Source organism: Flavobacterium sp. NKUCC04_CG, assembly GCF_019345525.1.
GTDB lineage: Bacteria > Bacteroidota > Bacteroidia > Flavobacteriales > Flavobacteriaceae > Flavobacterium.
The window spans coordinates 1-57,671 of record NZ_JAHKRA010000019.1; the positions used below are offsets into that span (position 1 = coordinate 1).

A 57,671-nucleotide genomic window follows, 5' to 3' on the forward strand; every position below is an offset into this window, starting at 1 on the left:
GCGTATCCGCTTTTATAATCATTTCACCCCTACGGGGTTTTCCATAACCAACATTTTATTGTCTAGCATTATTTCACCCCTACGGGGTTCTCTGCCTATAAGCGAATAGGCACATCGGCGTATCCGCTTTTATAATCATTTCACCCCTACGGGGTTTTATTCTACGGAATTATACGATAAAAGCCTAGCGCAGCGCCACGGCACAAAATCCCTATCGTTTTGTCGCAGACGAAACCAAAGGGATTTTGCTAATACGTAAAACTGCATTTTTGTTACAATATTGATGTATCGTTTTCATAGAACCCCGTAGGGGTGACATGATTGTAGATGATGCGTAACACGGGAATGTTGTTTATAATAATATATCATTTTCGTATAACCCCGTAGGGGTGACATGATTGTAGATGATGCGTCACACGGGAATGTTGTTTATAATAATAATATATCATTTTCGTGGAACCTCGTAGGGGTGACATGATTATAGATGATGTGTAACACGGGAATGTTGTTTATAATAATGATATATCATTTTCGTGAAACCCCGTAGGGGTGACATGATTATAGAAAATGATGTGTCATTTTTGTAAAACCCCGTAGGGGTGACATGTTTAAAGCGACGCAACAAAAAAGCTAATTTTTTGGTTTATCTCACCAATAATCTTAGAAAAATCTCAAAATAGTTACAAAAAAAGCTACCTGATTAGGATAGCTTTTTGTATTGTCGGTCTAGTAAATTTATATTCCAATTTCGAATTGTACTCGTAAATACCAATTGTTTTTTTGGTTTCCCGATTGGTAACGAAGCTCATCGAAGGTTAATTCGGTCTGAATTTTAAAGGCGTGTTCCCATAAATATTTAGTAACACCGATGCTGTATTGATTGGTATTGGGTATATTTCTATCAAATAGTTCGTCTTGTACTTTCTGGGTGGAATAACGACCGATAATTTCATAATCACTCGGAAATACATAACTCAGTTGATAGTCCATACCTTGGCCTGCAAATACAAAATTACTTGCCACTGCGCCTTTGTCGTCGATTCCATAAGTGATAGGGTCGTCTGTCATTCTATTCATATATGACATCATCGCCGCCCAACCGTTGTATTTAAAAATCCCATCAAGTAATAAGGCGTTAAAGCGTCTTGGTTCATACAATAAATCTCCTAGCTGTCCTTGTGATAAATTCGCATTATTGTTTTGGTGATAGGTTCCTGATAACATTAGTTTAGGATCTTGTTCACGGGACAAATCTCCTTCAAAATATGCACCGTCTTTGGAGAAGGTACCGAAGGGAAGTAATTCTAATTTACCAGTAAGTGCTACGTTGGTTGCAGTACCAGTCCAATTCCTTCCTTGACCACTGGAAACTGCCGTTTTTATATTGTATGAAAAAGCGTCTTTGTGTTCTTGCAAATAGTAAGCTTGAATACCAAAATCACGATCTAAATTGAACTTGGCGTTGTTGATAGATCTGTCGGTGAGTTGTAGTGCTCCAGAAGAGTTTACACGTTGTCTATTTCCAGGAAGTTTCGTTTGTCCGAAAGTAAAACTCCAGTGTTGATTGGGACGATAAATAAGCGCGGCATCTCTAATGATGTTGATGTTTTTTCCTTCCTCTATTTCTCCTACGTCACCGGGTGCGAATGAAAGTTGTAATACATAGAGAAAATGCGGATTTCCAACATAACCATCGAAGCGAAGTCGCAGTCTTCTAATTTGGGCATCGTAAGCACCATCTTCACCGTCTTTTTCCATATAGGTAATTCTATTTTGCATTCGAAAACGGATATTTAATTGGAATATACTATCAGCTGAAGTCATTCCGAGTCCTTTTCCGTAGCTGTAGTATGGTAATGAAGACAATTTCAAATCATTGTTGACTTCACTTTTTTTAAATACCTGAGCCTGAGCTATTAAGCCGAAAAAGATAAAAATTAGGATGTATGCCTTTTTCATTTTATATTTTTTAAATTTACATGCACAAAACTAAACTTATTTTCGCTTGTAAGATAAAGAAATTGTTACTAGCAAATTAAGTGATTGTTAACTGAGTGTTAAGAAAGTAAATTTTATGGAAGTATCGTATATCGCATATCGTTTTGAAGTGGAACCTAGAGAGTTAGGAACTGAAATTTTAATTGCTGAACTAGCGGAAAAAGCTTTTGAAAGTTTTGAGGAATCCGAAACGGGAGTGTCTGCTTATGTTCAAAAAGCGCTTTGGAGTGAAGCTATTTTAGATGGGGTTCAAATTTTAGATTCTGATGATTTTAAAATTAGCTACACCGTTGAAGATATTGAGCAAATCAATTGGAATGAGGAGTGGGAGAAGAACTTTAACCCTATAGATGTTGATGGTATTTGTTATGTGAGAGCGCCTTTTCATGAAAAAACTGCGGCTCAGTATGATATCGTTATAGAACCTAAAATGAGTTTTGGAACCGGACATCACGAAACAACTTTTATGATGATTCGTCATATATTGCAAAACGACATGACTGACAAAGTGGTGTTGGATATGGGGTGTGGAACGGCTATCTTGGGTATATTAGCTGCTATGCGTGGAGCAAAACATGTTGATGCAATTGATATAGACAATTGGTGTTATTTGAATTCTATTGAAAATGCGGAGCGCAATAATTGCACGAATATTGATGTGTTTGAAGGTGATGCAAGTATTTTGACGAAGGAGCAGAAGTACCATATTATATTGGCTAACATCAATAGAAATATTTTATTAAATGATATGGTTACTTATGTGAATTGTTTGAAAGTAGGTGGGTCTATCTATTTTAGTGGTTTTTATACAGAAGATATTCCTTATATAAAAGAAGAGGCAGAAAAGCGTGGATTGGTTTTTGTTAATCAATTAGAAAAAAACAATTGGGTGTCTTTAAAGTTTAATAAAGCATAAAAGGATAAAAATGAGTACCAAGGAAAAAATATTAGAAGATATTGAGGTTTCAGAATTGATAGATGGTTTAAGTGAGATTGTTCTATACAATGATGATGTCAATACATTCGATCATGTAATTGATACCTTAATACGCGTTTGTGATCACACCCCAGAGCAAGCTGAGCAATGTGCGGTGTTGGTTCATTATAAAGGGCGTTGTACGGTTAAAACAGGTGCTTTTAAGGAATTAAAACCACAATGTTTGCAGTTGTTAGATGCGGGCTTAAGCGCTGAGATTATGTAATATTATAATTGTCCGAGAAGGAGGCAGTAAGAAATAGCTTAAAAAGAAAAAGAGCATTCCAATTGAGGAATGCTCTTTTCTGTTTATATGTAAATGGATATTAAGCCATGGTATGGAAAACGTTTTGAACGTCGTCATCTTCTTCGATGCGTTCTAGTAATTTTTCTACATCGGCAATTTGATCTTCCGTAAGTTCTTTGGTGATTTGTGGGATACGATCAAAACCAGACGAAAGTATTTCAATACCTCGAGCTTCGAGTTCTTTTTGAATGGCGCCGAAGCTTTCAAAAGGAGCATAGATCATGATACCATCTTCGTCGTCAAATATTTCGTCTATTCCAAAATCGATCAATTCCAATTCAAATTCTTCTAAATCGATACTATCATTTTTAGGGATTCTAAAATTACAAGTATGATCAAACATAAACTCTACTGAGCCTTGAGTTCCAAAGGTACCGTTACATTTGTTAAAGTAACTTCTGATGTTGGCAACGGTTCTATTGTTATTATCGGTAGCTGTTTCGATTAGAATAGCGATTCCATGTGGTGCATATCCTTCAAACAAGACTTCTTTATAATTGGCAGTATCCTTGTCGGATGCCTTTTTAATTGCTCTTTCAACGTTTTCTTTGGGCATGTTTGCCGCTTTGGCATTTTGAATAACGGCACGTAAACGAGAGTTGGAATCGGGATTAGGTCCGCCTTCTTTAACGGCCATAACGATATCTTTTCCAATTCTAGTAAACGTTTTTGCCATTGCAGACCAACGTTTTAGCTTTCTGTTTTTTCTAAATTCAAACGCTCTTCCCATTTCTTATTGCTTTTTAATCATTTTTGGAGTACAAAAATACGGGTAATTAATTTTTATTTTACAAAAAAGGAGGATTTAAATCCTCCTTTTTTACGGTTATTTTTTATAGAATGGTGTTTTAACTACTTGTGCAGCGATATCATTTTTTCTAATTCTGATAAATATTTCGCTACCTTCTTTGGCATAATCTACAGGAACATATCCCATACCGATCCCTTTGTTTAAAGATGGTGACATCGTACCGGAAGTGACTTTTCCAATAACTTCTCCTTCTTTGTTGACAATCTCATAATCATGACGAGGAATTCCTCTGTCTATCAATTCAAAACCGACTAACTTGTTTTTTAATCCAGCTTCTTTTTCTGCTTTTAAGTTTTCTGAATTGATAAAAGTTTTTGTGAATTTAGTTACCCAGCCTAATCCCGCTTCTAAAGGCGAAGTTTCGTCAGTGATTTCGTTTCCATAAAGGCAGTATCCCATTTCCAATCTTAATGTATCTCTAGCTGCCAAGCCAATTGGTTTGATGCCCCAAGCCGCTCCAGCTTCAAACACTTTATTCCAGATTGTTTCTACATCTTCATTTTTTACATAGATTTCAAAACCTCCAGAACCCGTATATCCCGTAGCAGAAATGATCACATTTTCTACTCCTGCGAAAGTAGTGGTCTCAAAGTGGTAGAACTTGATAGTAGCTAAGTCAATAGCAGCTAAACTTTGCATAGCTTCAATGGCTTTAGGACCTTGTATAGCTAAAAGAGAATAGGAATCAGAAAGATTCTCTAAAATCGCCCCTACATCATTATGAGAAGAAATCCAATTCCAATCTTTTTCAATATTGGAAGCGTTAACAACCATTAGATATTCTTCATCGTTAACCTTGTAAGTAATGATGTCATCAATAACACCACCGGTTTCATTTGGAAAATAACAATATTGCGCTTTTCCATCGGTCAAGACTGAAGCATCGTTAGAAGTAACTTTTTGTACTAAAGCAAGTGCTTGAGGTCCTGATATTTTGAATAAACCCATATGTGAAACATCAAATACTCCCACACCATTACGGATGGTTTCATGTTCGATGTTAACGCCTTCGTATTGAACTGGCATAGAAAATCCTGCGAAAGGAACCATTTTAGCTCCTAATGCTTCGTGTATGTGATTTAGAGTAACGTGTTTCATGGTAGTTGTGTGACAAATTGATTAAGGCCGCTAAAATAACCAATTTTTAGTTCACAAAAAAATGGATTTAGCTAAAGAATTAGTTCTCCGGTATCCGTAAAGTAGATTTTATTTTGTTTGAATTTATTCTCAATACATAGTACTGCCCTATCAATTACATGCTTACCGTTGATTCAGCAATGGAATTTGTTGCATAACATGATGATAAATATTGTTTTAACACAAAATGCCCCTCATTTCGATGGAATATTTCGCGTTTAAAAGCATTTTTAGAAAATTTATAATTTCGTATTTCTCAGTCGCAACGAATTCAATATAACGGATACCGAACTAAAACTCATGGCTAAAGCGGCAATCATCGGAGATAAAACGATTCCAAAAACGGGATATAAAATACCTGCAGCAATCGGTATTCCTATGGAATTGTAAAAAAAGGCAAAAAACAGGTTTTGTTTGATGTTTTTCATTACTGAATGACTGAGTTCAATTGCTTTTGGAATACCGTCTAGATCTCCTTTAAGCAAGGTGATTTCAGAACTTTCTATAGCGACATCGGTTCCGGTTCCCATAGATATACCAATATTGGCTTGAGCGAGAGCAGGAGCATCATTAATACCATCTCCAGCCATGGCTACTATTTTTCCACTGGACTGTAGTTTTTTAATTTCGCCTAATTTATCTTCAGGTAAGGCTTCAGCAAGGAAACGGTGAATACCGAGTTCACGCGATACAGCTAAAGCGGTATTTTTATTATCACCGGTAATCATAATTACTTCGATTCCTCGGTTTTGTAAATCCTGAACGGCCTTTTTACTGCTCGGTTTTATTTTGTCGTATAAAACGACATAGCCTAAGATTTCAGAACCCTCGGCAATATAAGAGACCGTTTTTCCCAAGCTTTGCTGCTGATTTACAGCCAAGGCCATTTGTGGGTCGAGAACCGCGTTGATTTCTTTCATCAACGCTCGATTCCCCAAAGAGATTTTTTTACCGTTTACTAGACCTTGAATTCCTTTACCGGTCTGTGAGATAAACATTTTTACTGGTATTAAAGAAACCGCTCTGTCTTTGGCAAATTGTATAAAAGACCGGGCTAAGGGATGTTCGCTATTTTGATTTAAAGATGCGGTAAGCTGTAATAGCTCATCGGTGGAATAAATAGAGTTATCGAACGAAACTATTTTTTCTATAGATGGTTTTCCTTCGGTTAACGTACCGGTTTTGTCTGTGATTAAAACATTGATTTTATTGCTGATTTCTAAGGCTTCGGCATTTTTAATCAGTATACCATTTTGCGCACCTTTACCTATGCCAACCATAATCGACATGGGTGTGGCTAAGCCTAGTGCACAGGGACAGGCGATGATCAGTACAGCTAAGGCGTTGACAAAGGCATAGACCATTTTAGGGTCTGGTCCCCAGATATACCAAATTCCGAAGGTTATAATTGCGATAGCAATTACGGTAGGTACAAAATACTTAGCGACCTTATCTGCTAGTTTTTGGATCGGAGCTCGGGAGCGACTGGCTGTATTGACCATCTCAATAATTTTAGCTAACAAAGTATCGCTGCCAACTTTTTCAGCTTTCATAATAAAACTTTGGGTGCCATTTATCGTACCTGCAATGACTTTGTCCGTTTCCTTTTTCTGAACGGGAATCGGTTCTCCGGTAATCATTGCTTCATCTATACTACTTTCGCCTTCGTCAATAATGCCATCGACAGGTATTTTTTCACCAGGTTTTACGCGCAGTCTAAATCCAATTTCAATTTTTTCAATATCGATTTTTTCATCGCCTTGATCCGTAACTAAGGTTGCATCGGTAGGAGCGAGTTTTAGTAATTCTTTAATGGCGCCACTGGTTCTGCTATGTGCTTTGGCTTCCATCACTTGGCCGACAAGCACCAAAGTTAAAATAACTGCTACCGACTCAAAATACAAATGAATGGTACCGTGCTCGCCGCGAAAATCATCGGGAAAAATGGATGGAAAAAACAAGGCTATCAAACTAAATAAGAAACCCGCTGCAGTCCCCAAACCAATTAAACTAAACATATTTAAATTCCATGTTTTAAACGACGTCCATGCGCGTTCAAAGAACATCCAGGTAACGTAGATGACAGGTAAACAGAATAGCAATTGTATGTAATTTGAAATTTGATGTGGAATTAGCTTGGATACAGGATTTCCCGGTAACATATCTCCCATGGAAAGTATAAAAATAGGTAGGGTAAAGGCTGTTGCTATTTTTAGCTTTTTAAGCAAGTCTTTATAGGTCGTGTCCTCGGGTTCTATTGAAAGGGTTTTAGGTATTAAATCCATACCGCATTTTGGGCAAGACCCCGGTTCATCATAGGTTTTGTCACCTTCGCACAACATCGGGCAATAATAGACCGTTTTTACAATTTTCTTAGCGGGTATTTGTTCTAGATTCATACCGCAAATTGGACACCCGACATTGGTATCATAAATTTTGTCTCCTTCACACAACATGGGACAGAAATATTTACCGGCGTGGTCGCTCATGCTTTTTGGAACTTCGACTTCATGGGCTTCATGATCAACGTGTACAGCTGCTAAAGTTTCTTGAGTTCCGTCTTGATGAGTAATGATTTCTTGGATGATATAATCACCTTTTTTATATAAAGCCTTTTGGATTTCTTCGGTACTTATGTTTTGTTTCATCTCGACATCGGCTCGACTGTTTTCAAGCGTTACCGCAGCTCGAATTCCTTCTATATCATTTAGGGTGTCTTCTACTTTGGTGCGACAACCGTTACAGGTCATTCCGGTTATTTTATATATTTTTTTCATTATATTTCTCTTAAACGGTTAATTGATAAAATTACGTAAATGGTTTTAACATGTAAATAGGTAAAGTTACTAAAGATAATAATCATTTTCCTTTTATAGTTGGATGCGCTGTATGAATCTTTGCGAATACAAATCAGGCGGATAACGATTTATAATTAAGAAACCGCTACTTAAGTTATGAGTTTTTGCCAATTATAGTGATATTTCCGTTTTACCTATACAGATTATTATAGTGAATAATCAAAGTAAGGCTGGAAGTGGAGTTTCATTGCCGGTTGATGGCATGGATAATAAAATTCTGTATGAGATTATGATGTATACCGTTCCATTCTTGATCGAGATAAATCCAAGTTGTAGAAATCATAGATGGTATGCTGTCGCTATGCTGTGAAAATAGAAAATGTCATTTTATTTAAAGGTTTCGCTTTCCACAAGCTTTCCCCTAACGTCAAAGGAAGTCCAGTTGCCTGTTTTTTTATTGTCTTTAAAATCACCGTATTCTCTTAAAGTCCCATTTTTATCGTATTTTTTGTAATTGCCGTGTAATTGCCCTTTTTTGTAAGTTGATTGAGTGTATGAAGGGTCGGTAGCAGTATAATCGCACCAAATTCCATCTCGATCTTCACCTTCATAATTGCCCTCAGACTGCCTCTTTCCGCTTTCAAAGTAAGAGATTTGCGGTCCTTTTTTATATCCCATTTGATAAGTGGCCACCGTTTCAATACTACCATTGGGATAATACCAAATCCACAGACCGTTTGCCAAGCCATTTACATAATGGCTTTCGCGTTGCAATATGTGGTCTTCATAAAGACACCAAAGTCCGTTTTGTTTGCCGTCGATGACTTCGCCGACTTCGGTTTGTATATTGATGTCAGTTGAGCTGTCATTTGATGCTGTAGATAGGTGTTGGCCATAACTGCTTTGAAAAAAGACAGCTCCAAGGAATAGGCTAATCGTTTTAAAAGACGGTGTCAAAAGCTTTTGATTTTTGCGGGTTTTAAGCTGTGGGTTTGATTTAAGGTATTATTGATGTCGACATACTTTAATCCGGTATTCGTTCTAAAAATAATTTCTTATTGTTTTTTGTCGTGACTGATCATCCAATGAATGCCAAATTGGTCGGTAAACATACCAAACCAAGCGCCCCAAAATGTTTTTTCAAGTGGAGTTGTTACGGTTCCGTTTTTTGACAGTTCACTAAAAAGACGTTGTGCTTCCTCTTCTGAAGGAACATTTATGGCAAGAGAAACATTGTTTCCAACTTTTAATTCGGGGTCAAAGTGTAGGGATTGGTCACTTCCTATAAGTGTGGTTTTTGGATTGATGGGTAACAATATGTGCAACACGCGCTTGCCCTCCTCTTCCGTTAAGGGGATATCCGAAGGAAAATCACTAAAACGAGTAATTTGAGATAGTTCGCCACCAAAAATACGGTGGTAAAAAGTAAAGGCTTGTTCACAGTTTCCGTCAAAATGTAAATAGGGGTTAATCGTAGTCATTAGTAGTCGTTTTTCAAATTGTGGTTTTAGACGAATTTTTGTTAACTTAAAGATAAGAAAAAAATATTTAAAAATGTTCTTATTCTGTGATTTAAAGCAAAAAAGTCAAGGAACTAGGCTGTTTTGAGCTTGTTTTTTTTTCCGTAAAAAAGTTTGCTTAAAAAGCAGAAGGAAACTAATAATTCTTTAATGAAAAAGTGCGAAATCTTGGTGTATTTTGATTATTTTTGCAAAAAAATACAACACTAACTTCCATATTATGTACAAAAGCTTAATTCGTCCGATACTGTTTAAATTTGACCCAGAAAAAGTCCATCATTTTACTTTTTTTTCGGTGCGATGGATCAATAAGATTCCTGGAGTATCTAGTATGATTAGAAGTTTTTGTCAGTTAAACGATCCGCGATTGGAACGAGAGGTTTTTGGATTAAAGTTTAAAAATCCAGTAGGATTGGCAGCTGGTTTAGATAAAGACGCAGCCATGTATTCGGAATTGGAAAATTTTGGTTTTGGCTTTATCGAAATCGGTACACTAACACCTAAACCGCAGGAGGGAAATCCGAAGAAGCGACTGTTCCGATTAAAATCAGATCAGGGTATTATAAACCGTATGGGGTTTAACAATGGAGGAGTTGATGCAGCGGTTACTCGATTAAAAAAGAATAAGGGTACTTTAATTGGTGGGAATATTGGCAAAAACAAATTAACAGCAAATGAAGATGCCATAAGCGATTATGAAATATGTTTTGAAGCCTTGTTTGACCATGTTGATTATTTTGTTGTGAATGTCAGTTCTCCTAACACACCGAATTTAAGAGCATTACAAGACAAAGAGCCATTAAAGGCGCTGTTACATGCTTTGCAAACAAAAAATACCAAAAAAAAATCACCCAAACCGATACTTCTCAAAATCGCTCCAGACTTAACTGATGAGCAATTATTGGACATTATTGAAATTGTTGACGAAACAAAAATTGCAGGTGTAATCGCGACCAATACAACCATTTCTAGAGACCATTTATTATCTCCAGAGCAAACAGAGATGGGCGGACTGAGCGGTAAACCGTTGACAAAAAGAAGCACTGAAGTCATTCGTTTTCTTTCAGAAAAGAGCAATCGTTCCTTTCCGATAATTGGGGTAGGGGGTATTCACACTGCAGCAGATGCTATTGAAAAATTAGATGCTGGAGCAACTTTAGTACAGCTTTACACGGGCTTTATTTATGAGGGACCTGGGTTAATTAAGTCGATTAACAAAGCAATTTTAGCAAAAAAATAGAATAAAAATGTCTTCAGAAGTTTTACTTACTTTTTTTGTGACTAGTTTGGTATTAATCCTAACTCCTGGACCGGATATACTGTATGTACTTTCTCAAAGTATCACTAGAGGAAGTAAGTATGGTATTGCGACAACTTTGGGGCAAATAGGTGGATTGATGTTTCACTTAGCGCTTTTTGCATTTGGAGTTTCCGGTTTAATTATCGGATCAGATATCGTATTTACGATGGTCAAAATGATGGGAGCTGCTTATCTATTCTGGTTGTCTTATAAAGTTTATCATACAGCGGATATCTTGGTTAGTGAAGATAAAAAAGCGGCAGAAAAATCCTTTATGGGTTTTGTGCGTCAGGGGCTATTGATGAATGTGATGAACCCTAAAGTGATGATGTTTTTTCTGGCCTTATTTCCCACTTTTATATCGGAAAATGCAGGTAGTGTAAGAACGCAAGTTTTTACTTTAGGATTGGTTTTTATCACACAAACATTGGTGGTTTTTACTACGGTAAGTATCATTGCTTCACAGCTAACGGACGTTTTACAAAGCAATCAAACCTTTAATTCCTTTTTAAAGTGGATGCAAATTGTTGTTTTTACAGGATTGGGAATTTATATTTTACTTTAAATAGTTACTGCTAAAGAAGCTTTTTCATAGAATGCCTAATCCCTAATTTTCTTTTGCACAATAAATATCTTTCCTATATCTTTGAAACCCTATGAAGCCAGTAAAAATTATAGAATGCCCTCGTGATGCGATGCAAGGCATTAAGATGTTTATCCCAACTGAAAAGAAAGTACAATATATCCAATCCCTTTTAAGAGTAGGGTTTGATACTATTGACTTTGGAAGTTTTGTATCCGCTAAGGCTATTCCTCAAATGCAGGATACTGCCGAATTATTGGCACAATTGGATTTGTCTAAAACTCAAAGTAAGTTGTTGGCTATAATTGCTAATACACGTGGAGCAGAATTGGCTTCTGAACATAAGGAAATTAAGTATTTGGGGTTTCCTTTTTCTATTTCTGAAAACTTTCAGATGCGTAACACGCATAAAACCATAGCAGAATCGCTGGTGACTCTTCAAGAAATTTTAAATATTGCAGCCAAATGTGATAAAGAAGTAGTGGCTTATTTGTCTATGGGATTTGGAAATCCGTATGGAGATCCGTGGAATGTGGATATTGTAGGAGCTTGGACGGAAAAACTATCCAATATGGGAGTTAAGATACTATCGCTTTCGGATACGGTAGGAAGTTCTACGCCGGAGGTTATTGATTATTTGTTTTCAAATTTGATACCGAAATATCCCAATATTGAATTTGGTGCCCATTTGCATACGACCCCGGATCGTTGGTTTGAAAAAATAGATGCTGCCTATAAAGCAGGATGTTTGAGATTTGACGGTGCGATAAAGGGATATGGTGGTTGTCCGATGGCTAAAGATGACTTGACTGGTAATATGCCGACAGAAAAAATGTTAAGTTATTTTACGGCGAACAAGGTAGCTACTAACTTGAGCGCTATGTCATTTGAAAGTTCTTATAACGAAGCATTAAAAATTTTTAATTTTTATCATTAATCTTTTTTATTTGATTTAAAAACGCTAAATTTGCGTGCAATTCAACTACAAATTGCAATGAAAGCACATACAGCTAAAATCATAGGAGAGGGATTGACATACGACGATGTATTGTTAATACCAAGTTACTCAGAGATCTTACCAAGAGAGGTAAGTATTAAATCAAAATTTTCCAAAAACATTACGTTAAATGTTCCTATAGTTTCTGCTGCTATGGATACGGTTACTGAAAGTGCGATGGCTATTGCTATGGCTCGTGAGGGAGGTATCGGTGTGTTGCATAAAAACATGACTATAGAACAGCAAGCTGCTGAAGTTCGCAAGGTTAAACGCGCAGAGTCCGGTATGATTATCGATCCAGTGACTTTGCCATTATCTGCTAATGTTGGTGATGCTAAAAGAGCCATGGCCGAATACGGTATTGGTGGTATACCAGTAGTTGATGAGAATATGGTATTAAAGGGAATCGTTACCAATCGCGATCTTCGTTTTGAAAAAATAAACGAACGATCTATTTTGGAAGTGATGACTAAAGAAAATATTGTTACAGCGGCAGAGGGTACAACTTTACCTGAAGCTGAGGGTATTCTTCAAGAAAATAAAATCGAAAAACTTCCTGTAGTCAATAGTAATTATCAATTAGTGGGATTAATCACTTTTAGAGATATTACCAAATTGACACAAAAACCGAATGCCAATAAAGATAAATTTGGTAGACTTCGCGTAGCTGCTGCATTAGGAGTAACTGCCGATGCTGTGGAACGTGCTGCTGCACTAGTTGCAGCGGGAGTAGATGCCTTGATTATTGATACGGCTCATGGACATTCCAAAGGTGTAATTAGTGTCTTAAAAGACGTTAAGAGCAACTTTCCTCAAATTGACGTAGTGGTTGGAAATATCGCTACTCCAGAAGCGGCTTTGTTTTTAGTTGAAAATGGTGCTGATGCGGTTAAGGTTGGAATTGGACCTGGATCAATCTGTACTACAAGAGTAGTGGCAGGAGTTGGTTTTCCTCAATTTTCAGCTATTTTAGAAGTAGCTGCGGCATTGGAAGGAACGGGAATCCCAGTTATTGGTGATGGAGGAATTCGTTATACAGGAGATATACCTAAAGCCTTGGCAGCAGGTGCTGACTGTGTGATGTTGGGGTCGATGTTAGCAGGTACTAAGGAATCTCCGGGTGAAACCATCATTTTTGAAGGTAGAAAATTCAAATCATACCGCGGTATGGGATCGGTTGAAGCGATGAAGGAAGGTTCTAAAGACCGTTATTTCCAAGATGTTGAAGACGATGTAAAGAAATTGGTGCCAGAAGGTATCGTAGGACGTGTTCCGTATAAAGGAGAGTTGGATGAAAGCATGCAACAATTCATCGGAGGACTACGTGCTGGTATGGGTTACTGTGGAGCTAAAGACGTGAAAACACTTCAAAAAACTTCTCGTTTTATCCGTTTAACTGCATCGGGTATAGGCGAAAGTCACCCACATAATGTTACGATTACTAAAGAAGCTCCGAATTATTCAAGATAGTTTTAGTTTGGACTAAGATTAAATATTTAAGAGGCTGTCTGTAAGGGCAGCCTCTTTGTTTTCTAATTTTTTTTAATTGATAATAAATGTTTTTTTCGGTTAAAAATTGGAAATAATAACAATCCATATTTAAATAAAAATATTTTACAAAATAGGCCGCCTCCAGATGTGAGAGGGCTTATTTTTTTTGCAGTAACTGTTGATTTTGATATACCTACGGCAGCATTTAATCCACGCCGAATCCTTTTGTTTTAATTTCGTAGGAATAATCTGATAAAATCAACTAGTATGGTTTTGACTTTTAAATTATGTGGTGATTTTGATGTAGAAATAGTTTTTCGCATAGTACTAAAAAATTAGAGTTTAAGTTGTCAATATGGATAAGTGATTTATAGGCATATTGTATAATTTAATCAACTATATTTTTGTTTTTAACTTAAAATTCAGTTAAAAAATGAGATTAATGCGGTTATTTGCTGGAATTAAATAAAATTTGTTAACGTTTTAGTAACCTAGCAATAATGTAGTAGAAACACCCATTGCACGGATATGAAATACATTTGCTACAGACAAACAGATTGATAAACAAGCTAATTTAATAACGCAATTACTTATGGAAACCATGGCATCACAAAACCAAGTATTTTATGGGTCTTTATTATATGCAATCTCATTAATATGGGCATTAAGCATATTGTATAAGAAGGAGACTAAAAAGAGTAAGGAAACATATTGGATGGTAATCATACTTGCGCTACCGTTTTTAGGAACAATCATTTACCTCTTAAAACACTACACCTCGGGCAAGAAAGGAAAATTTGCAACCTCTTAAGGAATAGTTCTGTGTTTTGATTTTAATGCTTAGCGTTTTAAGTATCTAATGTAAATTTTATATCGAGGATTTTTATAAAAAAAGTGAGACTATAATCTCACTTTTTTGGTTTATTGTTCTCATAAAAATCTTTATAATTCCGTAACCGTTTTAATGTTCATTGAGTAGTCGGCTTTAAAAATCATTTTTGTTCCACAAACACAAGCGATGTATTCCGCAGTATTTCCTGAATCTTTACCACTAATTATTTTGATGTTTGCTATAGCACAAGAGGTCAATTTAGAAATGTCTTTTTTGATTCTTGGAATACTAGAAGGATGGGTTATTTTGCCATCTGCGAAACTTCTAATTTCATCATTATCGGTAAGTAAACAAACATTGTCTTTCTCGACAGTTTTATTTTTTTCTGTTTTAGCAACCTCTGCTTTTTTTGAAGTCTTTTCCTTAGTATTTTGGGCAATTGCACAAGAGTAAGTTACACTCAATACAGCCAATACAAATAAAATCTTTTTCATAGCTAAAAGGTATTTTGGGTTGATAATTAAAAACAATACACGTTTTTTGAAATATATTAACGATTAAAAGTGATTTTTATAGCTTTACAAATCAAAAAATAAAGTTTTTTATTTTGAAATGTGGGTTTTGTTCTGTTTTTTAAAAGTTTGACAGTACGATAATACGTATGGATTTTGATGAAAATTAAAATCGCATGAATAACAAAGGCAACTGGTTCACTGTAGAATTATCTAGACAAAGGCAGTGAGGTATAATATGTGAATGTATCAGTTTACCTCTAATCCAAAGTTTGCACACCACCACCATTGACAAACAATACTTGCCCGCTTGTCCAACTCGATATAGGCGCTGCAAAATACAACACAGCCCCAGCAATATCTTCGGGTTCACCTAATCTCTGTAACGGGGTATGTTGAAGCATGCGTTTCTCTATCTCTGGAGTTAAAACCGTGCTTAGAGCATGAGTTCTAACAGCACCTGGTCCGATGGCATTGACACGGATTTCGGGACCGTAATCAAAGGCAATGTTTCTGGTCATATGATTTACAGCTGCTTTTGACGAAGCATAAGCACTGATAGCCGGACTGGTATTGATGGAAGCCATAGAAGATATATTGATGATACTTCCATAACCTTCCTTCTTCATATATGGTGCTATCAATTGACACAACCTCCACATACTAAATACATTCATTTCAAATACTTTGGCAAATTGAGCTACATCTATTTTTTCTGGGTTTTCCCTGCCAGCGCCACCACCACCTACATTGTTAACCAAAATATGTATTCCTCCGTAAACTGAAATCGTTTGATCTACCAAGTTAACTAGGGCTTCATCTTTTGTGACATCGCAGTGAATTGCCAAGGCCTTTCCACCACTTTTTTGAATCTCGTCAGCCGTTTGCTTTGCAGCCTCTAAATTGTAGTCCGATACAACCACTTGAGCGCCATAAGCAGCTAATATTTGACAACTGGCTTTCCCTATTCCAGCTGCACCACCGGTTACTATAGCTGTTTTTCCGGTTAGATTAAAGAGTTTTGACGTATCCATATCGCATTTATAAATGATGTTGTTATTGAAGAAATGACAGTACTATAGATTCATTTAATGTTGTTGCTTTCTTTTACAATTTACATAAAAAATATGATTTATGAGTTATAATTCAAAAAGTATTGATTTATATATTGTTGTGGTCCGTTTTTATAAAGAAGTACTTCATTCATCAACATAATATCCTTTATGGGACTCATCACCATCAATAAATGTTTTTAAGCCTCCTTTTTTTAAATTTTCTTCCCGGAATACATCCTCATAGTCTTTGATAAGGAGTTGACTGGGCACTATGTGTATATCAAAAATTAATTCCCTGGGCTCATTATCCTCAAAATTGCCAAAAATGGAGATATGATGTTTTGCATATCCGATATTCATGGAGGCAGTGTAACTTAGTCGTATAAACCCCTCTTTGCCAATGGGAATCATTTTTGTTGTACCATCATTGATGACAATACAAGCACAAGAAGTGAAAATATCACTGATGACCAACGGAGCCTTACCCGTATTTTTAATTTTATACACCAGTTCTATCATTTGTTCGTATAGGATAGGGGAATAATGCCGATTATTATCTTGGATTTCTATATTCGTTTTATGTTTAGTCAAATCACTATTACACGACATCAAAGTAAGTACTAAGCAGCATGTGATGTAGTATCGTTTTATCATAGGTTGTGGAGTTAAGGAGTTCAAAACGGTCTTTTATAATTTAGTAGTTCTACACTTATTTACAGTGGCGGTTTTATGTTATTGGTTGCTGGAAATTTGGATTTCATCGCATGCCCATTGGCTTTTAGTCGCTGTTTGGTTGAATATTTTTATATCTATGGAGGAGGCATTACTATCAAGGTCTTTCGTAGTAAAGGTGTATTCGACGGTGTTGTCATTGTTTTTTGAGACAGTAATTAGCCATTGCTGTAGGGAATCTGAATCGGTAATCCGAACTTCTTTGGGCGGGTAAATATGATGGGTAGGGTCGTTGAGGAAGCGCATTTTAACTTGGAAGCTTCCGGTGGGTAATTGACTTATTTGAAATTCTAAATCCTTAGTACCTATAGTCCAACCAAGTAAAAAATCACGGCTAAAGCCCAATTTTCCATCTGTTAATCCCTTTAAATCTATATTTTTAGATTCGAGTTGATTCGTTTTGATCGGCTTTATTGAATAAGGCTTCTTAATCCATTCCTGCCATTGGTTTAAATAGGAGTCTATCGTATTGCGTTCACTATAGTTTAAAATCTTATGCTGTTTAAAATCTTTTTCTAAACGGTGGATCTCCTTTTCTATATCGCTCTTTACGTTTATTTGCCCATTGATAAGCGAAAAAGCTCCTTCTGTTGCGATACCGCATGAATAGGCAGTTTGCAATTGTGTAAAACCCAAGGCGCTATATAGCTTTTCCAGTTTTACCCTTTCGCTATTGTGGGTTGTGGGTATGATTTGGTGTAGTGACTTATAAAATTCGGTGAATTGGACCGTATTAAAATAGCTGTTTTTAAGGTCATCGAAACTACTGTATAAGTCATAGTGGCGTTGGCTTTGCTGAAAATTATATTCCAATTCACTATAATAATTTGTCAATAGCTGATGTGATTTAGGATAAAAATGTTTTAAATAAGTAGCAACCAATTTATTTACGTCTTGGTCAACATGCCTCATAAGAGCTGAAATAACATAGGTTTTTACATCGTCAAAAGGGGCATAATCATATCCGCTTGCATGCAGGAAAAGGCCAGTGACTCCGAGTGATTTAAATTGTTGTGCTTGTTTTTGAAAGCCGATGAGTACGGGAATTGGCGTTAAATAGTCGTCAAAATTCGCTGCGTAATCCCATAAGTAAACTGCAGCAGTTAGTTTTTTCCAGTTGAGGATTTGCTGTTTAAAGCTTTCGAATTGTTGGGAGTTTTCATCCAGTAGTTGTCCTTTGGGCAAATGGATGGTACTTAAAAATATTCCAACATTTTTTTCTAATCTTACGATGCCTGGATTTTGAGTTGTTCGATAGGCCAACATAAAAAAATGTGCCGTGGGAAAATCTTTTGCCAATCGATTGTTGAATCGTAAAACTGATGGAGAAGCATTGGTTGCCGTATTTTGAGCAGTTAGGCATAGTTTACAGTTACATACCAGATCATTGTCGTTTGGCGCTAACATAAAATTTAGTGATGGAGTTAGTCCATGTTGATCAATAATATAAGCCTTAACTTGAGAATAGAGCAAAGGGGAACTAAAACAAAATTGCTGTTTTGTTTTAGTTCCGTTGATTTCTGCCTGTGTATCTGGATTCTGATTGTCTATAATTTGTGCTAATTGATGCCCCCAGATTCCCCAATCGGTGTCGATTGAGTTATTTCCCATTATACGGGCATGGTCAATGTCGGTATTGGGCGCGAAAAAGGGTTCTCTATAATCAAAATCAAATTCTTTTTTAGAAGTCACAAAATCGATAGTAGCTGGCGGTAAATCTTCTACGGCGAGTCCGAGATTGTCTTGACCTATTTTTTCGATCAGTTCGTAAATAAGCCATAATGCAATAGCTTCTGAACGGCAAATTAATAGAAGTTTGTTTTTATCTCGAACAATTTCATAACTAAAAGTACTTGAAGGACGAACTTCTATTTGCAATCCAAATTCACCTTTTGTTAGTTCGCTTTGGCTGTTTTTTTGTATGATTTTAGGGCCAGAAATACTTCTGTTTTTTAGATGGGTATAGAGGTAGTCTGCCCATTTATTTGGAATAGGTGTTGCTTTATTATTTAGCACTACAAAAACTTCGGAATTCAAAGTGTTTGATTCCATGGTCTGACAGCTTGATAGTAAAGCGAACAGTGAACAGAAATAAATTTTAAAAAGCGACATGTATATTGAAGTATAGGGTATAAAAATTTTTATAAATTGCAGGTGTCGTTATGTCTGTATCGTTTGAATTGTCGTCATTTTCATGAACCACTGTTTCATTTTGATTTTTAAAATTGTGCCAACTTCCGATGATGTTTGCCGATACGTTTTTTGTTAGTAATCGACCAAATCCAGCGCCTACTTGAGTGTTATTTATCGAAAAAGTACGGAGGTTTTGTATGTCAATTACATCGACATCAGTACTTGAACCGATTCCGGTTTGAAATAAGATATAATCCTTAGGAGTATCGATAAAATATTTGCCGGTAAAGTTGAGATTGTAAAACCAATTTTTATCTAAAGAAAATTGATTGAGTTTTAGGCTTAAGCGAAAATCATTGATTTCCTTGGAAACGCTTACAACTACATTATACAGTTTTTCATCAGTAGTTAGTCGTCTATATCCCAAACCGATTTCTGTTTCCCAGTCTTTGCTCCAATATCGGTTTAACGCCGCTTGAGCGATTAGTTTGGGAAAATAGTCGTTGGCCATTCCAAACTCTATTTGATGTGACCAGTTGGTTTTCCATTTTTTATTCCATGCTGCAACGGCTTGTATTCCCTGTCCTCCAGATCTTCCGGTATAATTTAAACGGCCAGTCCAATATTGGTTTTTCCCAATTCGACTGTATTCAAAACTAGAAGTGTTAAGCTTAGTGCTGTTGTCGTCAAAATTTGAAATAGCGTGGGTCAGGTTAATTTCGTTTTTTAGACTTTTTTGATGCAAATAATTTAAGCGCTGTTTAAAACTGCTATATTCCAATAATGTGGGTTCGTAATAGCGTTGGTAATAGTAGGCAGAATCGTTTTTTTGTTGCTCGTAGGCCAAGCCTTTTAAATATTTGATTTCTTTATTCTTAGGGTCGAGCCGTAAAGCTTTATTCGTTAATTCCAATAGGCGCGCTGATTTTTTCTCTTTTAATAATTGAGGAGAATACGTGACGACTGTTGCGATAAAGGCTGCATTGGATTTCTGATGATAGGGGTTGGTCTCGATTTCTTGAATCATTAAATCGAGCGCCTCCTCATAATTGTTGTTGCCCAATTGAATGGATTCTGCTAGTTTTATTTTAAAAGTAACGTCTTCGGCATAGGTTTGAGTAGCAATCGCTGCATAATGTTTCATCAAGTCCCATTTTTTCATGGTTGCAGCAGTGCTTATTGCATATTCCAATGCTTGTTTGTTAAGAGGATCTTGCGTCAACCAGTGCTGGGCATAATTGAGGGCTACTGGAATGGCATGGTTTTCTAAGGCGTCTTTAATTATTTTTACCATCAATTCTTCATAGCCGATAAGTGCGTAGAAACGGTCTTTGTATTCGGTTTTCTGTAAACCTTCTTCGTAAATTAATGGAGCTTGATCTGGGCGGTTGAGTAGATAATATAGATTGGCTTTTTTAAAATAAAGATTCGCTTGCTGAGGTTGTATGCTGAGCAGGGTGTTTAAAGCCTCTTCGGCTTTATTGTAATTTGCTGATTGAAAATAGGCATTGTAAAGACCTGTATTTGCTGAATTTCTTTGCTCTTGATCGCCGTGATTCTGAACTATTTTCCAAAGTTCAATGGCTAGAGGGTAATTGGAATCTGCCATGGCATCTTTGGCATCGGCAATGGATATTTGAGCATAGGCCGCTTCTAGATCCAAATCATTGGGGTAATCCGTATTTAATTTTCTTGTAATGCTTTTAATTTTAGAGGTGTTTCCCATTGCTTTAAACAAGTTTAGTTCTTTTAAAGCCAGTTTCTTTGAAGTTCCGATGGCTGCTCTATGGCGGTTTAAAACCATAAGAGCTTCATCGTATTGATGCTGGGAGACAAGTTGATTGAAGACAATCTCAAAAGCCTCAGTATCTGCGGGATTTTTGTCTAAAAGCTTACCGAATAAAACAAAGAGACTACCGTCTTTAGCAGCTTGTGCGGACGAACTGAGAAAATACTTGTTTTGTTTGTCCAAGTTCATCGAAGGAGTGGCTTTTTTTTGCTGATTGATATATTTTAAACCGGCTTCGTATTGCTGACTTTGGTCGTATAAACTCAGTTTCTTTAAAACCAAATCGGGGTCATTTGGGAATTGATTCAGCCCTCTATCAGTAATGATTAGTGCATTGGAATAATCGCCTATTTTAATATAGGTATTGATCAAATTCAAATAATTTTTGATGTTGTTTGAATTGGTTTTCAATAGTTTTTTATTCAACTCTATGGCCTCATCGTAGTAGCCTTGTTTGTTTTTTTGGTCGATAGTAACCTCCATTTGGTAGTTGATATCACGGAGAATGGATTGATCTTCAGGATAGATGTCTGACAACCTTTTTAATAGTCTATTGGCTTCTGTTGGATTACCTTGTTGTCGGTATAAATCAATTTTTTTTAGCCATAGGTCCTTCGAATAAGGGCTGGACTCCAGCAGTTCATTTACATAGCCAATAGCACTAGAATATCGTTGGGTTACCGTTTCGATATGCAGTAATAATTTTTTAACATCTAGATTATTTGGATTAAACTCCAAAGATTTATTTAATTCGAAAAGTGCTTTCTTATATTGTTTCTTCTCAATATAGTACTTCCCAAGTAATATGCGTAGTTCGGCATCATTGGGGTATTTTTCGATTGCTTTTACCAGCCAATTTTTGGCAGTGTCCCAGTCTCCATTTTTATACAATTCATTAATTTTAGTATGGATCTCTACTTTATTCGTTAAATCTATTGCGGTCTGACCGTAGGAAGAAAGGCTTAAAAAGAAAAACATAAGCAGTGTCACTATGCGATTGGTGTGATTTGGAGCTAATTGATTGGTTATTATTCGTGTCATTGATAGTGGGTAATTAAGAATAAACAGTGATATCTTAATCAATTTGAGTTAGTTTAAAAAAGAATTAGGATAAAGGCGGATTGGCTTTTTCGTCGGAAGTCGCAGACTTATCCGTTTGAGAAAACCCTTTACGAGTCATTTGTCCCCATTTAAATTCCTTACGAGTTAAGAGCTGTATGTAACCAGCAAGTGTAAAAAAGATAATAAAGGGATGATATAAAAAGGCTTCTAGTGAGGATGAGATAATGAGTTGAACATATTCAAACATGGTTCGGTATTGTTTTTTAACCGAAAAATCCAGGGAAATGGTTAAAATTGATATGCATAATCCAATGAGATAAACATAAGCAAACATCAGCCAAAATGTTTTCACATTGATTTGTGAAGTAAAGAATAAATAGAGCAGTAAAAAAAAGCCAAGGATTTCTATAAGCGGTGCTAATAACTCAAATATTAAGATATAAGGTAGTGTAACCAAGCCCATTCTTCCGTATTTTTTATTAAACAAAAAACGATGATGAACAAAGAAAATTTGCAATAGTCCGCGACCCCAACGCGAACGTTGACGGTATAAAATCTTGAGATTTGGCGGGCCTTCTGTCCAACAGCAACTGTGTGGAGTATTGACTATTTTGTATGGCAAATTGTGATCTTTCATATGAGCAATCATGCGTAAGGTCATGTCCATATCCTCTGCATGAGACTCACCGTCGTAACCACCTGCTGCAATCACTATTTTTTTGTCAAACAATCCAAAACCGCCAGATACATTTGGAATAGCATTAAAAAAAGCCCAACCCATTTTTGTAATTAAATATGATCGTAGGTATTCGGTTTCTTGAAATATGGGAAAAAAACTACGTGGCGGACGAACTCGAGTTATTTGAACACGATCAATTTCGCAACCATTGACCATCCGCATAGTCCCACCCACTGCAATTACAGGTATTTTGGAATCAAGTACAGGCAATACGACTTTACTTAAGGTATCTTTGGCTAATATACAGTCAACATCCGTGTTTACGAAGTAGTCGTATTTGGCAATATTAAGTCCTGCATTCATAGCATCGGCCTTAGTGCCTCCATTTTTTTTATCCACTATAGTAAGTTTTCTATATAGGGAATTCGTGGATTTATAAATTCTTTTAATCGGCTGACTGATTACTTTTTCAATGATATAATGGGGCACTTCAATCAAGTCAAAAGCCTCAATAAGTAATTTTAGGGTGTCGTCTTTACTGCCATCATTTACAATAACTACTTCAAAATTGGGATATTCCAAATCTAGAAAAGCTCGAGTTGCATCAACCACAACCACTTCTTCGTTATAGGCTCCTGCTACTATAGAGATTGGAGGTGCGATTTCCGGATGTGCTAACAAAATGTTTTCTTCTACCTTAGTGTATTTTAGTTTGTTTTTAAAGGTATTGAGGTAACCGAAAAAAGCCAGAAACAAAGATATCACAACGAGTATAGTAGCGTAAAAAAAGATGGCATACTGGTAAAATTGTATAAAGGATTCCATATTAATTGGGAACAAGAGTTTGGCATGTGTTTTGGCTATGCGAAAACCTTACTTCAGCTAATATTTCTGAGTCAAAGGGACTATTGACTTCGGAGAGTGATTCCATTTTTAATTGGCCTTCGAATCCATAGTCCGTTAAGGCATAGGCCAATTGAATTTTGATGCTGTTGTCGTGACTTTGTTGGTAGCTTTCACCGAGAAACGCTAGTGTTCTCTCGGTTTTCAATTTTGACAAAGTGTTGATAATCGCTTTTTGAAGTAGGGCTAATGAGCTGGAATACATAGCAATCAGCGTACGGTCTGCGGCCTTATAATCCAGAACACCCAAAGTCTCTATGATTTGTTTTTGAATATGTGTATTGGCTTCTGTTGGTAGTATTTGAATCAAGAAATCGCCACAGTTGTATTGACGAAATAGTCCTATTTCTTGTATAATGAATCGTTTAAAATCAATTAGCGTTGCATTTTCTACCCAACGAGATAAATCAGGTAATTCATGCGTTGCTGCTTTTTTTGTTAAATAATGATGTACTCGAAGCTCGTCTAAAGCATTGAAATCCTTATCAAAATTTTCCTCAAAAAAGGTATAGGGATTGTTTTTGTCGTATTCTATAAAAGCTGCACGCGACTGTTTTCTAAAATCCTTGTTTCTATGGTAAACAGAATGTAATAACAGAGAACCGGAAAGCAATTGTTCCAATTGATCCATTTTCCTGAGTGCTTCTTTTCGTTTTAGTAATCGGCCTTTTAAAAGAGCAGCTTGCCAGTAATTAGGAAGTTGTAAATGATTCATAACCATCAATAAATTCTTACTATTTATGGTTTTTCCAGCGTTTTTTATCTGACTAATCAGCTCAATCAAGCATTCGGTATACAGATTTTTATTTTTCTTACCATAGGAAATACGGGAGTTTCTTAAAAGGTCTGTAATCGCAATTTCGGACAACTGTTGTGGATTAATTAGAATTTCGTGGAGTTTTTCTCTGTAAAAACTCATAAACTGTTCTTTAATTCGTTTTTTACGGAGGTAAGTAAGATTAAGTACTATAATGTGTACAATCGAAAATATAAAAACAACCATCAAAAAAGTAGCAAGTAAAACGGTCACTTTTATTACGGCTGAAGCAGCTTCGTATTCAGCTTCTAAATAATAAAAATAGTATTTCAGATAAAACGCTAAGCTCATGTTTTGATTTTTTAAATTTTATTTTTTTTCAGAAAGTCGGTGCAAGCATGTTCTTAAGTAATTAAAACACCCTTTTGAAGTTTGATGAACCGATTTAATTTTATGAGTGTAAAACTAATTAGTGATTTGTTTTTCTATCAATTTTTGTCGAGACAATGTAGGGGACAATTGAGGGACATTTTTTTAAATACTGATTTTCAGTAACTTATTTGTTTTTTGTCTTTAAATTAATAGAGTTTGAAAGGAACTGTTTATTTCGATTATTGAGCTAGTCTGGGTTTGTCATAAGGGGACATTAAAAGAGATTTTTTTTATTTTTAGAAGAGGTAACTGGAGTTTATCAGGAAATTTTAAAGTTGAATATTTTTATTTTTTATTTGTTTTATTCACATAAAGTACTATTAATGTTATTGTAATTATGATTATATGTGTATTAAAACGTATATCATCATGATTTTAATGACTAAAAAGTAAAGCGTATATCTGTTTAAGTAAAAATATTTTGTGACTTTTTAGTTATTTGGTGTCTAAACATATTTAACCAATTACTTAAATTTTTTTATTTTTTAAATATGCTTTTTCATTTTTCGAATCTACAGTAATAAAAAATTTATATTTTTTAGTAAGCGTTTTTTAACGACAACCATTAACTTGAAATCACTATTTTATTTTCTATTTCTATCCCTATTGTTAACTATTTGTTGTTTGGATAATAGTTCTTTGATGATAAGGAAGAGGGGATACCAAGCCTATGACACGACCATACTTCAATTTGAGTCGATAAATATTTTTATGGTTAGTGCTAACAACTCTTTAAAATCTTATACAAAAGCTTTTGATTTTTCTATTTATGATGTCGTTGAGTCAAGCGCTTTGAATTTTTCCAAATGGAATTATGATAGATGGAGTTGTTCTAGTCGTATTTCTTACTGTGAAATTTCGTTTTTAGATGTGATGCATTTGTGGTGGAATAAAAATAGAAAAAATAACGTCTTGGTCTTAAATATGATTAATCCAGTTTTAGAACTGTTCTATCATTATAGCTTCCAGCATTATTTATGGGTTTTTCTAGAAAACCTGGCTCGAAATTCTGATTTACAGCAAGCTAAAGCTGTTTTAGGCTCTATAGATTTTAATAATGCTCAAGCGGTCTATCTTGATAATACCGACAATATCATCATTAAGACCAAAGATCAACTGCGAAATGCCAAAGTATTAGATAGTAAAGCCGAAAGCTATTTGGACCAATGCTTATATGTAGAGGCCTTAAATGATTTACATAAAAATCTTTCCATAGCTGAAAAGTCTAATTCTCCTATGCAAGTAATGTTTGTAAAAAGGCAATTAGCGCTATTCTATATGCAATTAGAAGATTACATTCAGTCCAAAAAATATTTAGATGAAGCTTTACAATTATCGAGAAGCAAGAGTTATTTAGTCTCGGATGAATACGATATTTTGAAGATTAAACTGGAGTTAAACAAGAAATTAGATGATCAAAGTGAAGAATTTGCAATTCTAAAGCGTTTGAATGAATTAAGAGATTCTATAGACTATACCGATAAGGAACAAAATAATATTAATGCAATCACGCTTAAATACCAAAAGGGTTTATACGACGAAAGATTTCGATTAAATCAGACTATTTTGGAAAAGGAATTTTTTCTAAATCAATTGTTTCGGATTATTTTTATTCTGTTCATCTTAGTAATCGTAATTATCGGTTATCGAATGAAAATTAAAAACAAAACAATCCATCTCAATAGGGAGATTCTCTTGTTGGAATACGAGAAATTAAATTTAGAGAAAAACATAACGGAACGAAATCAAAATCGATACACCAGCCAATCAAATTTTCAAAATTTACCCTTAGCTAGCATAAGTTATCCCATTGAAAAGCGCGGTACTATTATGGAGCCTTCAAGTTTATTTGAGGGAAGTAGGCTTCATGATTTATTAAAATCTCATTTGATGACCGACGAGAAGTGGATTGGTTTTAAACAGGCTTTTATAGAAGAATTTCCCTCGTTTTACAAAAATTTAAAAACAAATTACCCAAGCTTGACGGAATATAATTTGCGAATAATTTTTTTAACAAAACTCGAGTTGAACAATCATGAAATAGCCAGAGTATTGGGAATCAGTTATGATGCCGTTAAAAAGGCCAAGCAGCGATTAAGGAAAAAAGTGGAAGAACCCTCAGTGGAGGATTTTATTAAGGTATTGAATTGATTTTTAAAAGCTTATTCGCGGATTTGGATTGTAAATCGTAAATCCGCGAATAAGTGAATTAGCCTTGAAAAGGCCTGTTTTTTGCTGTAACCCAGAGGTAAATTCCCACAAGTATAAAGGGAATGCTTAGCCATTGACCAGTTAATAGAATAGGATTGGCTCCTTCGAAACCACCCTGACTTTCCTTAACAAATTCTACGATAAAACGTACGGCCCATAGCAAAACTAAGAACACACCAAAAATCAATCCCAATTTTTTACGAGCATCGGTTTTCCAATACATATAATACAATACGGCAAAGACCAAGATATATCCAAACGCTTCATACAATTGCGTAGGGTGTTTTGCAACCACTTCATTGAGATAAGGTAAGAACTCAGGGTTTTTTTGAATGGCGTTATAAGCTTGATTATAATCGGGTATTCCCGTGATTTCTACAGCTTCTCTATGTGTGAATTTATCGCGTAAAAAACGAATTCCAAAAGCACTAGTGGTTTCGTGACCGATGATTTCCGAATTAAAAAAGTTACCTAAACGAACGAATACTCCGCCAAAAGTTACCGGTAAAACGATACGGTCCAGTATCCATAATATAGGTTTTTTGATAACATTACGACTGTAATAAATCATAACCAAGATAATTGCAATAGCAGCACCATGACTGGCTAATCCGCTAAATCCGACTATTTCGAATTTCGGAGAGAAACGTACCGGTGAAATAATTTCAAAAAGATTGTGTTTATAATAGTCCCAATCATAAAAGAAGACATGCCCCAATCTGGCCCCAATCAGGGTTGCCAATACGGTATAAATAAAAAGTTTGTCGAGTTTCTCAACGGATTCTCCTTCGCGATCGTAAATCTTTTTCATGATAAACCATCCCAAACCAAAGGCCAATACAAACATCAAGCTGTAAAAGCGCAATTTAAAAAATCCCAAATCCCAACCTTCGCTAGGATTCCATATAATATTTAATGCGTATGTCATATAAAAGGTATTGAAAGGTAAATGTATATATTTATCGCTTAGGATAAAAGTCTCCGTTGGATTTTATTATGGAACAGGATCATAACCGCTACCACCCCAAGGATGGCAACTTGCAATGCGTTTGATACCCAACCAGCCTCCCTTAAACAAACCGTGCTTTTGTAACGCCTCTAAGGTATAATGAGAACAAGTAGGAGAGTACCGACATGCTGACGGTAAAAAGGGTGAAATACCCGCCTGATAAAAACGGATCAGAACCACAAACGGAAAAATAGCGATTTTTTTAAGCATAACGATAAAGAATAAAAAAAGCTAGTAGATTTTATCTACTAGCTCCATATTTATTATAAAGTAAATGTAGTGCCTTCTTTTCCATCCTTTAGTTGAATATCTAAAGCCAGGAGGTTGTCTCGAATTTCATCGGACAACGCAAAGTTTTTATTGGCACGTGCTTCATTTCTCATAGTAATTAGCAAGTCAACTACTTGTTGCAATTTTTCATTGGCTTGAGTGGAAGATTCAGCAGCTTCCAAGCCCAATACATCAAAAGTAAAGGCGTGAATAGCAGCGGAAAACTCCATCAAATCAGCCGCAGTAATCTGCTCTTTTTGCTCTTTCAACAAATTAATCAACCGAACCGCTTCAAATAACTGTGCTATTAAGATAGGACTGTTAAAATCGTCGTTCATCGCATCATAACAATTTTGTTTCCAAGCAGCAATGTCAACAGTAGATACCGTGCTAGGCGTAATCTCATTCAAGTTTTTAATCGCTTCTAAGAGCCTGTTAAAACCTTTTTCAGATGCGAGTATAGCCTCGTCAGAAAAGTCCAGGATACTTCTGTAATGTGCTTGTAAGATGAAGAAACGAGCAACCGAAGGAGAAAAGGCTTTGCTTAAAAGCGCATTGTCTCCTGAAAACAATTCCTCAGGTAAAATATTATTACCCGTTGATTTGGACATTTTTTTACCGTTCAAAGTCAGCATATTCGCGTGCATCCAGTAATTTACTGGAGTATTGCCTGTACAAGCTTCATTCTGAGCGATTTCGCATTCGTGGTGTGGGAATTTTAAATCCATTCCTCCTCCGTGAATATCAAAGTGTTTTCCCAAGTATTTAGTGCTCATGGCTGTACACTCCAAATGCCACCCTGGAAAACCATCTCCCCAAGGCGATGGCCAACGCATGATGTGTTGCGGTTCGGCTTTTTTCCAAAGGGCAAAATCATGAGGACTTTTCTTATCCGACTGTCCGTCCAATTCGCGAGAATTTGACATTAAATCATCTATATTTCGACCGCTTAAAATACCGTATTGATAGGATTTACTATATTTTTCAACGTCAAAATAAACCGATCCGTTTACTTCATAAGCAAAACCGTTTTTGATGATTTCATTGACAATTTCAATTTGCTCAATAATGTGACCCGTAGCTGTCGGTTCGATATTGGGAGGTAAATTGTTGAATTGATTCAATATAGCATGGAAATTTAAGGTGTATTTCTGCACCACTTCCATAGGCTCAATCTGTTCCAATCTCGCTTTTTTTGCGATTTTATCTTCACCCTCATCTACATCATCTACAATATGTCCTACATCCGTAATGTTTCGAACGTAACGCACCTGATAGCCCAAATGTTTGAAATAACGATTGACCAAATCAAAAGAGATAAAAGTTCTACAGTTTCCTAAATGTACATAATTGTAAACCGTAGGTCCACAAACATACATCCCCACTTTACCTTCGTTAATGGGAGTAAAAACCTCTTTCTTCCCCGTCAGGGAATTGTAAACTTTTAAAGTTTGATTTTGATATAATGTCATAATTATTTGGGATTTTTAATGCTATTTAGAATTGGGTGTCCAATTTGATATAATCCAAAAACTCTCTGCGTACTTTATCTTCTTTAAAACGACCACCGAATTCAGCCGTTACCGTACTGCTTTCAATATCGCGTATTCCTCTAGAATTAACACAAAGGTGTTTCGCATCCATGACACAGGCAACATCTTCCGTGTTTAAAACGCGTTTTAACTCGTTGACAATTTGGATGGTTAAACGCTCTTGAACTTGCGGGCGTTTGGCGTAATAATCGACAATGCGGTTCATTTTGGATAAACCAACAACAGTACCGTTTGAAATATAAGCTACATGCGCTCTACCGATAATTGGCAATAAATGGTGTTCACAAGTAGAATAAACCGTAATGTTTTTTTCTACCAGCATTTCACCGTATTTATAATTGTTGTCGAACGTAGAAGAACTCGGTTTTTTCTTTGGATTTAATCCTCCAAAAATTTCTTTTACAAACATTTTAGCAACTCGGTTTGGGGTTCCCTTCATACTGTCATCAGTAAGGTCCATCCCCAAAGTGTATAAAATATTCTCTACGTCTTTCTTAATTGATTCGATTTTTTCATCGTCAGAACGATCAAAGGCGCCTGCTCTTAAAGGCGTATGCTCGCTAGAAGCAATATGATCGTCACCTATTTCGTCATGAAGTGTTTCTTCTTGATTCATTCGTGTTTAGATTTAATTACAAATTCGGTACAAATATAAATAATAATGTTGACTAAGTAAGGCAAAATACAAAAAGAGACCGCGCTTTGTTCGCTCTTTGCATTCCTTGTTTTTAGGGCGCTACCCTTTGGGTCGGGCTTTCCGCTATATCTCTCCTTGGCATTTTATGCCGAGGAGAGGATGCCGCTGCAATCCCTAGCGCAAAGCCTGGGTTTCTTAAGCCTGTTGTAAGATTAATTATTTCCACCAACTTGAAAAGTTTTGATCAGCTTTATCAAGGTCAATCAGTTGTCCAATTTGTGGCGTATACAATTCGATAGCATGTTTTTGTCGCAGCTGACATACTCGCTCCAAAGGCTCGTTCCAAGCGTGGTTCGCTAACGCAAATTTTGAAGAATGCACCGGAAACAAGGCTTTTGCCTTTAATTCTTCGGCGGCTTTCCATACCTCTTCGGGTTGCATGTGAATGTATTTCCAAGCCAGATTGTATTGACCGTTTTCTAAAATCGCCAAATCAAAAGGACCGTACTGAGCTCCAATTTCGGCAAAATGAGTGTCGTAACCGCTGTCACCTCCTAGGTACAATTTTTTTGATGGTGTTTGTAAAACATAAGACATCCACAAGGTATTGGAAGACCAAATACTTCGTCCAGAGAAATGACGTGCCGGAGCCGTATGTACTACAAAGCCTTCACCCAAATCAATCGTTTGGTACCAATCCTTTTCGATGATCTGATTAGGGGAATAACCCCAATATTCCAAGTGTTCACCGACTCCCAATCCACAAATAACCCGACCTACTTTTGGTTGTAATGCCTTAATCGCCTCATAATCCAAATGGTCATAATGATCGTGTGTAATCAACAAGAAATCGATAGCAGGTAAATCGGCAACAGTACAAATTTCTGTGCCTTTAAACGATTTACCACCACCGGGTAGCGGCGATACCGAACCGCTTAAAACCGGATCGATTAAAAAACGCTTACCGTCAATCTGCATATAATACGAGGAATGCCCCAACCAAATCAAAAAGTTGTTGTTCGGTAAATCTGCCCAGTTCGGTTGAATAGCAGGTATCGGATTCGTCGGTCGTACATCGGGTGATTTTTTAAAAAAGAACTCGTATAATGCCTTGGGATAGCTATAATTTTCTGCTATTTGAGGGGTGTGATGCTGATTTTGAAATTTACCATTTCGGTAATTCGGAGATTGCTGAATCATTTCAAGTCTTTGTCCTGAAGGCCGTTTTCCAAATATAGGATGCATCATATAAAAAAATGTGGTTATACCTAAAATGAGTACAATCCCCAATACCATACCGAGGATTTTTTTTAATAACTTCTTAGAGGTCATGTTTGTAAAAGTTGATAAGCAAAAATAAGCATCCTTTTTAAGCTGTACTATTGGGTAGGGAAAATTTTAAGATATAAAGGTAATTTCTAGAATATTTACAATGCGCGAATGTGCAAATTCGCGAATACATGCCTAGCGAAATAGATAAATGGGCTCCTTTGCAAAATCGTGAATATTTGCGTAAATTGCCCGTCGATTAAATAGCTATTAAACCATGGAACCCACAAAACCTTATCAGCCGATAAATAAAATACGTATCGTTACTGCCGCTTCTTTATTTGACGGACACGACGCTGCAATCAATATCATGCGCCGAATCATACAAGCGACTGGTGTAGAAGTTATTCACCTTGGACACGACCGCAGTGTAGAAGAAGTAGTGAATACCGCCATTCAAGAAGATGCCAATGCCATTGCCATGACTTCCTATCAAGGAGGACATACAGAGTATTTCAAATACATGTATGATTTATTAAAAGAAAAAGGAGCCGAACACATCAAAATCTTCGGAGGAGGAGGAGGAGTAATCCTACCGACTGAAATTCAAGAATTAGAGGATTACGGCGTGGAGCGTATTTATTCGCCAGATGATGGTCGTGCCTTGGGTTTACAAGGAATGATTAACGATTTGGTTCAACGTTCAGACTATCCTTTAGGTGACAAATTGACCAATGAATTAGACCTACTACAAGAAAAGAACGACAGAGCTATAGCGCGCTTGATTTCATCTGCGGAAAACTTCCCAGAGGTTTCAAAAACCGTTTTTGATAAAATACACGAAATAAATAAAGACAGATCCACACCAGTTTTGGGAATTACCGGAACAGGTGGAGCGGGTAAATCCTCTTTAGTCGACGAATTGGTTCGACGTTTCTTGATTGATTTTCCAGAAAAGAATATCGCCTTGGTTTCTGTCGATCCGTCGAAGAGAAAAACAGGAGGTGCTTTACTAGGTGACCGTATTCGTATGAATGCCATCAACAGCCCTCGGGTTTATATGCGTTCCTTAGCTACACGTCAATCCAACTTGGCCTTGTCGAAATATGTAGCCGAAGCCATTCAGGTTTTAAAAGCGGCCAATTACGATTTGATTGTTTTAGAAACCTCGGGTATTGGACAGTCGGATACCGAGATTATGGATCACTCCGATGTTTCTCTATATGTAATGACTCCTGAGTTTGGAGCAGCTACGCAGTTAGAGAAAATTGATATGTTGGACTTCGCAGATTTAGTTGCTATCAACAAATTTGACAAAAGAGGTGCTCTAGATGCGATTAGAGACGTTAAAAAACAATACCAACGCAATCATAACTTATGGGATGTTAATCCAGATGAGATGCCGGTATTTGGAACCATCGCTTCACAATTCAATGACCCGGGTATGAATACGCTATACAAATCCATTATGGATTGTTTGGTAGAGAGAGCTGGTTCGGATTTGGTGTCTACTTTTGAAATCACCAAAGAGATGAGTGAAAAGATTTATGTGATTCCACCGAGTAGAACGCGTTATCTATCCGAAATTGCAGAAAGCAATAGAAAATACGATCAGACTTCCCTTTCTCAACAAGAAGTAGCTCAGCGTCTGTTTGGAATCTATAGAACAATTGAATCTGTAACAGGAACCTTACCAGAATTGACAAAATTCGGATTGGACGATGCAGTTTTAGTAGGAGCCAAAGCGGATAAGGTCGAGTTTATTAAATTGTTGTTTGCGGAATTTGACCGTCAAAAATTAAACTTAGATCCTTACAATTGGGAGATTATCATCAATTGGTCGGACAAAAAAGAAAAATATAAAAATCCTTTTTACGAATTTAAGGTTCGTGACAAAGTAATTAAAATTGCCACGCATACCGAGAGTTTATCTCATTTGCAAATACCAAAAATATCCATGCCTAAATATCAGGCCTGGGGTGATGTTTTAAGATGGTCTTTACAAGAAAATGTACCGGGAGAATTTCCTTTTACGGCCGGACTATATCCGTTTAAACGCGAGGGTGAAGATCCAACGCGTATGTTTGCTGGCGAAGGTGGACCGGAGCGTACCAACAGACGTTTCCATTATGTGAGTTTGGGTATGCCTGCAAAGCGTTTATCAACGGCTTTTGACTCGGTAACCCTTTACGGTAATGATCCAGGACATCGTCCAGATGTTTATGGTAAAATCGGGAATGCCGGAGTTTCCATCTGTTGTTTGGACGATGCCAAGAAACTGTATTCTGGATTTAACTTGGCGCACGCCATGACTTCCGTGAGTATGACGATCAACGGACCAGCGCCGATGTTGTTGGGCTTCTTTATGAATGCCGCTATTGATCAGCAATGTGAATTGTACATCAAAGAAAACGGATTGGAAAAAGAAGTAGAAGCTAAAATAGCGAAGATTTATAAACAAAAGGGTATTGATCGCCCAACCTATAACGGAGACTTACCAGAGGGTAACGACGGTTTGGGATTGATGCTTTTGGGGGTAACGGGAGATTTGGTATTGCCAAACGACGTATATCAAGATATCAAAACCAGAACCCTTTCTCAAGTTAGGGGAACGGTACAAGCGGATATCCTAAAAGAAGATCAAGCGCAAAATACTTGTATTTTCTCTACTGAATTTGCCTTGAGACTGATGGGTGACGTACAGCAGTACTTTATCGAGAAAAACGTTCGAAACTTTTATTCGGTTTCTATTTCTGGATACCACATTGCAGAAGCTGGGGCAAATCCTGTGACTCAGTTAGGTTTTACTTTGGCCAATGGTTTTACTTATGTAGAGTATTACTTAAGCCGCGGTATGGACATCAATGATTTCGGGCCGAACTTGTCGTTTTTCTTCTCCAACGGTATTGATCCGGAGTATTCTGTGATTGGACGTGTAGCCAGAAGAATTTGGGCCAAGGCCTTAAAAATAAAATACGGTGCTAATGAACGTGCTCAGATGTTGAAATACCATATTCAAACATCGGGTCGTTCGTTACATGCTCAGGAAATTGACTTTAACGATATCCGTACAACGCTTCAGGCGCTTTATGCTATTTATGATAACTGCAACTCTTTGCATACCAATGCGTATGATGAGGCGATTACGACACCAACCGAAGAATCGGTACGTAGAGCGATGGCGATACAGTTGATTATCAATAAAGAATTGGGATTGGCGAAAAACGAAAACCCGATACAAGGGGCGTTTATCATTGAAGAATTGACCGACTTGGTGGAAGAAGCGGTATTGATGGAATTTGATCGTATCACAGAACGCGGAGGCGTTTTGGGAGCGATGGAAACCATGTACCAACGTTCTAAAATCCAAGAGGAAAGTTTGTATTATGAAACTTTAAAACACACGGGTGAATTCCCTATTATTGGCGTAAACACCTTCTTGAGTAAAAAGGGATCTCCTACAGTAGTTCCTGCTGAGGTAATTCGCGCAACGGAAGAAGAAAAAATGTTCCAGATTCACACCAAAGAGAATTTGAACAAAGCCAATGAAAGCCAGATTCAACATCAAATTGAAGAAATTCAATATGCAGCCATCCAAAACGAAAACATCTTTGAGAAATTGATGGAAGCGACCAAGGTTTGCTCATTAGGGCAAATCACTTCAGCACTGTTTGAAGTAGGTGGGCAATACCGTAGAAATATGTAATCTAGATTAATTGATAATTAAACAAACCTCTCCTTGGAGAGGTTTTGTTGTTTTTAAGCAGTTCGATTATTCCTACTATTATTCAGTAGTATTGATTCGTTTCGCGATGTAACCGATGCGATTACTTATATCTCTCGAACTCATTTGTATAATCGTATCTAATACAGGAGGATTCCCTTTAAAAAAGATTGCACCAGAGGCCATGAGAAACAAATTGGTTTTATCAAAATAATTTTTATAGTCAAACACTAAATTCGGACTTTCTTTAGACTCTAATTCTTCAACATCAAAAGCACTTCCCGTTGCAGATACCACAAAGAGGACTTCTTCGTTATCGAGATTATTTAATATTAGGGAGTATAAGTTTTTATCACAATTCAAGCAGCCACCTGGTCCCAATACTATTATACTAGAGTACTCTTTTTCAATTTTAAGACTATCTTTGATGATGGATTGGATGCGGTTTTGTTTGTCAAATTGCTTTTGGCAGGAGAAAAGAAAAAACACCATAAACAGCGCCAATATTTTAAGCTTGTATAAACGGATAAGTTGGGATAACGTTTTCATAACTAAGGTTTAGTTTTTGTTAGTTAACTGTTTTTTTAGGTCGAAATAGTCGAATTTTACTGTCCTATTGAAGTGTCCGTCTTCTAAATTTCGTATCATCATTCCCTTTGAAGTAACAAATGAACCCGTGTATGCGTATTTACCAACTAATAAGATTTCATCGAGGAATTTAAAGTTTTTATCGTATAGCAACAAGGAGTGTTGTGCATTTTCGAATTTTCGTTCGGGATAGCGTTCTCCATCTTGGCGGTGTGATATAAAGACACAATACAATTGATTGGCCTCATCATAGAGAAAGCAACGTATGTGACCACCATAAAACAACTCTTGGTTGGTATATTCCTGTTCGTTCATTTTCATATTGCGTTCGATTTTCAGACCCTTACCGCCTAGTTCAGTATACCTAGAATGTAAATCAAATTTGTGTATACATTCAAGAGTATTGGGGTCATAGACTTCGACCTGATTGGAGTCGTAAGTGAATAAAATCACTAAATTATTGACATAGGCATAAGCTGAGACACTTAGGGTTCTTTGTAATTCTTTAAACTTTGGAAAGGGAGCGAAGAAAGTTGCAGTAGGATTTTCCGTGAACAAATCGCCAAGCCGAAACAATTGAAAGGACTGATTAAAAGCGGTGTAGAAATCGACCCACCAATCGTACTCATCAGCATAGCTGCTCGGGCTTTGTAAATTGCTCATGGTGTAATAAGCAAATAAAAAATAGTTATCGTTGCTCCACTGTTGTTGGTGAAAAATGCGAGATAGGGCGTAGGTGTATTCATCAGTAGTATTGGAGATAAGTTTATCGAGTTTTATGGTTTTCCAGATTTCACCTAAAGAATTCATCAAGTGCAAATTATTGGTGGTGGTAGACAAAAGAATGATGGTGTCAAGTGATTTTACATAATAATTATTTAAATGACGATCCTGATTATAAAACGCTTGCAAAGAAACATCCATCTTTTTTATTCCGTCTAAATCATATACGGCTATTAGTTTCTTGGTTGTTGATAGAAAACTAATATATTCCTTTTGATTATCAGTAAAATAGTGATATTTCCCATAAGCTTGATTCAGATTAATGGTTGTTCTAGTGTTTTTTGTAAACTGATAGGTTTCTTTTCTACAGGAGACTGCTAAGTAAATCAAACCCAAACAAATAATCAAAAACAGTGTTTTGTTTTGCATAATAAAATAGTTTGAAATTGTGGCATTAGAAAGGTATAACGACCTAATGCCACAATGCATTATTTTTCAACGATGTTTAGCGGATATGCTAGCAACATTTCTTTAGATCGTATGTCATAAAAAGCAACGATTTCTTGATCTTTTTTGGAAGTTGGTTTAATTTCTAAATAAACCTCCGAACGCTTAATTTTTTGGATGATTTTTCGGTCGAAAAGATTTATAAAATCAGCCGGCTTTGCTTTAATGACCGCAAGTGCTTCCTTAGGATTGTCAGAAACGACATATCTGACAAATTCATCAACAGCAGTCAATTGATCAAAAGTCATTTCAATCACGACCTCAGCATGACAATCGTAGGGTGCGCCTTCACAATAAAAGCCACTGTGAGCATCATGTTTTAAGGTAGTCCGATTTCCGCTAAAAATTATTTTATCGGGATTTTTTGCCTCATACTCGACGTTTGCCTCTTTCTCACAACTCGACAGTCCGAGAATCATGCATAGAAGAAAAAATATATTTTTCATAATATTTAAATTTAAGTTAATAAGTGCTAAAGAAAAAAATAGCAAAATAGAAAACAAATAAAAAATGTTAAAAATTTAAATTTTAACATGTTAAAATTTGTTTTTGTATTGTTTACGTGTGATTGTAGTTGCTTTTATGTGTTTTTTTAAATAAAGGGTACTTATGTCTTGAAGTAGTAATGACAAGAAATTTAATTGAAAAAAGTAGGTGGTCAACGTTATGATGTCATTGGTCAAAAGATTTTCATTGCGATTAGCGCTCAGGCGTTATTTGCATAAAAAATCAAATAAATATGAGAATTTCCATTTTTTATGTACTGTTATGCGCTTGGATAGGTGTTTTATCGAGTTATGGGCAAACAGGAGTGTCCGGTCAGCTTAAGGTCGACTACATTCCGCTATCGAACTACATTCGCGGTATCGATAGCGTTAAAACCGATTCCAAAAGTGATTTTAAACGGGTGGATTTCGGTTTGGAAATACCATTGTCATTGGTAATGAATGCAGAAAATAAACCTAAATTATGGTCGGTATTTGTACAGAGTAGTTATGCAAAAATGCAGAATAAAAATTATGAAAAGGCCTTGTTTCCCGAAGAGATGTGGAATGCTCAAATTGGGTTAAAACACTTGCGGCCCTTAGGAACTAGTTGGTCGATGTTGGTGATGGCATCAGTGGGCGTTTATACCGATATGGAGCAAATTACCAGCGACGATATACTGGGACAGGGAGGTGTGATATTTATCAAACACTTCAATCCCAATCTGGCTTTAGGGGTCGGACCAGTACTGACTAACAATTTTGGGGTGCCGATGGTTTTACCGGGTATCTATTTTAACTGGGAGTCTCAGGGAGCTTTGCATTTTAAAATTACCTTCCCAGAGGGACTGGAGTTGGGTTATCGCGTTTCGGAAAATGTCGATTTAAAAGCCGTAGTTGAACTGCATGGGATGACGGCAGAAATTAAAGTGAATGGGGAATCCATGTTATTGGGGCATCAGCAAGTAACGGCTGGATTTCGTCCACAGTTTAAACTCGGGGATCATTGGATTCTTGAATTGACCGCAGGAACCAGTCTCGCCAGATCTTTTAGTGCCAATTCGAGAGAATTAAAGGATATATTTAAGATTAAAGACCATGCTGACGATCGATTCTCGACGACCTTATATGGCGCAGCAGCCTTAAAGTGGAAATTTTAATAAGGTTTTTTATTGAAATTTTTATAATAACAGTAGCTCTTCAGTCCTTTTTGGGTTGAGGAGCTACTTCTTTATAGCTTATTTACTTAGTAATTTTTTATAAACCACATCCTGTAATAGAGTTTCTCTGTATGTTCTCGATACCGGTAGTTGTTGTCCGCTAACAAACAATCTATTGCCGTTGATGGATTCGATATGAGAAATATTGACGACATAGGATTTGTGTATTCTAAAAAAATACTCTTTCGGCAGTTTGTCCATTAAGGATAGTACGGTTTGATGAATAACGAGTACTTGATCTTTAAAATGCAACTTGACGTAATTCTGCATCCCTTCGATATAGCGGAGTTCTGGCCAGGAAATTTTCTGAAAGCCATCGCCTTGACGTATGTATAAAAAAGGATCTAAAGCAATGTTTAGCGCTGTTCCAACTGCGGCCTCATGCAGTTGCTTGGCTTTGAGTACGGCTTGATAATACCTTTGAAAAGAGATTGGTTTTAATAAATAATCAACTACTTGCAATTGATAGCCCTCTAGGGCATATTCGGAATAAGCCGTGGTCAAAATCACTAATGGCGGTTTTTCCAATGATTTTAGAAAATCCAATCCCGATAAATAGGGTAAATTGATATCGAGAAAAATCAAATCTACGGATCCGTTCTGTAGAAAAGTTCTGGCTTCCAAGGCAGTTGAACAATGGCCGACTACAGTTATAAAATCTATTTTATCAGCAAAGTCAGCAAGTCCTACTCTTGCGAGGGGTTCATCATCGATAATCAAACAGTTTAATTGAAATTCCATAAATCGAATTAAGGGTTTTAATTTAATTGTAACTTTAAAAATAGGGTGAAACTGAGGTCTGTTTTGTCGATATCGAGTTGGTGTCGATCAGGGTATTGGATGCTCAATCTTTTGCGTACGTTGGTCAATCCCAATCCTTGACTATGTGAGGGGGTTTTGTAGGCAGGGGAATAGGAGTTCTCAATGCGCAATTCCAAGGTTTTTTCTCGTTGTTGACAGCTGAGGTGGATGTACCCTTTTTCATTGGGCATACGCGATACGTGTTTAAAAGCATTTTCAATCAGAGGTATTAGTAATAGTGGTGTGATGTGTTGTTTGGGATTTTGGATGTCCCATTGGCATTGTACTTCGAGTTCGTCACCCCAGCGGACCTGTTCGATGGCGACCAAATCCTTTAAGTATTTAATTTCGCGCTCCAAATCGACAAATTCGCGATTACATTCATAGAGTTGGTAGCGCAATATGTCGGAAAATTGAATCAAGAGATTTGACGCCAAAGCGACGTCGCGCTGCATTAAGATATGGATATGATTTAAAACATTAAACATCAAATGCGGATTGATTTGATCTTGTAATAATTTGATTTGAGCTTCCAAGTGAATGCGTTGTAGGCGGGCGTGATTTTGTTCGATTCGATGATGTTCAACATAAAAGCGCAATCCACAGGCGGTGCCGATGATTAAGGCGGCGGATGGAACAGAACTGTATGAACGGGTCCATATAGCACGGACTATATCGCCATTGATTTCCTTCTCACGAAAGATTTCGTCGGCGTATAATTGTGTAAAAATAGTTTCTATAAATCCGATTAAAAAAGCTAGTAGAAGCACATTGAAAAAGCACTGAATAAGAAAGGTTTTCATTTTATTCTCTTGTAAGGCTTTTGGTAATAGGACATCACTTAATCCGTGGGCAATGATAAAACAGGCGAACAATAGCGATAGCAGTAGAAAACTAGCCGCACCTACATCGAATGTTTTAATTAATTGAATCCAGATAGCAAATCCAAATAAACCCCAGAACAGTACGATAAAAACCCAGCGGCGGTATAGTATATTTAATTTCATGAATTAGGCGGAATCAGTAAAAATGAGCTTATAAAAAAGGCAAAGAGAAACATCTCTTTGCCTTTTTTACTACTAGATAGGAAGGGGTAATTACAAAAAGAAATAACCTACACTAAGGTTAAATGAGCTCGTTCTTTTGTCAAAGTCTTTACTCAATTTGCTTAAACCACCTTCATAACGCAAGTCTACGTTTAAACCGATTACATCGATTCCTGCTCCAACTTGAAAGCCCATTTGGGACTTGTCAAAGCTACTTCTTGTCGAATTCTGAATATTATTAAAAACAGAAGAATTGTCATCAAACACATAAGAATATACACCTCCGCCGAAAACGCGTACATTAACTAAGGAAAGGTCAAGTACTTTATAACCGACTAAAACCGGTACATCAATACTTTTCCATGTTATATTGGAATTACCTCCTGCTGAGTTTTCAATTTTAGATTTTTTCTCAGAATATAAAACCTCTCCTTGAAGGTAGGCTTTACCTAAATCTAATCGCACCATAGCACCTCCAAAATATCCTGCTGAATATTTAGAGTTCAGATTCATTTCAGATAGGGATAAATCGGTAAAGTTGGCACCTCCTTTAATACCGATATGGATAGGTAAGGGAGATTGAGCAAATGTAGGAACTGATAGAAGACCCAAGCCTATAAAAAGCAAGAAGACAATTTTTTTCATTTTAATTTATTTTTGAGATTAATTAGTACAAAGTAACGCAAATGAACGTAAAGGATGAAAATTATTTTGACCAACGACATCGATAATAGGTTCAACGGTTTTTGAAAACAAACAATCCTTACCTATAAAACACTTTTTCGTTTTACAATTAAAATAGGGACCCGATATTTTTTTATCGTAAAAGGGCATTAACTTATTTTCAATACTATTATATTTGATATAAGAAATATACGATAAAATTTTTACTACAAGAAACTTTTTATCCTACTTTTTTACAAAATAATAAATTATGATTAAACAAGTCTATACTTCAGAACGGTTGATTCTGAATCCTATACACATTTCGGATGCTCCATTTATACTTCGCTTGGTCAATTCACCGGGCTGGATTGAATTTATCGGTGATCGAAAAATTAGCGATACAGCTGGGGCTATAAAGTATATTGAAAACATTGAAAACAATTCAGAATCCTTTTTTTGGGTTGTCTTCGATAAAGCGAGCCATCAACCCCTGGGAGTTGTTAGTCTGATTCAAAGGACGTATTTGCCTTACCCGGATATTGGTTTTGCTTTTTTAGCAGAGTTTGGAAAACAGGGGTATGCCTTTGAAGCGGCAAGCTGTATCCTTGAGAAGCTGGCAGCAAATTCCGAACATACAACCATTCTAGCCAGTACACTGACAAACAACACCAATTCGAAACGTTTATTGGAGCGATTGGGATTGGTTTATGTTCAAAATATCCTGGTAGAAGGCGAGGATCTGATGTTGTACACCACGGATAAAGACCAAACTGAAATTGATTTACTGATTGAGGCCTATTATGCGTTTTTTAAAAACACCACTCAAGAATGGGAAATGATTCAGCGTTTCTTTACCGTCAAGGCGACGATAACCAAGGTTACAGAAGGTAATATGGAACAACTTGACGTTGCGGGATTTCTTCTACCTCGTAAAAAGTTATTAACGAATGGAACGTTAACTGATTTTTCGGAAGTGGAAATTAAACGACATACCCAAATAGAAGGGAGAATCGCGCATCGCCTTTCGGGATATCGGAAAAATGGATTGTGGGATGGGAAGTTGTATGCGGGTTCGGGTACCAAATCTTTTCAATTAATCAAAACTACCCATGGATGGAAAATTCATTCTTTGATTTGGAATGATACTGTTTTAAATACAGTAGTAGAGGCTTAAATAAAAAGTCGTATTACCGCGACAATGTATTTAAATTGAAAATCTTTATTATCTTGAGATCGATTTAAAATAAACGGATTATCATGGGTTTAGAAAGTGCGAGAGACTATTTGAAAAAATGGGAAAAAGATACCGACATAATAGTTTTAGATGTATCGAGTGCTACGGTTGAATTAGCGGCTAAGGCCTTAGGTGTTCAAGAAGCTCAAATTGCCAAAAGCATTTCACTAAAACACCCGGATCATGGTGCTCTGTTGATTGTTATAGGTGGTCTTCACAAAATCGATAACAAAAAATTTAAGGCTCATTTTGGATTTAAGTCTAAAATGTTGGGTTTTGAAGAGGTTGAAACCGTAATCGGTCATCCTGTTGGTGGGGTTTGTCCTTTTGGTATTAATGCGGATATTCCAGTGTATTTGGATGTTTCCTTAAAGCAGAATACGGTGGTTTATCCTGCTTGTGGAAACTCGCGATCCGTGATTAAAATGACCATAGACGAGATGGAACAAACGACAGCCTTTATACAATGGATTGATGTATGTAACTTTTAAGTTTAGTTGCCCATACGCCTTTAAAGCCCATGTGCCCATCAGCGTATCAGCGTATCAGCGTATCTGCCCATCAGAAAACATCTTTTGTTGTGCTAATGGCGATACGGTTCCAGGTATTGATAGTGATGATTGCCATGATTAATTGTGCAGCATAACTTTCTCCAAAAAAAGCAATAACTTCTTGATAGGTAGCATCGCTCACTCCACCTTGGTGAATAAGTGTTACCTCTTCTGCTAATTGAAGTATGGCTTTTTCTTCTTTCGTAAATAACGCGGTTTCCTTCCATGCATTAAGTAAAAATAAGCGTTGTGCTGTTTCCCCAATTTTAAGAGCTTCTTGAGTGTGCATATTAAGACAAAAAGCACAACCGTTGATTTGTGATACACGTACTTTAATCAATTCTTTGTGAATGGCAGTTAAGTCCGATTTTTTAAGTTGCATTTCCAATTCGAAAACGGCGTTATAGGCTTGTGGGAATGCTTGTGAAAGATCAATTCTATTTGACATTGTTATATGTTTTAAGATTATTCAAATGTATACTTTTTGTAAGCTGAAAAACTTAAACAGGTTTAAGAAAGAAACAATTGTATAATAAGTTTGTCTTTCAAATGTAAAAGCTTTTATTTTGGAGTTGTATCCATTAATTATTTCACAATGCATAGAAGGTTATCCCCTATAAGTATGATGTACTTAAGTGTCTTTTTATTGCTGCCTACTGCTCATGTTTGGGCACAGCAGCCCAAAACTGTTTATAAAGAGGTTTCAGATCCTATTTATAAGACAGTCGATACCAATCCTGATTTCCCGGGAGGCATTGCAGCACTTCAACGATATCTTTCGACTAATTTAATCGTTCCAATTGAAGTTAAGGCTGCGATTGATAGTGAATATGCGCGAGTGGTTATGTCTTTTATCATCGAGAAGGATGGTGCTTTAAGCGAATTGTTGTTTTTACAAGGTATCCAAGAAGAATATAATGAATTGATAAAAGACGTACTTATAAAAGGTCCAAAATGGGTTCCTGCTCTGCTGAATGGTGAAGCGGTAAGGTATAAATTTATCATGCCCATATCGATGAATGTAGAAAAATTGAGGACAACACGTTTAAAGAAATAAGAGGCTGAAATACTATAAAAGCTTATTTTTTATTGATTAAGACAACTTAGAATGTCTGAGTACACCTCCAAACATACTCAATTCTTTTTCTTGCGCAATTCGCTCAAATATTCGGGAGTAAGTCCTAAGAAAGAAGCTAACATATATTGCGGAACACGCTGTACAAATTGTGGATAAAGCGATTTAAAATGCAAAAAGGTTTCTTCTTTATTAAAGGCAAATTGATATTTAATGCGGTATTGAGCCGCACCATAAGCGTGTTGTAGGTTGAGTCTAAAATAGCGTTCGAGATTGGGGAAGGCTGCTAATAAGCGTTCTTGATTTTCGTTCGTCAACTCATAAACCTCCGATTTTTCAACAGCTTGAATATAAAAGGAGGAGGGCTGACTTAGTGTATAACTTAGGAAATCAGCAATCCACCAGTGCTCTAAAGCGAAATACGTTGTCTTCTCATCACCATTTTCACGAATAAAGTACATACGTAAACAACCTGTAGAGACAAAATAAAGGGAAGTACTCGTTTGGGAAGCTTCTAAAAGATAATCTTTTTTGCGTAATTTTGTTTTTTTAAAATAGGAAAGGATGGGCTCGTAATCACTTGGACTGATCTTAACGATTTTATTCATAGACTGTATAAGAGAGCTGGAGGCAGTGTGCATAAAACTAGAAGTGATAAAGAGATATTAAAGTTAAAACAATTAGTGGTAGAATAAGGCAATTAAGAAAAATAAGGTAATTATTTTTTTTGGCTCAGTTCTTGTATTCACAATAATAATGATTAAAAATAAAACTAAATAACTATATACTATGAAAAAGATTTTTTTACTATTATTCGCCGCTGTTGGCTTGGTTGGATTACAGAGTTGTGAAGGACCAGATGGGCCTCCGGGGGTTTCGGTTGAGGCCGAAGTTTTTGAGGTTACTACCGATTTTACTTATGGAAATAATTTGGAATCTACATTTAATTTTAATCCTGCAATTTTAGATTCGGATCATTTATTAGTATATCGTTTGCATACTGTATTTAAAGGCGAAGATGTTTGGAGAATAATGCCAACTACTTATTTCTTTAATGATTTAGGAGATATTATTTATAATTTTGATTTTACGAGATTTGATTTTAAAATTTTCATGGATACTACCATTGGAAATGTTGACCGATTAGATGGAGGAGCTTGGACGAAAAAACAAACCTTTAGAATTGTAGTAGTTCCTGGATATTTTCCGAACAATAGATCATTTGATACGTCAGCAGATGTTGAAAACACGGATTATAATACCATAATCAAAAAATATAATCTTGAAAATGCTCCTATAAAACAATTAGAAGCTAAAAAATAATAAATAAGTGAAATATCAAAAACCTCAGTTTTAACTGAGGTTTTTTTGTTTTATTTATTGGCGGACATCTCTAAAAGTATTTTTTTTATGATTTGCATTAAAAAAATAGGGGGTGGTTGTTATTATTTGTGTAAAATAAATTATTTTTGCTGTCAAAATAGGGGGTGTCCCGTAAAATACTTACAATATGTCAACATTACGTTTTCGAGCAATTGAAAAAGCCGCTTCTAGAGAAGTGGTGAAAGTAGAGGAACTGGGTAGAAAATCTTTGATCTTTGGAGATAATGTTTTTAACGACAAGTCCATGCGACAGTTTTTAACGCCACAAGCTTATCAGGCTGTTAAAAACGCACAGAATGGAATTAAAATCGATAGAAAGTTGGCAGAGTACATTGCTTTGGGTATGAAGGAATGGGCGCTTTCTAAAGGGGTAACTCATTATACGCACTGGTTTCAACCTTTAACGGGGACAACTGCTGAAAAGCACGATGCTTTTTTTGAGACTCAATTCGATGGAGATCCGGTAGAGAAATTCAACGGAAGTCAGTTGGTACAACAAGAGCCGGATGCATCGAGTTTTCCAAATGGAGGAATTAGAAATACCTTTGAAGCTAGAGGATATACAGCTTGGGATCCGACTTCACCAGCCTTTATCTTTGGCTCTACTTTGTGTATCCCAACCGTATTTGTATCGTATACCGGGGAGGCATTAGACAACAAAACCCCGCTGATCAAGGCGTTGAATGCTATTGATGCAGCAGCTACAGAAGTAGTACACTATTTTGATAAAAACGTAAAGAAAGTTACAGCTACACTGGGATGGGAACAGGAGTATTTCTTAGTCGATACGGCTTTGGCAAATTCTAGACCCGATATCCTAGCTACTGGACGTACTTTATTAGGACATACCGCAGCTAAGGGACAACAATTGGATGATCACTATTTTGGATCAATTCCAACCAGAGTGTTAAATTATATGCACGATTTGGAGAACAACTGTATCCTTTTGGGGATTCCAGTTAAGACACGTCACAACGAGGTGGCGCCGAATCAATTTGAATTGGCTCCGATATTTGAGGAAACCAATTTAGCAGTAGATCACAATTCCCTATTGATGGATGTGATGAGAAAAGTGGCAGAACGCCACCATTTCAAAGTACTTTTCCATGAAAAACCTTTTAAAGGGGTTAACGGTTCTGGAAAACACAACAACTGGTCTTTGGCAACAGATACGGGTGTCAATTTGTTGAGCCCGAGCAAAACGCCAAAGAGCAATATGCAATTTCTTACGTTTTTCATCAATACAATTAAAGCGGTTCACGACAACGAAGAGTTGTTGCGATCTTCTATCGCCTCTGCGGGTAACGACCACCGTTTAGGAGCAAATGAAGCACCTCCTGCCATTATTTCTGTGTTTATTGGACAACAATTGTTTAATGTGTTACAAGAGCTTAAAGGTGTGTCTTACGGCAAATTGTCGCCAGAAGAAAAAACAGATTTAAAACTTAATGTAGTAGGAAAAATTCCAGATGTATTGTTGGATAATACCGATAGAAACAGAACCTCTCCTTTTGCTTTTACAGGAAATAAATGGGAATTTAGAGCAGTTGGGTCTACGGCAAACTGTGCCAATCCGATGACTACTTTAAACACTATTGTTGCCAAACAATTAAAGGATTTTAAAGTTGAAGTAGATAGCATGATCGAGCGCGATGGCATGAAAAAAGACGAAGCGATTTTTAACGTACTACGCGAATACATCAAACAAACAGAGAAAATCTTGTTTGAAGGTGATGGATACAGTAAGGAATGGGAAATTGAAGCAGAAAAACGCGGATTGAGTAACCATAAAAATACGCCAGCTGCCTTAAGAGCTAAGGTTTCAAAAAGATCTATTGATTTATTTGAAGAGATGAATGTGATGAATCGTATTGAAGTTGAGGCACGTTACGAAATCGAAATGGAAGAATACATCAAGAAGATTCAAATCGAGGGAAGGGTTTTAGGCGATATGGCAAGAAATCATGTTATTCCAACAGCGATTGCTTACCAAAATAGAGTAATAGAAAACGTAAAGGGAATTAAAGAGATTTTTGGAGCGGGTTATGAAATTCATGCGGCAGAGCAAATTGCGATGGTAAAAGAAATTTCTAACCATATTTCACAAATTAGTACCCATGTTACGGAAATGATCGACGAGCGTAAATCGGCGAATTTAATCAGTGATATCGAATTACAAGCTATTGCTTACTGTGAAAGAGTAAAACCTCATTTCGATATTATTCGTTACCACAGTGATAAATTAGAATTGTTGGTTGATAATGAAATGTGGACTTTAACCAAATACAGAGAATTGTTGTTTACCAATTAATATTTGTAATAGTTATAAAAATCAAAAGCGGACTTTCCTTGGAAAGTCCGCTTTTTTTAAAAGAGTAAAGTGAATTAATAATTATTTTTTGTTGCGGTAAGCCAGATAGAATATTTGAGGTAAAACGGTAAAGGATAGGATCATACATACAAGCAATCCTCCAACGATCATAATAGCTAAAGGTTTTTGAATTTCAGAACCCATTCCGTGAGAGAGTGCTGCGGGTAAAAGCCCCATAGATCCCATCAATGCAATCATGATTACCGGTCGAATACGACTCTTTACGCCTTCGGCTATGGCTTGATTTAACGGCATTTTTAGCCTTAGATTTTCGCGCATCACACCAATTAAGACGATACCGTCAATAGTAGCAACTCCAAAGAGTATAATAAATCCGATTCCTGCTGATATACCAAAAATGGTTCCCGTTGCCCAAAGTGATAAAAAACCACCGATAAAAGCAAAGGGTAATGTAGCTGCAGAAATCAAGGTGTCTTTTACATTTCCAAAATTAAAATACAACAGCATCATAATCAAGATCAGCGATACCGGTACCACCATCATCAACTGCTTGGCAGCGCGTTCCTTACTTTCAAATTCTCCAGCCCATTCCATTTTATTGGCTGTAGGTAATTTTACTTCACGATCCACTTTGGCTCGCGCTTCGGCTATAGTACTACCTAAGTCACGTCCTTCGATACTAAAACCAACCCCTATATAACGACTATTACCTTCTCTATATATAAAAGCCGGACCGGTATGGTAATCTATAGTTGCAATTTCTTTTAGCGGCACCTGTTTGCCGTCGAGCGTCGGAATTAAGATTTCACCAATCTTTTCAGCAGAATCTCGAGATTCCTTTTTAAAGCGCAGTACTACGTCAAACATGCGTTCGTTTTCATAAAAAGTTGTAGCGGCTTGACCTCCAATAGTCATTGAAATAACGGCTTGAGCATCGGCAGTAGTTACGGCATATCGAGCCATTTTTGCATCGTGTAGTTGAATGCGCAATTCGGGTAATCCGATGTTTTTATATACGTTGATATCCGTAATTCCTGGAACATCTTCAATGGATTTTGCCACTTCATTTGCCATCTTCTCTAAGTCAAACAAATCATCTCCGAAAATTTTAATTACTAAAGCGCTTTTTACTCCGGCAACATATTCTTCAACATTATCTTGAATCGGTTGGCTAAATCCGAAATTGATTCCGGGATACTTTTCTAAGCTAGTTCTCATCTCGGTTAATAAATCTTCCTTAGACAGTTTGCGCTTCCAATCACCTTCAGGTTTTAATTGAATATGAAATTCTATATTGAAAAACCCTGTCGGATCAGTCCCGTCATTTGGACGACCGGTCTGCGACATCACAAATTTTACTTCGTCAAATTTTCGCAATTCACCTTTCATCTCTTGTGTTAGTTTTACGGACTCTTCCAAGTGAATGCTATTGGGCAGCGTGGCTCTAACATAAATAGCACCTTCATTCAACTTAGGTAAAAACTCCGAGCCGTAATAATGAAAGCGAATTCCGCAAACCACTAATAGGACACCGAAAGTGATTAAGGTTGCCTTTTTATGACGGAAACTCCATTCAAAAAGGCGGAAGATGTTGGTCTTAAAAAAACGTGAAATGACATTTTCTTTTTCAACGATATTTTTCGTCAACAATATCTTACACATGGCTGGTACATAGGTCAAACTCAAAATCAATGAACCTAATAGAGCATATCCCAATGTAAATGCTAAGGGTGAAAACATTTTTCCTTCTACTTTCTGGAAAGAGAAAATAGGTAATAATGCTACGATTAAAATCAATAAAGCAAAGAAAATATAACTGGCAACACTGCCGGCACTTTTCTTAATAATACCCATTTTCGACATTCGGTTAAAGCGTTTCATACCGACTTGATGAGATTTTTTCTCGAGTCCTACAAATACCTGCTCAACAATGACCAGAGTTCCCTCTAGTAGAAGTCCAAAATCCAAGGCTCCCATCGAAATTAAATTGGCGGGCAATCCCTGTATCTTCAGCATGATGATAGCAAATAAAAAGGCCAATGGAATTACGGAGGCAACTATGAAAGTTGTTCTCCAATTGTATAAAAAGATAAATACGATCAGCGAAACCAATACCACACCCTCGATTAAGTTTTTAGTAACGGTATGTACCGTTGTATTGACCAAATCGGTACGGTCTATAATGGGAACGATTTGAACATCTTTAGGTAATATCCGTTCGTTAAGATCTGTGATTTTATCTTTTAAACGTTCGATAACCTCACTGGGATTTTCTCCGCGTAACATGATCACTATACCTTCTACAACATCTTTTTCATCATTATAGCCTACTTGACCCAAACGCGGTTTTGCGGAAACCACTACTTCGGCAACGTGTTTAACCAAAACAGGAGTAGAGCCTTTTACTTCAATCAGTATATTTCCAATATCATCTATGTTGTCCAACAAACCAACACCGCGAACGACGTAGGCCTGATCTCCTTTTTGAATTACATCGCCCCCCACATTGATATTGCTTTTAGAAACCGCTTCATAAACGTCTAAAGGGGACAAATTGTAGTTGACTAATTCGGTAGGATGTATTTTTATTTCATATATTTTTTCTTCACCGCCAAAACTCACTACATCGGCAACACCAGGTACAGAAAGCAATTCGCGTTCAACAACCCAATCTTGTATTGAAGTGACTTCTTTTATCGGTAATTGACTTTTGATGATATAACGGAAAATTTCACCTGTGGCTCCAGAAGGAGGTTCAATTTCAAAAAAGGCACCTTCGGGTAAATCGACATTTCCCATTCGAGTAGATGCGTATTGCTGGGCATAAAAATCCTCCACATCATCGTTAAACAAAACCGTGACTACAGAAAGTCCGAAAAGCGATATCGATCGGACTTCTGCTTTTTTCGGTATGGTATTCATCTCTTTGGAAATCGGCAACGTAATGAATTTTTCGATTTCTTCGGCACTTCGACCAGGCCATTGTGTAATGATACGGGCTCGGGTATTGGTTACATCTGGAAAGGCTTCAATAGGGGTATGTATATAACTATAGATTCCTCCCAAAAGCAACAGTATCGTTGCAAAAAGCACCAAAAAGGAGTTTTTTAACGAGAGTGAAACTATATTTTGAACAAATTTTTGCATGTCTTAAATTTTCTTTTTTAAAGCGAACGGTTGTTGATTTCTTCTAATAGTAACAGCTGGTTATTGGTGATGACAATCTCTCCCTCTTGAACGCCTTCGTCTATATAGGTGTAGAAATCATTTTTAGCGATCGACTTAACCAAGCGTACTTCTAATGTACAGTCGTCTTTATAAATCACTACGTAATTCTGATTGTTTTCAAAAACCAAAGCCTGATTGGGAATAGCAAGGGCTTTTTTATTGCTGGTATCAAGTCCTAGAATAATATCGGCAGACATACCCGGTTTGAGTTTCATATCCGTATTTTTCATTACAATTTTTGCTTTTAGCACACGTTCCTCTTGATCAAAAACCTGTGAAATCGACGTGATTTTGCCCGCAAAGGTTTCGTCCGGATAAGCGAGTGTTTTTACGGTTACCGGCATATTGGTAGCTACATGACGCATATTGGTAGCATAGACATTCGCCATAACCCAAACCTCGGAGAGATTGGAAATTGTAAACAATTCATCGTCTGCACCGGCTACCGGCATACCCGGACTGATGTTTTTACTTACGATATAACCATTAGATGGCGCTTTTACAGTAAATACCGATTTATCGCTACTGGCACTATATAAACTCATATTGCTGCGATTGCTTTGCATTTTAGATTGCAATAAATCAACTTCCGATTCGGCTTCTAATAAATCTTTCTGAGAAGCGATACCGTCGTTATACATGGAATGGACAGAGGCCAATTGACGTTGTGCCACCTTTAATTGGGAATTTAAAGAACGGCTTTCGTCTTGCATTTCGTTGAGAGAGGCACTTTTAATTTCAGCTAAAATCTGACCTTTTTTTACATAATCTCCCAAAGAAAAATACGTTGCTGTAACCACACCGTCTAACAAACTCACAAAGGGAGTCGTCTGATCGATATCGTACTGAATATTTCCGGTTAAAGAAAGGGTTTCTTGAATGGGTCTGGAGATTACTTTTTCAAAATTCAAGGTTTTTTTTAATTCTGTGGTAATACAATAGGCTTTCTTCTCAGTAGGAACAACCGCTGTATTTTGGGATTGTTGACAGCTATTAAATAATAAAAAAGCCACTGGGAGGTATATAAAATACTTGTTATACATATTATTGTTTTTTAAGATTAAAGCTCTTTTCCAAGGGCGTATTGAAGCGATTCGAAATGGTGATTAAGGTCTTTTTTGGTTTCTAATAAGATGTTTTTATTGTCGAGATAGGCCTCTACAAAGTCGAGATATTCAATCATACTGGTATTTCGAAGTTTAAAATTTTTGAGGTAGCTTTCGAGTAAGGTATCCAAACTTTCTTCGTAATCACTTTCGACTTGTTCGTACATAGCCTTTGACTGTTGGTAATTTCTTAGGGCTTGTACCACTTCATTGGAAAGGCTATTGCTTTTTTGTTCCAATTCCAATCGGGTTTTGTCGATTTCGATTTGGGCTTCTTTTATATTTCCTTTGTTGAGGTTAAATAGGGGGAGCTCAAATGAAATTCCCAATCCGACAAAATCACGCATAATATTTCCACCTCGATCGTAATTAGCTGACAAAGTCACATCAGGTACGCGCATGGCTCGTTCTAGAAGGTGTTTTTGTATTGCCTGAGCTTCCGTATTCTTAGCAACAAGGATATCAGCCCTGTTGTGAAGTGCTTCTGCTGTCCAAGTATCGATATCGTCAAAATTGATGGATACTTTAGGAGCATGCAGTTCATCGGTAATATATAGGGTGGTTTCCGCAGGTAAATTCAGCATGATTTTTAGATCTTTTTGAGATTCGGAACAAGACTGCTGTATTTCGAGCAACTGTTTTCTAAAAGACATTTCTGATGCTTTAAGACGGATGAATTCCGATTTGCTGATGTTGCCTTCAACCAATTGATTTTGATAGGACTTTAGCAAATTTGTTGTAGATTCTATTTGTGCTTCGTAGATTTTTTGCTGCTCTTGATATTGTTGCACGTCGGTCAGCGTATTGCGCAACTCTAATTTTAAGTTTTGTAGCACTTCCTGAAATTGAAGTTTTTTCCCTTCGACTTCCATCTTTTGCAATGCGATATTTTTTCGACGTTTACCAGAAGTTTGAATCAATTGCTCGATTTCTATACCGATTTGAGATGTTTTTCCCCAATTGCGATATAAAGCAGGCATTTCTTCAGAGGAAGAATTGGACCACAAATTAATCTCGCTAATACTGAGCGTCGGATTGGGCCAAAGTTTAGCCTGAATTACTTGAGCCTCTGCCTGAGAAATATCTAGATGCGTGGCGAGTAATTGTAAGTTCTGTTTTAAAAAAAGGGTTTCGGCTTCTTTTTTTGAAATAGATAGGGGCTGTGTGTTTTGGGCTTGCACAAATAAAGCGCCAAACAATAGAGCGGTTAGAGTAATCAAATATCGTTTCAAATTCAGTGGTTTTTATAATATACAAAGGTAATTTCTGTGTATTACAGCTGAATTTGAGTCCGATTAAAATACGATTAAGAGTAGATTAGAGTTTGATTAGAGTTCGCTCGGAGTCAAGAAGATTTCTTCGCTAATTTCAATAGGTTAGTACCAGTGGAATGTTTTTTTTTAATCCAAAAGGTCTTGAATTTCTAAAAGCATTTTCTCATTGGAGGCTGTCTTTGAAAATGCATAAAAATGATTCAATTGCCAATCTTGTGTTTTTTGAGCCTGTTTACTTGTCGGTTTATCCCAATTTGGATATACCCTAAATGCGCGTTTGCCTTCGCGATTGATGTCTGTCAAAATTCCCTTTTGCAATAAAATGGATTTGGGGAATATAAATTGCCCAAAATAGTCTTTGTTTTGGGCGCAAACCACTACAAAATCAAAAATATCTGCATCGTCAAAAGGAGCTATAGGCCCTTGGTTATTTCGTTTCCATAAGGTTACAAATTGCCCCGTTTTGGTTGGGGTTATTTTTGCAGAACGAAATAGGATGTTGTGATTATTGAGACTAAAGGTGCAGGCAGCATAGTCGGAACTTTCTTTCTCGAGTAAAGGGTCGGAGCAGCTTAGATCCAATAAGTCGTAAATAAGACCTTTAGCAGTGATAAAAGCCTGTGGAAGTGTGGACATGATGGTTGGTTTTAAATAAAGGATTTACAAACAAAATTAGGCTAATTACAAATTATCCAGCAACGTTCATTCGAATAAATTTGAGTTCGTTGTTATAATATTCAAACTCCCATTCTATATAATGTTCGCCTTCAGATCGGTAACTTGTGAAAATATCGAAGTCCTCCATAATCTGAGAATGTTCCCTATAGTTGTATATAAAATGGATTTTTTGACCGTTAATTCGTACGCCATAATTGATTTTCACATAACCGTTGTCGACTGTTACTTCATATAACCCCTTGTTTTTATACCAATTGATGTCGTTAAGATCGAGTTTTTCTAAAACAGCAAATAGATTTTTTTGTTCATGAGTTGCGGTGTATTTAAACTGAAACTGCGTTTGTAAATCGTAGGAATTTATAGATAAATAGGCGGTTTGAAAGCTCTTTAACAACGAGGTTAGAAGGAATCTTTGAGAGGTTAAAAATGTAATTTGTTGTTGTAAAACAGCAATATTTTGTTTTTCTAAAGCATTCAATTGAATGTTTTGGTTATCGGATATCGATGAATACCAATTAAACGATTCAAAATAATCTTGATAGCGACTTTCTTTAAAACGATAACCGTGGCGAGCATAAATTTCATTGACCAATAGGCGTAATTCATCGGCGCTTTTAGTTTTAATTTGAGCATTCGATATCTTTTCTCGAGAGCAAGAAACGCAATCTGACAGCTGTTGTGCGCTAGTTGCTAAAGACAGTAAGAATAAAGCAAGTATAAAAATAAATTTCATAAGAGTCGTACAGCAATAAGGGGATTCATGTAAAATAGCAGCGAATTAAAGCGGTGTTATTGGAAAAATTAATTGGACGACAGTTCCTTCATTAAGTGTCGACTCCATGGTAAACTCGATTTGATGTTGTTCTAATATTATTTTAGATAAAGAAATACCTATACCGCTTCCGGGAATGCGTCCGACGTTTTTACCGCGATAAAAGGTTTGACCAATTAAGGGAAAATCAGCTGTTGAAATCCCTTTTCCATAATCTTTAATTTCAAGGCATAGGCAACGGTCTTTTGCAGAAAGGGTTATTTCTACTGCCTGGTCGGTAGAATATTTTAAAGCATTTTCGATCAGGTTAAACAAGGCCAATTGCAATAATGTTTCGTTGCCGTTAATCTCTAGTAATTTAGAATCGAGTACCTGCAAATCAATTTTTATAGGAATGTTAAGTGCTGCGGATTTTTCAGTTAAGGCTTCATAAATATTCCAAATCACTTCGTCCAGTCTAAACAATTCAAAAGTGTTTTTTTGATTTTTTAATCCCGACATCAACAAGAGGTTTGACAATAGATCTTCAATTTTATAAATATTGCCTAAGGCATCTTGTGCTACTTTTTTATATTCGTCGACCGTACGGTCTTTTTGAGCAAAAACCTCTAAATTTCCGGCAATAGCGGTTAACGGAGTTTTAAATTCATGGGACACATAATTGATAAAGTTCTTTTGAATTAAAAAGGTTTCCGATAGTCGTGCAAATAATTTATTATAGGTTTTAATCAGCTCATCGACTTCGTCGTTGGTATTTGGTGGTGCAATAGCTTGTCCCAAATTGGAATCATCAATTTGATTGATTTGCTGAACCACATTGGCAATAGGTCGATAGGCCCAATGAGACAGGTACCTACTCAAAATAAAGATCAGAGCTAAACCGGCTAACAATACGAAGGTCATTATCAATAGTAAACGATGGGTTTGTGCTAAAAAATCCGCATTAGAAGCTTTGACAAAAACCACAAAATTACCTTGGTTATCGGGGTAATAGATACCGTAATAAAAATAGTCGTCGGTTTGAAATTGGATTTTTTGTTGTTTTCGAACCCGATTTAAATAGTCGGTTGTAATATTGGAATCGGTAAACAGTTTTCCATATTCCACTTGGTTATTTTTATTGTATACCGCAACCATAGAGCTTTCGATAGTTGCCCTAAATTCACTGCGTATGGTCGAGTGCTCGAATTGTGTTAATTCGTCTTTTTCAAGATAGTAAAAGGCGGCTAACAAACTTGTCTTTTTTAATTCGTTAAAAAAGACCCTTTCAGAACTGTTGTAAAAGGCAATATAAATAATGACTGAAGTGATAAAAAACACGACTCCAAAAGTAACTGTTGATAGTAGGGTAAGACGGTTGCGCAGCTTCATGTTCTTAGTCTTTTATCATATAACCCGTTCCCTTAATCGTATGGATGAATTTGGTGTCGGTTTCGTCAATTTTATTGCGTAAGTAGGAGATATATACATCAACAACATTGGTGTTGTTGTCGTAATTAATTCCCCAAACCGCATTTAAAATTTGAGTTCTGGAAACGGCCTTATTTTTATTTTCTAGTAAAAAAAGCAGCAGTTTGTATTCGCGTGGAGACAAATCGATGTTGTTGTCGTTTAGACTAACCTGATGATTATCTGGATTTAAAGCTAAAGAGCCACAGCGATAAAGTAATTCTTTTTCTTGATAATTAAATTTGGTTCTTCGGGTTAAGGCATTAATTCTCGAAATCAACTCGTTAAAATGGAAGGGTTTGGATAAATAATCATCGGCTCCGCTATCCAAGGCTGCAATCTTGTCAGCAGGATCACTTAAGGCACTTAGTACCAAAATGGGGGTATAGATTTTCTTATATCGAATCATTTGTGTCAGTTGAATACCGTCTACACCCGGCAACATTATATCCATCAGTATAATGTCCCAATGATTGTCGCTAATCAAATCTCTGGCTTGCTCTCCGGAGGTAGCTAAACTGACTTGAAAGTCGTTTTCTTCCAATCCTTTTATAACAAAATCGCTGATTCTCTGATCATCTTCAATCAATAAGATATGCATGATTTAAATTTTTTCTGAATTAATTTTTATAAAATCGGTCACCAAAAAGGCGATGAGTTTTCCGACAAGATGGGTGTTTTTATCATGGTCTAAATTGGGTGCGCCTTCGCATATATGAAGGTAACCGGCATTTTTAGATTTTCCAAAAAAGTGTATAAATTGGCGCAGACGCTCTGCCGAAAATCCCGTAGGAGTTATGGCACTACTGGCGATGAGCGGTATGGAGTCCAAATCGATTTCAATACCGTAAAATCCGTTGTCTATATGTTTTTGTGCGGCCAATAATTCGGTATCAAAAGATTTTTCTTTTCGGATTCGAATTTGTTCGTAAGTGTTGTACTTGACTTTGTCGGCTACGGCTTTGATACTGTCAAAAACACTTTTAGGGGTGTAATTTTCATGTAACCCAAATATAAAATACTGTTTTAGAAAGCCCTCCTCAAAGGCATAGGAAAAACCATTACCACTATGACGG

Annotated in this window: 49 protein-coding genes (1 of these 49 running past the window's edge); 15 read left to right on the forward strand and 34 right to left on the reverse strand. The window is 36.6% G+C overall.

The window, feature by feature from the left end:
• Positions 1-735: 735 nt before the first annotated feature.
• Positions 736-1,959, reverse strand: coding sequence for a porin (locus KO524_RS12890; protein ID WP_219294617.1), 1,224 nt, complete (start codon positions 1,957-1,959; stop codon positions 736-738).
• Between the two features lie 115 nt (positions 1,960-2,074).
• Between KO524_RS12890 and prmA the strand changes: the two genes are divergently transcribed.
• Together prmA and KO524_RS12900 are read left to right on the forward strand one after the other, a co-directional pair.
• Positions 2,075-2,914 carry a 50S ribosomal protein L11 methyltransferase gene (prmA, locus tag KO524_RS12895; protein WP_219294619.1) on the forward strand — a complete coding sequence of 280 codons (840 nt, stop codon included), beginning with the start codon at positions 2,075-2,077 and terminating at the stop codon, positions 2,912-2,914.
• Positions 2,915-2,924: 10 nt separating this feature from the next.
• Positions 2,925-3,200 (forward strand): ATP-dependent Clp protease adaptor ClpS, encoded by a 276-nt coding sequence (locus KO524_RS12900; protein ID WP_219294620.1) that lies wholly within the window; start codon positions 2,925-2,927, stop codon positions 3,198-3,200.
• Between the two features lie 100 nt (positions 3,201-3,300).
• Here the strand turns inward: KO524_RS12900 and KO524_RS12905 are convergent, their stop codons facing one another.
• From KO524_RS12905 to KO524_RS12925, 5 genes are all read right to left on the reverse strand, one after another.
• A complete protein-coding gene (locus KO524_RS12905) occupies positions 3,301-4,011 on the reverse strand; it encodes a YebC/PmpR family DNA-binding transcriptional regulator (RefSeq protein WP_219294621.1) in 711 nt (236 codons plus the stop codon).
• Positions 4,012-4,107: 96 nt separating this feature from the next.
• Positions 4,108-5,190, reverse strand: coding sequence for a glycine cleavage system aminomethyltransferase GcvT (gcvT, locus tag KO524_RS12910; protein ID WP_219294623.1), 1,083 nt, complete (start codon positions 5,188-5,190; stop codon positions 4,108-4,110).
• Between the two features lie 278 nt (positions 5,191-5,468).
• Positions 5,469-8,006 carry a heavy metal translocating P-type ATPase gene (locus tag KO524_RS12915; RefSeq protein WP_219294624.1) on the reverse strand — a complete coding sequence of 846 codons (2,538 nt, stop codon included), beginning with the start codon at positions 8,004-8,006 and terminating at the stop codon, positions 5,469-5,471.
• A gap of 408 nt (positions 8,007-8,414) precedes the next feature.
• The gene (locus KO524_RS12920; protein WP_219294626.1) at positions 8,415-8,984 is read right to left on the reverse strand and encodes a toxin-antitoxin system YwqK family antitoxin; all 570 of its coding nucleotides are present in this window, start codon (positions 8,982-8,984) and stop codon (positions 8,415-8,417) included.
• Between the two features lie 98 nt (positions 8,985-9,082).
• Positions 9,083-9,508, reverse strand: coding sequence for a VOC family protein (locus tag KO524_RS12925; RefSeq protein ID WP_219294627.1), 426 nt, complete (start codon positions 9,506-9,508; stop codon positions 9,083-9,085).
• A gap of 259 nt (positions 9,509-9,767) precedes the next feature.
• Here KO524_RS12925 and KO524_RS12930 point away from each other — a divergent pair, with 259 nt between their 5' ends.
• The 5 genes from KO524_RS12930 (at position 9,768) to KO524_RS12950 (ending at position 14,729) form a co-directional block, all read left to right on the forward strand.
• A complete protein-coding gene (locus KO524_RS12930) occupies positions 9,768-10,787 on the forward strand; it encodes a quinone-dependent dihydroorotate dehydrogenase (RefSeq protein ID WP_219294628.1) in 1,020 nt (339 codons plus the stop codon).
• Positions 10,788-10,794: 7 nt separating this feature from the next.
• Positions 10,795-11,412, forward strand: coding sequence for a LysE family translocator (locus KO524_RS12935; RefSeq protein ID WP_219294630.1), 618 nt, complete (start codon positions 10,795-10,797; stop codon positions 11,410-11,412).
• Positions 11,413-11,503: 91 nt separating this feature from the next.
• Positions 11,504-12,367: a hydroxymethylglutaryl-CoA lyase gene (locus KO524_RS12940; RefSeq protein ID WP_219294631.1), complete on the forward strand. Its 864-nt coding sequence runs from the start codon at positions 11,504-11,506 to the stop codon at positions 12,365-12,367.
• A gap of 57 nt (positions 12,368-12,424) precedes the next feature.
• Positions 12,425-13,897: an IMP dehydrogenase gene (gene guaB, locus KO524_RS12945; RefSeq protein ID WP_219294698.1), complete on the forward strand. Its 1,473-nt coding sequence runs from the start codon at positions 12,425-12,427 to the stop codon at positions 13,895-13,897.
• A 613-nt stretch (positions 13,898-14,510) separates the two neighbouring features.
• Positions 14,511-14,729 carry a PLDc N-terminal domain-containing protein gene (locus KO524_RS12950; RefSeq protein ID WP_219294632.1) on the forward strand — a complete coding sequence of 73 codons (219 nt, stop codon included), beginning with the start codon at positions 14,511-14,513 and terminating at the stop codon, positions 14,727-14,729.
• Between the two features lie 131 nt (positions 14,730-14,860).
• On the opposite strand, the gene KO524_RS12955 is transcribed toward KO524_RS12950, so the two are convergent.
• The 7 genes from KO524_RS12955 to KO524_RS12985 form a co-directional block, all read right to left on the reverse strand.
• Positions 14,861-15,244, reverse strand: coding sequence for a hypothetical protein (locus KO524_RS12955; RefSeq protein ID WP_219294633.1), 384 nt, complete (start codon positions 15,242-15,244; stop codon positions 14,861-14,863).
• A gap of 278 nt (positions 15,245-15,522) precedes the next feature.
• Complete coding sequence (locus KO524_RS12960) at positions 15,523-16,296, reverse strand: glucose 1-dehydrogenase (RefSeq protein WP_219294634.1); 774 nt, start codon at positions 16,294-16,296, stop codon at positions 15,523-15,525.
• A 165-nt stretch (positions 16,297-16,461) separates the two neighbouring features.
• Positions 16,462-16,971 carry a DUF1573 domain-containing protein gene (locus KO524_RS12965; protein ID WP_219294635.1) on the reverse strand — a complete coding sequence of 170 codons (510 nt, stop codon included), beginning with the start codon at positions 16,969-16,971 and terminating at the stop codon, positions 16,462-16,464.
• Between the two features lie 78 nt (positions 16,972-17,049).
• The gene (locus tag KO524_RS12970) at positions 17,050-19,101 is read right to left on the reverse strand and encodes a DUF4838 domain-containing protein (RefSeq protein WP_219294637.1); all 2,052 of its coding nucleotides are present in this window, start codon (positions 19,099-19,101) and stop codon (positions 17,050-17,052) included.
• A 46-nt stretch (positions 19,102-19,147) separates the two neighbouring features.
• Positions 19,148-22,012 carry a tetratricopeptide repeat protein gene (locus KO524_RS12975; RefSeq protein ID WP_219294638.1) on the reverse strand — a complete coding sequence of 955 codons (2,865 nt, stop codon included), beginning with the start codon at positions 22,010-22,012 and terminating at the stop codon, positions 19,148-19,150.
• Positions 22,013-22,076: 64 nt separating this feature from the next.
• A complete protein-coding gene (locus KO524_RS12980) occupies positions 22,077-23,537 on the reverse strand; it encodes a glycosyltransferase (RefSeq protein WP_219294639.1) in 1,461 nt (486 codons plus the stop codon).
• A gap of 1 nt (position 23,538) precedes the next feature.
• Positions 23,539-24,723 carry a HEAT repeat domain-containing protein gene (locus tag KO524_RS12985; protein WP_219294641.1) on the reverse strand — a complete coding sequence of 395 codons (1,185 nt, stop codon included), beginning with the start codon at positions 24,721-24,723 and terminating at the stop codon, positions 23,539-23,541.
• Positions 24,724-25,446: 723 nt separating this feature from the next.
• Here KO524_RS12985 and KO524_RS12990 point away from each other — a divergent pair.
• Positions 25,447-26,955, forward strand: coding sequence for a hypothetical protein (locus KO524_RS12990; RefSeq protein ID WP_219294643.1), 1,509 nt, complete (start codon positions 25,447-25,449; stop codon positions 26,953-26,955).
• A gap of 58 nt (positions 26,956-27,013) precedes the next feature.
• On the opposite strand, the gene lgt is transcribed toward KO524_RS12990, so the two are convergent.
• The 5 genes from lgt to KO524_RS13015 all read right to left on the reverse strand — a co-directional run bounded on the left by lgt (position 27,014) and on the right by KO524_RS13015 (position 31,816).
• The gene (lgt, locus tag KO524_RS12995) at positions 27,014-27,943 is read right to left on the reverse strand and encodes a prolipoprotein diacylglyceryl transferase (protein ID WP_219294644.1); all 930 of its coding nucleotides are present in this window, start codon (positions 27,941-27,943) and stop codon (positions 27,014-27,016) included.
• Between the two features lie 66 nt (positions 27,944-28,009).
• Positions 28,010-28,234 (reverse strand): membrane protein insertion efficiency factor YidD, encoded by a 225-nt coding sequence (gene yidD / locus KO524_RS13000; RefSeq protein WP_219294646.1) that lies wholly within the window; start codon positions 28,232-28,234, stop codon positions 28,010-28,012.
• A 53-nt stretch (positions 28,235-28,287) separates the two neighbouring features.
• A complete protein-coding gene (gene cysS / locus KO524_RS13005) occupies positions 28,288-29,766 on the reverse strand; it encodes a cysteine--tRNA ligase (RefSeq protein ID WP_219294647.1) in 1,479 nt (492 codons plus the stop codon).
• Positions 29,767-29,791: 25 nt separating this feature from the next.
• Positions 29,792-30,463, reverse strand: a complete 672-nt coding sequence (folE, locus tag KO524_RS13010) for a GTP cyclohydrolase I FolE (protein ID WP_219294649.1) — start codon at positions 30,461-30,463, stop codon at positions 29,792-29,794.
• A 237-nt stretch (positions 30,464-30,700) separates the two neighbouring features.
• Positions 30,701-31,816, reverse strand: coding sequence for an MBL fold metallo-hydrolase (locus KO524_RS13015; protein ID WP_255555263.1), 1,116 nt, complete (start codon positions 31,814-31,816; stop codon positions 30,701-30,703).
• A 214-nt stretch (positions 31,817-32,030) separates the two neighbouring features.
• Between KO524_RS13015 and KO524_RS13020 the strand changes: the two genes are divergently transcribed.
• A complete protein-coding gene (locus KO524_RS13020) occupies positions 32,031-35,459 on the forward strand; it encodes a methylmalonyl-CoA mutase family protein (protein ID WP_219294650.1) in 3,429 nt (1,142 codons plus the stop codon).
• A gap of 78 nt (positions 35,460-35,537) precedes the next feature.
• On the opposite strand, the gene KO524_RS13025 is transcribed toward KO524_RS13020, so the two are convergent.
• The 3 genes from KO524_RS13025 to KO524_RS13035 are packed head-to-tail and all read right to left on the reverse strand — an operon-like array spanning position 35,538 to position 37,741.
• Positions 35,538-36,026 carry a hypothetical protein gene (locus KO524_RS13025; protein ID WP_219294652.1) on the reverse strand — a complete coding sequence of 163 codons (489 nt, stop codon included), beginning with the start codon at positions 36,024-36,026 and terminating at the stop codon, positions 35,538-35,540.
• 9 nt (positions 36,027-36,035) lie between these two features.
• Positions 36,036-37,217 carry a DUF4221 family protein gene (locus KO524_RS13030; protein WP_219294654.1) on the reverse strand — a complete coding sequence of 394 codons (1,182 nt, stop codon included), beginning with the start codon at positions 37,215-37,217 and terminating at the stop codon, positions 36,036-36,038.
• A 59-nt stretch (positions 37,218-37,276) separates the two neighbouring features.
• Positions 37,277-37,741, reverse strand: coding sequence for a hypothetical protein (locus KO524_RS13035; RefSeq protein WP_219294655.1), 465 nt, complete (start codon positions 37,739-37,741; stop codon positions 37,277-37,279).
• Positions 37,742-38,034: 293 nt separating this feature from the next.
• Between KO524_RS13035 and KO524_RS13040 the strand changes: the two genes are divergently transcribed.
• A complete protein-coding gene (locus tag KO524_RS13040; protein WP_219294656.1) occupies positions 38,035-38,940 on the forward strand; it encodes a DUF6268 family outer membrane beta-barrel protein in 906 nt (301 codons plus the stop codon).
• Between the two features lie 78 nt (positions 38,941-39,018).
• Here KO524_RS13040 and KO524_RS13045 read toward each other — a convergent pair whose 3' ends face one another.
• The 3 genes from KO524_RS13045 to KO524_RS13055 form a co-directional block, all read right to left on the reverse strand.
• Entirely contained in the window at positions 39,019-39,741 is a 723-nt protein-coding gene (locus KO524_RS13045; RefSeq protein WP_219294657.1) for a LytTR family DNA-binding domain-containing protein, read from the reverse strand.
• A 17-nt stretch (positions 39,742-39,758) separates the two neighbouring features.
• Positions 39,759-40,808 (reverse strand): sensor histidine kinase, encoded by a 1,050-nt coding sequence (locus tag KO524_RS13050; RefSeq protein ID WP_219294658.1) that lies wholly within the window; start codon positions 40,806-40,808, stop codon positions 39,759-39,761.
• A 90-nt stretch (positions 40,809-40,898) separates the two neighbouring features.
• Positions 40,899-41,492, reverse strand: coding sequence for a porin family protein (locus KO524_RS13055; RefSeq protein ID WP_219294660.1), 594 nt, complete (start codon positions 41,490-41,492; stop codon positions 40,899-40,901).
• Positions 41,493-41,781: 289 nt separating this feature from the next.
• Here KO524_RS13055 and KO524_RS13060 point away from each other — a divergent pair, with 289 nt between their 5' ends.
• Both KO524_RS13060 and KO524_RS13065 read left to right on the forward strand, forming a co-directional pair.
• A complete protein-coding gene (locus KO524_RS13060; RefSeq protein WP_219294661.1) occupies positions 41,782-42,687 on the forward strand; it encodes a GNAT family N-acetyltransferase in 906 nt (301 codons plus the stop codon).
• Between the two features lie 83 nt (positions 42,688-42,770).
• Positions 42,771-43,238, forward strand: coding sequence for a YbaK/EbsC family protein (locus KO524_RS13065; protein ID WP_219294663.1), 468 nt, complete (start codon positions 42,771-42,773; stop codon positions 43,236-43,238).
• Positions 43,239-43,308: 70 nt separating this feature from the next.
• Here the strand turns inward: KO524_RS13065 and KO524_RS13070 are convergent, their stop codons facing one another.
• Positions 43,309-43,746, reverse strand: a complete 438-nt coding sequence (locus tag KO524_RS13070; RefSeq protein ID WP_219294665.1) for a carboxymuconolactone decarboxylase family protein — start codon at positions 43,744-43,746, stop codon at positions 43,309-43,311.
• A 174-nt stretch (positions 43,747-43,920) separates the two neighbouring features.
• On the opposite strand from KO524_RS13070, the gene KO524_RS13075 reads away from it, so the two are divergent.
• Positions 43,921-44,355 (forward strand): hypothetical protein, encoded by a 435-nt coding sequence (locus KO524_RS13075; protein WP_219294668.1) that lies wholly within the window; start codon positions 43,921-43,923, stop codon positions 44,353-44,355.
• A 77-nt stretch (positions 44,356-44,432) separates the two neighbouring features.
• Here KO524_RS13075 and KO524_RS13080 read toward each other — a convergent pair whose 3' ends face one another.
• Positions 44,433-44,981: a Crp/Fnr family transcriptional regulator gene (locus KO524_RS13080; RefSeq protein ID WP_255555264.1), complete on the reverse strand. Its 549-nt coding sequence runs from the start codon at positions 44,979-44,981 to the stop codon at positions 44,433-44,435.
• A 181-nt stretch (positions 44,982-45,162) separates the two neighbouring features.
• Here KO524_RS13080 and KO524_RS13085 point away from each other — a divergent pair, with 181 nt between their 5' ends.
• Complete coding sequence (locus KO524_RS13085) at positions 45,163-45,696, forward strand: hypothetical protein (RefSeq protein WP_219294671.1); 534 nt, start codon at positions 45,163-45,165, stop codon at positions 45,694-45,696.
• Positions 45,697-45,883: 187 nt separating this feature from the next.
• Complete coding sequence (locus KO524_RS13090) at positions 45,884-48,067, forward strand: glutamine synthetase III (RefSeq protein ID WP_219294673.1); 2,184 nt, start codon at positions 45,884-45,886, stop codon at positions 48,065-48,067.
• Positions 48,068-48,148: 81 nt separating this feature from the next.
• Here KO524_RS13090 and KO524_RS13095 read toward each other — a convergent pair whose 3' ends face one another.
• The 8 genes from KO524_RS13095 to KO524_RS13130 form a co-directional block, all read right to left on the reverse strand.
• The gene (locus KO524_RS13095) at positions 48,149-51,235 is read right to left on the reverse strand and encodes an efflux RND transporter permease subunit (RefSeq protein ID WP_219294674.1); all 3,087 of its coding nucleotides are present in this window, start codon (positions 51,233-51,235) and stop codon (positions 48,149-48,151) included.
• A 17-nt stretch (positions 51,236-51,252) separates the two neighbouring features.
• Complete coding sequence (locus tag KO524_RS13100; RefSeq protein WP_219294676.1) at positions 51,253-52,359, reverse strand: efflux RND transporter periplasmic adaptor subunit; 1,107 nt, start codon at positions 52,357-52,359, stop codon at positions 51,253-51,255.
• A 17-nt stretch (positions 52,360-52,376) separates the two neighbouring features.
• Positions 52,377-53,654 carry a TolC family protein gene (locus KO524_RS13105; protein WP_219294678.1) on the reverse strand — a complete coding sequence of 426 codons (1,278 nt, stop codon included), beginning with the start codon at positions 53,652-53,654 and terminating at the stop codon, positions 52,377-52,379.
• Between the two features lie 168 nt (positions 53,655-53,822).
• A complete protein-coding gene (locus KO524_RS13110) occupies positions 53,823-54,332 on the reverse strand; it encodes a MepB family protein (protein ID WP_219294680.1) in 510 nt (169 codons plus the stop codon).
• Between the two features lie 52 nt (positions 54,333-54,384).
• A complete protein-coding gene (locus KO524_RS13115; protein WP_219294682.1) occupies positions 54,385-55,107 on the reverse strand; it encodes a YARHG domain-containing protein in 723 nt (240 codons plus the stop codon).
• Positions 55,108-55,152: 45 nt separating this feature from the next.
• A complete protein-coding gene (locus tag KO524_RS13120) occupies positions 55,153-56,517 on the reverse strand; it encodes a sensor histidine kinase KdpD (RefSeq protein ID WP_219294683.1) in 1,365 nt (454 codons plus the stop codon).
• Positions 56,518-56,521: 4 nt separating this feature from the next.
• Positions 56,522-57,196 (reverse strand): response regulator transcription factor, encoded by a 675-nt coding sequence (locus KO524_RS13125; RefSeq protein ID WP_219294684.1) that lies wholly within the window; start codon positions 57,194-57,196, stop codon positions 56,522-56,524.
• A gap of 3 nt (positions 57,197-57,199) precedes the next feature.
• A protein-coding gene (locus KO524_RS13130) for a formimidoylglutamase (RefSeq protein WP_219294685.1) crosses the window boundary here: on the reverse strand, positions 57,200-57,671 show its final stretch. It continues 566 nt past the right edge of the window; the window shows 472 of its 1,038 coding nt (coding positions 567-1,038); its start codon lies off the right edge, out of view — the gene reads right to left on this strand; the stop codon is at positions 57,200-57,202.

Coding starts and splice junctions, on each gene's coding strand:
- KO524_RS12890 (WP_219294617.1), bottom strand. CDS start 1,959: ATGAAAAAGGCATACATCCTAATTTTTATCTTTTTCGGCTTAATAGCT.
- prmA (WP_219294619.1), top strand. CDS start 2,075: ATGGAAGTATCGTATATCGCATATCGTTTTGAAGTGGAACCTAGAGAG.
- KO524_RS12900 (WP_219294620.1), top strand. CDS start 2,925: ATGAGTACCAAGGAAAAAATATTAGAAGATATTGAGGTTTCAGAATTG.
- KO524_RS12905 (WP_219294621.1), bottom strand. CDS start 4,011: ATGGGAAGAGCGTTTGAATTTAGAAAAAACAGAAAGCTAAAACGTTGG.
- gcvT (WP_219294623.1), bottom strand. CDS start 5,190: ATGAAACACGTTACTCTAAATCACATACACGAAGCATTAGGAGCTAAA.
- KO524_RS12915 (WP_219294624.1), bottom strand. CDS start 8,006: ATGAAAAAAATATATAAAATAACCGGAATGACCTGTAACGGTTGTCGC.
- KO524_RS12925 (WP_219294627.1), bottom strand. CDS start 9,508: ATGACTACGATTAACCCCTATTTACATTTTGACGGAAACTGTGAACAA.
- KO524_RS12930 (WP_219294628.1), top strand. CDS start 9,768: ATGTACAAAAGCTTAATTCGTCCGATACTGTTTAAATTTGACCCAGAA.
- KO524_RS12935 (WP_219294630.1), top strand. CDS start 10,795: ATGTCTTCAGAAGTTTTACTTACTTTTTTTGTGACTAGTTTGGTATTA.
- KO524_RS12940 (WP_219294631.1), top strand. CDS start 11,504: ATGAAGCCAGTAAAAATTATAGAATGCCCTCGTGATGCGATGCAAGGC.
- guaB (WP_219294698.1), top strand. CDS start 12,425: ATGAAAGCACATACAGCTAAAATCATAGGAGAGGGATTGACATACGAC.
- KO524_RS12950 (WP_219294632.1), top strand. CDS start 14,511: ATGGAAACCATGGCATCACAAAACCAAGTATTTTATGGGTCTTTATTA.
- KO524_RS12955 (WP_219294633.1), bottom strand. CDS start 15,244: ATGAAAAAGATTTTATTTGTATTGGCTGTATTGAGTGTAACTTACTCT.
- KO524_RS12960 (WP_219294634.1), bottom strand. CDS start 16,296: ATGGATACGTCAAAACTCTTTAATCTAACCGGAAAAACAGCTATAGTA.
- KO524_RS12965 (WP_219294635.1), bottom strand. CDS start 16,971: ATGATAAAACGATACTACATCACATGCTGCTTAGTACTTACTTTGATG.
- KO524_RS12970 (WP_219294637.1), bottom strand. CDS start 19,101: ATGGAATCAAACACTTTGAATTCCGAAGTTTTTGTAGTGCTAAATAAT.
- KO524_RS12975 (WP_219294638.1), bottom strand. CDS start 22,012: ATGACACGAATAATAACCAATCAATTAGCTCCAAATCACACCAATCGC.
- KO524_RS12980 (WP_219294639.1), bottom strand. CDS start 23,537: ATGGAATCCTTTATACAATTTTACCAGTATGCCATCTTTTTTTACGCT.
- KO524_RS12985 (WP_219294641.1), bottom strand. CDS start 24,723: ATGAGCTTAGCGTTTTATCTGAAATACTATTTTTATTATTTAGAAGCT.
- KO524_RS12990 (WP_219294643.1), top strand. CDS start 25,447: ATGATAAGGAAGAGGGGATACCAAGCCTATGACACGACCATACTTCAA.
- lgt (WP_219294644.1), bottom strand. CDS start 27,943: ATGACATACGCATTAAATATTATATGGAATCCTAGCGAAGGTTGGGAT.
- yidD (WP_219294646.1), bottom strand. CDS start 28,234: ATGCTTAAAAAAATCGCTATTTTTCCGTTTGTGGTTCTGATCCGTTTT.
- cysS (WP_219294647.1), bottom strand. CDS start 29,766: ATGACATTATATCAAAATCAAACTTTAAAAGTTTACAATTCCCTGACG.
- folE (WP_219294649.1), bottom strand. CDS start 30,463: ATGAATCAAGAAGAAACACTTCATGACGAAATAGGTGACGATCATATT.
- KO524_RS13015 (WP_255555263.1), bottom strand. CDS start 31,816: ATGACCTCTAAGAAGTTATTAAAAAAAATCCTCGGTATGGTATTGGGG.
- KO524_RS13020 (WP_219294650.1), top strand. CDS start 32,031: ATGGAACCCACAAAACCTTATCAGCCGATAAATAAAATACGTATCGTT.
- KO524_RS13025 (WP_219294652.1), bottom strand. CDS start 36,026: ATGAAAACGTTATCCCAACTTATCCGTTTATACAAGCTTAAAATATTG.
- KO524_RS13030 (WP_219294654.1), bottom strand. CDS start 37,217: ATGCAAAACAAAACACTGTTTTTGATTATTTGTTTGGGTTTGATTTAC.
- KO524_RS13035 (WP_219294655.1), bottom strand. CDS start 37,741: ATGAAAAATATATTTTTTCTTCTATGCATGATTCTCGGACTGTCGAGT.
- KO524_RS13040 (WP_219294656.1), top strand. CDS start 38,035: ATGAGAATTTCCATTTTTTATGTACTGTTATGCGCTTGGATAGGTGTT.
- KO524_RS13045 (WP_219294657.1), bottom strand. CDS start 39,741: ATGGAATTTCAATTAAACTGTTTGATTATCGATGATGAACCCCTCGCA.
- KO524_RS13050 (WP_219294658.1), bottom strand. CDS start 40,808: ATGAAATTAAATATACTATACCGCCGCTGGGTTTTTATCGTACTGTTC.
- KO524_RS13055 (WP_219294660.1), bottom strand. CDS start 41,492: ATGAAAAAAATTGTCTTCTTGCTTTTTATAGGCTTGGGTCTTCTATCA.
- KO524_RS13060 (WP_219294661.1), top strand. CDS start 41,782: ATGATTAAACAAGTCTATACTTCAGAACGGTTGATTCTGAATCCTATA.
- KO524_RS13065 (WP_219294663.1), top strand. CDS start 42,771: ATGGGTTTAGAAAGTGCGAGAGACTATTTGAAAAAATGGGAAAAAGAT.
- KO524_RS13070 (WP_219294665.1), bottom strand. CDS start 43,746: ATGTCAAATAGAATTGATCTTTCACAAGCATTCCCACAAGCCTATAAC.
- KO524_RS13075 (WP_219294668.1), top strand. CDS start 43,921: ATGATGTACTTAAGTGTCTTTTTATTGCTGCCTACTGCTCATGTTTGG.
- KO524_RS13080 (WP_255555264.1), bottom strand. CDS start 44,981: ATGAATAAAATCGTTAAGATCAGTCCAAGTGATTACGAGCCCATCCTT.
- KO524_RS13085 (WP_219294671.1), top strand. CDS start 45,163: ATGAAAAAGATTTTTTTACTATTATTCGCCGCTGTTGGCTTGGTTGGA.
- KO524_RS13090 (WP_219294673.1), top strand. CDS start 45,884: ATGTCAACATTACGTTTTCGAGCAATTGAAAAAGCCGCTTCTAGAGAA.
- KO524_RS13095 (WP_219294674.1), bottom strand. CDS start 51,235: ATGCAAAAATTTGTTCAAAATATAGTTTCACTCTCGTTAAAAAACTCC.
- KO524_RS13100 (WP_219294676.1), bottom strand. CDS start 52,359: ATGTATAACAAGTATTTTATATACCTCCCAGTGGCTTTTTTATTATTT.
- KO524_RS13110 (WP_219294680.1), bottom strand. CDS start 54,332: ATGTCCACACTTCCACAGGCTTTTATCACTGCTAAAGGTCTTATTTAC.
- KO524_RS13115 (WP_219294682.1), bottom strand. CDS start 55,107: ATGAAATTTATTTTTATACTTGCTTTATTCTTACTGTCTTTAGCAACT.
- KO524_RS13120 (WP_219294683.1), bottom strand. CDS start 56,517: ATGAAGCTGCGCAACCGTCTTACCCTACTATCAACAGTTACTTTTGGA.
- KO524_RS13125 (WP_219294684.1), bottom strand. CDS start 57,196: ATGCATATCTTATTGATTGAAGATGATCAGAGAATCAGCGATTTTGTT.